Genomic DNA, 44,889 nt, shown 5'->3' with positions numbered 1-44,889 from the left:
GATTTACAACTAGAAGGCAGCATTTGCAAAGTAACAGTAGGCGATGATTTAGGCAAATGTTTTGGCATCAAAATGATTTATTTTGATTTGGATAAATCCAATATTCGCAAAGAGGCGGCTTTGGACTTGGCCAAAATCTTAGATGTATTACAACAAAACCCAACGATGAAAATCGACATCCGTTCCCATACCGATTGCAGACAAACGGCCAAATACAACCTGGCTTTATCTGAAAGAAGAGCACAATCGACTATCGCTTGGTTAGTTTCCAAAGGCATCGATACATCAAGACTCACCGGAAAAGGCTACGGCGAATCGCAACTCATCAACGATTGCGGCTGCGAACCAACCAACCAATCCAATTGCACCGAAGAACAACACCAAATGAACCGAAGAAGTGAGTTTATTGTAACTGCGCTTTAATAGGTTTCTCTAAACCAAAAAAATGCCCTCTGAATTTATTCATGAGGGCATTTTTTTTTTTTTGGAATGAGCAAAACTAAATTTTTGCAAAAATATTGACATAATATTTTTTACCCGTTGCAGGATCTTCTCTCACAGAAATTCCAAAATGAGTAAAATTACCAACGATATTTTCTTTATGAATAGAACTTTTTAGCCATGCATCAAAAGCTGCGGCTGGAGTAGCATAGTTATAAGCAATATTTTCCGAAACGTTTCTTGCCCCTAAAACTCTAATTATTTCATTTGATCTTGACACAAAATCATTGTGATTCACAACATTGTTTGTGATCATGTAATTTACATGCTCTTGAGATTTTACTGAAATAAAGTTTATTTTTTCTAAAGTATTTAAGCCTAAAGATTTTCTATAATTGTTGATTAAACTTAAGGTTTCTAATTCAATTGAATTATAGGTATAAGCAACAGCGGACTCGGTATTTATTTTGGCTTCAGGCGTTGCGTTATCAACTGAATCAGCAGAACATGAACAGAATAAAAAAGAGCTAACTAAAACTAACGATAGTAATTTACAAATTGTTTTCATGACATTGGCAGTTTAAGTTTAAAGTAGATTTGGGGAAACTTCTTTAAATGTATTTTGAATCTTTTCCTTAATTAATTACAATTAAATTTAAGAAAAAAATCGTTTAAACACCAAATTTTATCGATGAACAACACTATTAATTACAAATTGTAGTCTTTTGCTTATGTTAAGGGGATAATCTACACGTTTTCCATGAATAATCACCTTGAAGTAAATATTGAATTCTATCATGTAAACGATTAGGTCTACCTTGCCAAAATTCAACTTCAAAAGGAACGACTAAATAACCTCCCCAGAAATTAGGTCTTGGAATTTCTTTTCCTTCATATTTAAGCTCTACTTCTTTTAAATTATTTTCTAAAAATTTTCGAGAAGGAATGATTTCACTTTGATTGGAAACTATTGCTCCTAATTTACTCCCCTCGGGTCTTGAATCAAAATAACCATCCGATACGATATCACTAGTCTTTTGAGCCCTACCTTTTATTATTACTTGACGTTCCATAGAAGGCCAAAAAAAAGACAAACATATATTTGGATTTGCCTCAATTGCTTTTCCTTTTTGTGAATTATAATTGGTATAAAAAACAAATCCTTCTTCATTGAATTTTTTTAACAGCACTACCCTAGATTTCGGAAATCCATCCAAACCTACTGTAGCCACAGTCATAGCATTCACCTCGTCTACTCCACCAAAATCTTCCACTTCATGAAACCAACGATGAAATAAGTTAATAGGATCTTCAGGAATATTGGATTCTAACAATTCACTTTTATCATAGGACTTTCTGTAATTACCTAAATCTTTCATTTGATTTTAATTTTAAATGACTCGAACAAATTTAAAAACAATTTTTATTTTGTTTTGAGATACAGATCAATACTAAATTTCGAAGGTAGTTCCGTCAGCTGCCAATTGCACATTAGAAAAAACAGTTAAGGCTTCCTCTTTAAACGAAGCAATACTTTCGTATCGTGTAGAATAATGTCCTAATAGCAACGATTTAACATTTGCTTTTGACGCAATAGTCGCTGCTTGAATAGCAGTAGAATGCATCGTTTTAGCAGCCAATTGTGACTCGCTTTCTAAAAAAGTACTTTCGTGATATAACAAATCTACTTCTTGTACTAAAGGAATTATTGACTCTGTATAAGCTGTGTCAGAACAAAAAGCATACGATTTTGTAGGCTCTCCTGGAAAAGTAAGCTGCTCATTGTCTACAACTTGTCCATTATCTAACGTAATAGTTCCTCCCTTTTTTATCTTTTTATAATAACAAACATCAATGGCTAGCTCTTCAATAGCTTCAATATTTAATTTTCTATCACCTTCTTTTTCTTTGAATAAAAATCCATTGGTATACACTCTATGTTTTAATGGAATAGTGTGAACTGTAACTTTTTCATCTTCAAAAATCAACTCGCTTTCTTTTGAGTGCAATTCATGAAAATGAATAGTATAATTTGTCCAAGAGTGCGAAAGTTTCAATTGAAGTTCGATAATTTCTTTTAATCCTTTCGGGCCATAAATATGTAAGTCTGCCACTCTAGACAAAAGTGAGAAAGAAGAAATTAAACCAATAAGCCCATAAAAATGATCGCCGTGTAAATGAGAAATAAAAATATGACTGATTTTGGTAAACTTAACTTTATTTTTACGCAATTGTACTTGGGTTCCTTCGCCACAATCAATTAAAAAATACCTGTTTTTAACTTCTAATAATTGGGCCGTTGGATTAGTAAAAGTTCGAGGTGTTGCAGCATAGCAGCCAAGTACGGTTAATTTCAAAGTAATGAGTGTTGGTAGTAAATTATCTAGATAACTTTTATTAAAAACCTAAATCTCTTTCAATTTCTTCCATTTCAATGATATCATTTGCTTCTAACAAAGAGGGAACTACAGTTATGGATTGTGGAACGGCATTAAAATCTATCGCATCGGCAACAATAACCAATGATTTTTTGGCTTTTTTATGAGTCTTAGCCAAAGGCAAAAAAAGTTTTATGGAAGCAATATCAACTGTTTTATCACTAGATACATCCAAAATCAAATTAAAATCTTTGAAACTGGCATATTGATTTGTTACTTTTTCAATAAAAGTAGTCACAACACCTTCTGTATCTTTAATAGTTATTGTATGTCCTTTGGTATCTACTTTCATTTTATTGAATTTTTGAAGCTAATAAATAAATTACAGCCATTCTAATGGCTACTCCGTTTTCTACCTGATTCAAAATAACAGATTGTTGAGAATCTGCTACATCAGAAGTAATTTCCACACCACGGTTGATAGGTCCTGGGTGCATAATTACAATCTCTTTACTTAACGAATCTAACAAGTTTTTATCGACTCCATATTGTTGCGCATATTCTCGCGTAGATGGAAAAAAGTTAACATCCATTCGTTCATTTTGAACTCTCAGCATATTCGCTACATCACACCATTCTAACGCTTTACGCAAATCAGATTCAACTGTTACTCCAAGTGATTCAATATATCTAGGGATTAATGTTTTTGGCCCACAAACTTTAACTTCTGCTCCTTGCATTTGCAAAGCATATATATTAGACAACGCTACTCTTGAATGCAAAATATCTCCAACAATAACCACTTTCTTCCCTCCTACATCTCCTAATTTTTCTCTGATTGAATAGCTATCTAATAGCGCTTGTGTAGGATGTTCATGAGCACCATCTCCAGCATTTACGATACTTGCTTTTACATTTTTAGATAAAAAATAGGCAGCTCCTGGATTTGCATGACGCATGACAACCATATCAACTTTCATTGATAAAATGTTATTAACGGTATCAATCAACGTCTCCCCTTTTTTTACAGAAGATTGGGCGGCAGAAAAACTAATTACATCTGCGGATAAACGTTTTTGAGCTAATTCAAACGAGAGTTTGGTTCTGGTACTGTTTTCAAAAAAAATATTGGCTATGGTAATGTCTCGTAAAGAAGGTACTTTTTTAATGGGTCTATTGATGACTTCTTTAAAATGATCAGCTGTTTCAAAAATAAGGTCAATATCGTTTTTGGTGATATATTTAATGCCTAATAAATGATTTACGCTTAACTCGCTCATTTTTATACTTATTGATTATTATTGATTAAAAAAACACCATCTTCTTCGCCCTGTTCTGCCCAAGTAACTTTTACGTTTTCGTCATTTATAGCATCTACCTGTCGGCCACGATAATCTGGCTGAATGGGTAAGTCGCGACTAAACCTTCTATCAATTAAGGTCAAAAGTTCAATACCTGATGGTCTCCCAAAAGACTGAATTGCAGTTAAAGCAGCTCTAATACTTCTTCCTGTGTACAAAACATCATCTACAAAAATTACTTTTTTATTTTCAACCAAAAAATCGATTTGTGTAATATTGGCCTCCAAAAGCTTATCGGTTCTTCTAAAATCATCCCTAAAAAAAGTAATATCTAAGAAGCCTATTTTTATTGTTGGAACCTGATAGTCATTTTCTAAAATGCTCTTTAATCTCTTAGCTAAAAACGTTCCTCTGGGTTGAATTCCAATTAGAATGGTATCTGAAAAATCAAGATGTTTTTCGATTAATTGACAAGCCAAACGATTTAGGATGATATTGACTTCTTTGGAAGTGAGCAATACTTTTTGATTCATGGTTTAGTTTTGTTTGGTGTGCAAATATACAAATTTCGATTTAGCAATAAATACGAATACTTATAAAAGTAAACTACTTAAACTATCTTTTAAAACAACAAATTAAAGCCATAAAAAAAACCTTTCGAAAAGAAAGGTTTTTAAAGCATATATTATTTAGCATACATTTTGACTCTTAGCTCTTGAATTTTTTCGTCGTCTAAATATTCATCAAATGTCATGTAACGATCAATAGCACCATTTGGCGTAAGCTCTACCACTCTATTACCAACAGTTTGTGCAAACTCATGGTCATGGGTTGTAAAAATAACTGAACCTTTGTAGTTTTTTAATGAATTATTAAAAGCCGTAATCGACTCAAGATCTAAGTGGTTCGTTGGCTCATCTAGCATTAAAATATTAGCGCGTTCCATCATCATTCTAGACAACATACAACGTACTTTTTCTCCTCCAGACAACACTCTACTTGTTTTTAAAGCCTCTTCACCAGAAAAAATCATTTTACCTAGAAAACCTCTGATAAATACTTCATCACGCTCTTCCTCTGTTTTTGCATATTGACGCAACCAATCCACAAGCGTTAAATCATTTTCAAAAAAAGAATGATTCTCACTTGGCAAATACGCTTGATTCGTTGTAACTCCCCAATCAAATTTACCAGAATCAGCTGTTTGATTACCGTTTAAAATTTCATAAAAAGCAGTTGTTGCACGAGAATCTTTTGAAAAAAGTACAATTTTATCTCCTTTAGCCATATTCAAATCTACGCCTTTGAATAAAAGTTCACCATCTACAGAAGCACTCAAATCTTGTACATTCAAAATCTGATCGCCCGCTTCACGATCTTGATCAAAAATAATGGCTGGATAACGACGGCTAGAAGGTTTGATTTCAGAAATATTCAATTTAGAAATCATTTTTTTACGAGAAGTAGCTTGTTTTGATTTAGCTACGTTGGCACTAAAACGACGGATAAACTCTTCTAATTCTTGTTTCTTTTCCTCGGCTTTTTTGTTTTGTTGTGCACGTTGCTTGGCCGCTAATTGACTAGATTCGTACCAAAACGTATAGTTACCAGAATAATGGCTAATTTTATTAAAATCAATATCAGAAATATGCGTACAAACTGCATCTAAAAAGTGTCTGTCGTGAGAAACTACAATCACCGTATTTTCATAATTGGCTAAGAAATTTTCTAACCAAGCAATGGTTTCAAAATCCAGGTCGTTGGTAGGCTCATCCATAATCAACAAGTCAGGATTTCCGAATAAAGCTTGTGCCAAAAGTACACGCACCTTCATTTTTCCTTCCAAATCGGCCATCAAAGTATAATGACTGTCTTCGGTAATACCTAAATTTGATAACATGGCAGCTGCATCAGAATCCGCATTCCAGCCGTTCATTTCTTCAAACTGCACCTGCAATTCTCCAATTCTGTCAGCGTTTTTATCATTATAATCCAAATAAAGCTCGTCCATTTCTTTTTTGACAGCATACAAAACTTTATTACCCATCATCACCGTTTCAAGTACCGTATGTTCATCGAACATATTGTGATTTTGGTTCAGCACTGACATTCTTTTTCCTGGCTCTAAATGAATATGTCCTGATGTAGGATCCATTTCGCCAGAAATTATTTTTAAAAAGGTAGATTTTCCAGCACCATTGGCTCCGATTACTCCGTAAACATTACCGTGAGTAAATGTAGTGTTTACTTCATCGAATAAAATTCTTTTACCAAATTGAACTGATAAATTATTAACTGTTAACATGAATTGCTTTTTTAAAAATTTTTTGCAAAAATACAAAAAAAATACCGATTTATTTTATGGAAATAAATCGGTATTTTAGGAAATAAACCGAGTACTTTTAATTCGTTTGTTTCACTTTATAGATTGCATCTACCAACCCGTTCTGGTTTTTATCCAAAATCAATTCCCAAAACATGATACCACCAAGCTTCTTCTTAATAACATATCGCGTTTTTGCACTGACAGACTTTTCATCATCACCTGTTGCAAACAATTGTTCATTTTCGTTATACCAATAAGGAGCTTGTGCTTTTTCATCCCAGAAATACTTCCAGCCTTTGTTCTTTGTTAATTTGGTTTCAAAATCTTTAAAATTAATCCCATTTGTTGCTACTCCGGATTGATACAAGCCGTTATTAACCTTAGGAACATTTTTCCAAATACGAGTATAAAAAGCAGCACCAATAACAAGCTTATTTGATGGCACGCCCAACTTTAAAAGATAACCAACAGCCTTATCAGTTGATTCCTCCTCATTTTTCACACTATACAAGGGAGTGTGATGGCCTGTCACCGTAGCATAACCATTTACCAAGTCATAGCTCATAATATTTACTCGGTCTACTAATGGAATAATCGCTTTCCAATCTACAGCTTCTTTCAAATATTTCATAAAACCACCTGCTGCAAAACTCAGTTCATTTTTTGGTCCTAAAGCATTGCGTAAGGCAACTACAAGAGCTGTAAAATTAGACTTATCTTCAGGCTGAAATTTATGACCAGGAAAGCCTTCAATCGATGGGTACTCCCAATCTAAATCCAATCCATCACATTTAAAATAATCATTGACTTCTTTTACGGACTTAGCAAAAACAGCAATTTTTTCAGGTGAATTAAAACCATCTGAACAAGGCTCACAACCTCCCCAGCCTCCAAGAGACAACATCACTTTTAATTTTGGGTTTATTGATTTTAGAGACACCAAATGCTTAATTGCTGCTGAATCTTTAGCGGTATCAACATTTAATTTCCCTTCTTTTAAATGGCAAAAACTGTAGATGACATGAGTTAATTTCTTTACATCATAAGCATCAATTAGTTTATCATCCCCAGTATAATAGGCAATCACTGAAAAGTCATCATCGTTTTGTGCAGCAACCACAAAAGAGAACAAAAGAAAGACAATCAAAAATTTACAATTTTTCATCGATACTTTATTTAGATTAAAACACTACTATTCACAAAAAAAAACCTGGTAGTACTACCAGGTTTTAAACATTAATTTCTAATAAAAACAATAACCAAATTGAAAAGAAATTAACACCAGTTCAAAAATTAATAGAAAAAAAATAAACCAAACTTAATAAAACCAAACCCTATTAAAAATTGAACAAAAAAATTATAATTCTACTATATTTTTTAAACCTGTATACACTGCTAACTCAACATCAGCATGAGATTTGGAGTTACACTTATCTAATAACTCTTTTGCCAAAACCGCATTATAGGTTGAATTCATTTGCAACTTCAAAAGCAACTGTCCTGACAAATCATGCAAGGCTTTAGACAACGGCAAAAGGGGTTGTACTAATGGAGCATTCTGACTTAAATCCTCTAATTCTTTATAGTTTTGTATCCATTTATTAAAATACAGACTAATGGCTGCTTCTGATGCAACATCTTTTTTTCTCAAATATTCTTCAATTAATTGATTAAAAGGTAACGCATCTTCAGCATCAGGAGTACAAGCATCAGCAAATAAAGTGAAAGGTGAATACATTTGATATTCTGTTCCTCCTGCATTACGCGAATAAATCTTCAGAGGTTCACAAACCGCTGAAAATGTTTGCAATGCTGCGGTATTTTGATTGTTACTAATATTTCTAAACAGCACCTCTTTATTTCGAATATGTGTTATTCCAAGTTCTTCTAAGCGAAACGAAACTACTTTCAATCTTTTTTTCATACTGACTAAATCCGTCACATTTGCATCAGACCAGAGTCTTTCTGCGATAGCCGCAGTTCTTGGCCAAATCCTAGAATCGATGGTTTCTGGCGTAACCAATTCACTCCACATAGTAGCTTCACCCCCCAGAATTCTAGCTTTTTCTTCCGATGAAAGGGAGCTATTTTTAGGCATAGGATCATTCAAATAATGACTCTCAACTCCTTGCACTAAATCCACATAATAACCATTAGACAAAACTGTTTTATAACCTTTTGTTGCCGCGGCTATCAAAGAACTACCAGCTGCTACACCTTCATTAGGTCCTTTCCAAGAATGAATAATAGCCTCTTTGGACATATTTTTGGTCATAATTTCTTCCCATCCCATCAATTCTTTTTGATGCTTTTTTAACATTGGGATTAACTGCATGGTAAAATAAGTTTGCAACTCATGATTGTTGACCAACTTATTTCTCTTCATGAATTCTTGAATTTTGGGATTCGCATCCCAATCTTTGCCTTCGTTTTCATCGCCACCAATATGGAAATACTTTCCAGGAAATAATGGGCAAACTTCGTCGAAAATTTCACTCAACAATTGATACGTTTTCGGATTAGAAGGATCCAAAGTTGGAGTAAAAATACCAGCGTTTCTCTCTACCGAATAAGTTACTAAACCTGATGCTTTCTGTGTAGTTTCAGAAGAGCCTTTATTTATGGTCACAACCTTACTTCCTATTTCTGGAAAGGCAGTCAAAATTGCCGAAGCATGACCAGGAACATCAATTTCAGGAACTACTAAAATCCCTCGATCGGCAGCGTATTTAACGATACCTTTAATTTCTTCTTGTGTATAAAAGAGACCATCAGAAGCTTTATCTGTAAGCACTTTATGCTTTTTCATTTCTATTCTCCAGCCTTGATCGTCTACTAAATGCCAATGAAAAACATTCATTTTCAAAGCTGCCATGGCGTCTAAATTTCTTTTAATCACCTCAACAGGTTGAAAATGTCTTGCCACATCAATCATCAATCCGCGCCAAGTAAAACGAGGCATATCTGTAATAGATACATTAGGAAAATAAAAGGAAGTAGCATTGTTTTGAAGCAATTGCAAAAGCGTTTCCAATCCATGCAAAGCTCCTAAATCCGAAGAAGCATTGATTGAAATACCATTAGATTGTATGGTTAATTGATAACTTTCGTCTTCAAACAACCCAATTTTGCCAGCTTTTGTGCAATTAATTTGCAACTGTGCTTCTGGAAATTCATTAGTTGAAGTCACAAAACCTTGTTTGAAAAACAACCCTGTTCTACCATCTAATCTTCTTAAAAAATTTGAAACCGCTCCAAAGATTCTTGCATTAGGTTGCCCAGTAACATTGACTTTAAAAGTAGAACTTAAAGTAAAACTTCCAGTTTTAAGTTCTACTTTTTGTGGCCAAGGCATTAAATTCAAAGACTCTTTTGTGACTTGAGCAGCCGAAGAAAATGTTATAAAAAACAGTATAAATAGGTATTTCATTTGTGGTTTTGGTTTATAAAATATCTCAAATCAGTTGGTTAATACTGATTTTTAGAGATTATCCATTCGGTCGATTCTACAACCGAATGGATTTTAAATTCTTAGTAATCAAATCTTTTAAAAGCTTCGATAGCTTCATATTCTGCTAAGCCTAAATCATCGTATAACTTGGCAGTATTTTTATTGCGATCTTCTGCACGTACCCAAAATTCTCTCGAATCGTTCCCTTGGAACATTACGCGATCTTTTTGAGATTGGTGGAATAAAATAGCTTGTCTTTTCAATAAAACTTCATCTGGACTTAACGGTACCGACATATCAATCTCATGTAAATCCCATTCGTGCCAAGCTCCTCTATATAGCCACAACCAACAATCTTTCATATAAGGTTTCCCTTTTAATTGTTTTAAGGCTGCAAAAATAGCATTCAGACATACTTCATGAGTTCCGTGTGGATCGGCTAAATCTCCAGCTGCAAATACTTGATGCGGTTTAATTTTAGCGATGATCTCCGCTACTATTTCAATATCTTCTGTTCCAAGCGGGTTTTTCTTTACCTGGCCTGTTTCATAAAAAGGCAAATCTAAAAAGTGGACATTTTCGTCTTTCAAACCAATGTAACGCACTGCGGCATATGATTCTCGTCTTCTAATTAATCCTTTTAATTTTCTTACTTCTAAAGAATCGATTTGATTGTCGTTCTTATTTTTTAAGAAATCAATAACCGCTTGAAAGTTAATTTTGCTGCTGTCTTCACCCACAAAATCATTACATACTTCTGCAAATTTTAAAGCTTCATCATCGGTCACAGCAATATTTCCTGAAGTTTGATACACTACATGAACCTCATGTCCTTGCTTGATTAATTTAGCAAAAGTACCTCCCATTGAAATCACATCATCGTCAGGGTGTGGGCTAAAAAGAATTACTCTCTTTTTTGCAGGATTAGCTCTTTCTGGACGGTGTGCATCATCTGCATTAGGTTTTCCTCCTGGCCAACCTGTGATGGTATGTTGCAACACATTGAACATATTAATATTCAAATCATAAGCTGATCCTTCTTGTGCTAACAAGTCAGACATACCGTTATTATTGTAATCTCTATCCGTAAGTTTTAATATGGACTGATTTGTTTTTTGGCATAACCAAACAATCGCTTTACTTTTTAATTCTTGATTCCAAATACACTCCCCTACTAACCAAGGTGTTTCAAAACGGGTTAAAGATGAAGCTGCTGATTGATCCAAAACAAACGTTGCATTAGGATGATTTTGTAAAAAAGTAGCGGGTACTTCAGAACTAATTTCACCTTGAATCGTTCTTTTGATGATATCGGCTTTATTTTGTCCCCAAGCCATCAAAACAATTCGTTTAGAACGCATAATGGTAGAAACTCCCATTGTAATAGCGCGCTTTGGTACATTATTAATTCCATTAAAATCAGAAGAAGCATCTACTCTAGTGATATGATCTAATGTTATAATTCTAGTACCTGAATTGATGTGTGAACCCGGCTCATTAAACCCTACGTGTCCCGTACGACCAATTCCTAATAATTGAAAATCAAGACCACCTGCTTTTTTAATATTCATTTCATAATCAATGCAGTATTGGTTCAATTCTTCAATTGCAACTGTTCCATCTGGAATGTTGATATTATCAGGATGAATATCAATATGATTGAAAAGATGCTGATGCATAAAATAGTGATAGCTTTGCTTGCTTTCTTTGTTCATTGGATAATACTCATCCAAATTGAACGTAATTACATTTTTAAAGCTTAACCCTTCTTCTTTGTGCATACGAACCAATTCTTCATATACTTTTATTGGAGAAGAACCCGTAGCAAGACCTAAAACACAATTTTTATTTGCTTCTTGTTTAGATCGAATTAAAGTAGCAATTTCCTCAGCTACAATTTTTGAAGCTTCAACAGAATTTTTAAAAATTTCGTTATGAATTTTTTCAAATCGAGTTTCTTCAAATTTACCTGCACTCTTGTAGCTAATGTCCGGTTTTATGTCTAAAGTGTTTTTCATTGTATTAAATTTTAAATTCTAGCTGATTTATTTTTAATTTATAATTTATTTGTTTTTACTATAGCTTTTTGAGAATAATGATATTTTTTATAAATGATTTTTATTATTTTAAGAAAATAAAAATCAAGTTATTTTTAAAATTTATATCAAATGTAGGAGTTATAATTGGTGCAAAAAAATAAAAAAAACAAACAGTCAGAGTTTATATACCAACGACATTAATTAATCAATAACGCGTTAGTCGATAATTAGATTTAGCTATTAGCCCCTAGCGTTAGTTCTTAGCATAAAACCAAGAACCAATCACTAAGGACTATTAACTATGTACTAGAACCTAAAAGTTAGGTCCAGTAGTATCCCACCATAATCTTGTACCACCTGTGTCTGGACCACCTAGTTTTGACAAACCAGTAGCTACACCTCCAGGATTTCCATCTTTTTCAGATTGTACAAAATTTATACGTCTTGGTCCAAATTCTGTCGAAATTTTACCTCCACTTAAATTTTTGACTACTTTAAAAAGTTTTGGATAACCCGTTCTACGGTATTCGGACCAAGCTTCTTGTCCTTCTGGAAAACCGGCAATCCATTTTTGAGTGATGATTTTTTGCAACTTCAATTCATTACTAGCAGCTGCATCCCACGCTACAGTGACATTATTTGCAGCTACACTATTATTTGTTGCGCTTTTAACGTCTACAAAATCTTTCGCTTTTTTCACATTATCAGCAATATAAGCATCTGCTCCACCAAGACCATACTGCTCAAATGAGGCCTTAATACCAGCTTCATACAACCCTTGAGCAGTACCTCCCATTGCCCAACCTCTTAAAGCACCTTCGGAACGTAAAAAGTAAACTTCTGCAGTACTCATCAATACCTTTTGGTTCCCAGCAACAACAGCACCTAGTTCAGACATACCTGTACGATCTGATTTAGCTACAATATCAATACCATTTCTTACACCGCGGTACTGCCCAGGAAAATCAATAGACTCAGAAAAATATTTAGTCAATCGTGGATCATTGTATCCACCCATAATCGATTCCATATCTGCAGACATACGTATATCTCCCCAAGAAGAAGAAATGGTTTTCAAAGGATCAATAAATGTTGATGAATATTGAATTTTAGCGACATCATCTTTTGTAGTAAGAACACCAAACTTTTGAGCTATAGCTTTCTCAGCTTCAGATTTGGCCAATGTAGGATTTACTTTAACAATACGCATTGCTAAACGTAAACGCAATGAATTTGCAAATCTAACCCATTTAGTATAATTTCCTTCATAAGCGGTCAGATCAGTACCAGCAAAAATTGTTTTTTCGTTTGTATCGATACGCTTAGTAAGCTCTGTTACTGCAAAGTCTAACTCCTTAAACATCGCTTTATACACATCCTCTTGAGAATCATAAGCAATAAGTGGATCTGTAGTTCCAAATTTTGAATATACGATAGGACCAAATGTATCGGTCATACGTTGCATTGATTGCACTTTAAGAATAAGAGATAGCGCATATACCTGATCTAAAGACCCTTTAGTAAGTTGTTCTACTCTATAAAGATTTGCCATTACATCAGTATAACCTAAGCTCCATACGAAACCATTCCAGCCATCTACTAAATCATAAGTAGCATTATTACTTCCTCCTCTAAAACCTGTAGGAGTAGCCATATAACCCGACCACAAATCGGCATTTAAGTTTTGTTGTAATTGATACTTCCAATGCAAAGTATTGAAAACACCATTAAAAGCTGCCTGAAAAGGAGTCTTTATGTGATTAAAATCCTGAGTCAATAGCTCATTTGTCAATCCGTATGGATTTTGATTTATTGAATTAAAGTCATCCGTACATCCTATTGCTAAAAATAGAGAAGCACATATAGCTGTTGATTTTATTTTATTTAACATCATTGTAAACGTGAATTAGAAAGTTACATTTAAATTTAGACCAATACTTCTAGTAGAAGGCATACCAAATACATCTACTCCCTGTAAACCATTTCCTGTACTCAATGAAATGTTTGGATCAAAAGGCGCATTTTTGTAGAAAAACAATAAGTTTCTACCAACAACTGACAAGCTAGCAGCTTTTAAAAATTTATTCTCACTTAGTTTAAAAGTATAACCTAGCGATAATTCTCTTAAACTAACATTAGTAGCATCATAAACATATTCACCTGTAGCACCTGCTCTACCTCCTGTTTGCGTGTAATAACTATCCGCAGGATACTTACCAACATAAGCACTTCCATTTGGATAAACAGCATTAATTGCAACCCCACCAGCATTACGAGCATCACCTGTAGCTTTTGAAACTCCAAATTCATCATTGATTGCTTGAGTCAAACTCATTACATCTCCTCCAAAACGACCATCAATAGTAAAATTCAAGAAATAATTACCCAATTTGAATGAATTTTGAAAACCAATCATAAAATCTGGGTTAGCATTCCCCACTTTTTCTAAACCTGTTTTCTGAATAGTTCCATCAGCATTTAACATTACTCTTCCTTGATCATCACGCTTCATTTTAACACCTTCAATTACACCAAATGCTTGATTATTATATAATGCATATCTGTAGTTATTAACACCTGCTGGAGTCAATACTACTACCCCTCCTAAATTATCAGGTAGATCAGTCACCTTATTTCTATTCATTGAATAATTAACATTTGCATCCCACTCAAAACCGTCAGATTTAATAATTTTTGCAAACAATACCGCTTCAATCCCTGAGTTTTTAATTACACCAGAATTGAAAATATAATTTTGATACCCTTCTGGGTTTGTTGCTGGTGCTGGTATAGAAAGTAATTGATTTTTAGTAGTATTATTATAATACGTTAATTCTAAACCAATTCTATTTTCTAAAAATCTCCATTCTGTACCGATTTCAAAAGAATTTTGACGCTCTGCTTTTAATTTGGTTCCAGCCTGAGGCCCAAAAGTTGGTTTTGTATTATCTGGATCTGCAGCAGTATACAAATTAACAGGAGAAGAAACAAAATTTGGAATATCATTACCAACTGCCGCTACCGAAGCTCTAATTTTAGCAAAAGAAACGTATGATGGAAAATCAATAATTTCAGACAATAAAGTCGTAACACCTAGAGAAGGATAAACAGGTGCTTGCTCAGCATTTACTAATGATGAAGACCAGTCTTTTCTAGCAGTTACATCAGCATATAGATAATCACGGAAGCCAATTGTGGCAGAAGCAAAAAGGGATTGGGTTTGTCTTCTTTCACCATAGTTTTGAAAAATACCTCGAGTATCATTAAAATTATGTAAAGTGAACCAATTTGCAATTTTTAAACCTGATGGATTTGAATCCATAACTTGTTCATCATTTAAATGACGATCCGTTATACTAGCTCCAATATTTGCATTGAATGATAAATCATCATTTATTTTGGTATTGATAGTAGCAATCAAGTCGCCATATTTTTGAGCACTTGTATTATTAATCAATATATATCGTCCATTTGGATGCGATAAAGTTCCCTCAGTTGTAGCATAAATAAATTTTTCAAATTTGCTATCAATTTTATCATAGTTAAAACGAGAACCAATACTTAACCATTTATTAGCTTTGTAATTTACACCTAAAGCCCCATTAAAGTAATGATTTGTATCTTCTGATTTGTTTCTGTTTAATCCCCAATATGGATTCTGCCAAATATCTCTACTACCAACCCAATTTTGACCCATCAAATTTCTAACTGGATCATAAACTTCAAAATTTTCTTTGTAATTATTAAAATCTGCTCCTCTTGGCAATAGATATACACCCGTTAGCGGATTGAAATATAAACCACTTGTTGGACGGTTTGCAATTTCTTGTGCTACATAATTAACATTGGCATTAATAACTAATTTGTCATCCAATAATCTGAAGGTTTGTTTTAAACCAAAATTATGCTTTTTCAAACTGTTTGTCGGAATAATTCCATTTGATGTTGTATTAGCATAGGATAAATAAGAAGATGAGTTTTTAGAGGCTGTTCCAAAATTTATAGCCGAAATCTGAGTAGATCCTGTTCTGAAAAAATCCTTAACATGGTCTTTAACTTTTTGTTGAGCTCCCCATGACTCGTTAGCACCTGGTTTTGCAATATAATCAGTTTGGAATTTTGGCAAATAAGCCGCAGATTCAAAAGTAGTATTAGATGAAGCTCTTACAAAAGAAGTTCCTTCTTTGATTTTTTTAGAAGTTAACATAATAACTCCTCTTGCTCCTTGAGAACCATAAAGTGCCGCAGCAGAAGCACCTTTCAAAATAGTCATTCCTTCATAATCTTCTGGATTAATTAAAGATGCCACATCTCCACCATCTCTATTCCCTCCTTGCGTGCTACCAAAAGAATCATTTGGCTGACTTGAAGAAGTATTCAACATAGGTATACCATCAATAACATAAAGCGGTTGGTTATTTAACACCGAAGAATTACCTCTAATAGTAACTTTAGTAGATCCACCAGTTCCTCCAGCACTTTTTACTACATTAACACCTGCAATTTTACCTGCAATTGTATTAACTAAGTTAGCATCTTTGGAACGAGTTAACTCTTCTCCTTTTAATTCTTGAGCAGCGTAAGTCAAAGATTTTCTAGTTTTCTTAATACCTAATGAAGTAACTACAACTTCGGTTAATGCTGTTGTAGCATCACTTTTTAAGATTACTCTAATAGAATCTGCATCACCAACTACTACTGATTTAGTTTCGTATCCTAAATAAGAAACTACTAAAGTCTTACCTACATTTACTTGGATAGCAAAACTACCATCAAAATCGGTAGTTGTTCCTTTTGATTCTCCTTGTACTTGTACATTTGCAGAAGGAATTGGTGCGCCACTGCCATCAATTACCGTTCCTTTGAGCGTTTTTACTTGCGCAAACGAGAGTTGCGAAGCAAAAATAATCATAACGATTAATAAAATTTGTTTCATTTTTTTAAATGTATTTGTTAGTTATGATGTAAACTTATCCTTAAGGTTTTGTTAAAAAAAATAAATTATACCAACTGTAGTATTCTTTAAACGAACGACATCTTTTGTTCAATAATATGTCATACGAAAACGTTTTCTTATTTTACAATAGTTTATAATATTAAATATTAAATTCTTTTTTCATTAAAAAAACGCGTTTTTATTGACAAAATGATTAAAGTTGCACTATCAAATTAAAGATACATTTGTTAACTTGTTCCCAAAAGAGCTACCAAACTATGACTAAAGTAAAAGACATTAAATTCGACATAAAAATTCAAAATCACATATGGTTTTGGGGCTTATACTTTTTATTGAATTTTTTTAGATGGGGGGCTTATTTCAATGATTATGAATATTCGTTTAAGTCAAATTTAATCGAATTCATGTTGCACATCCCTTTAGTCTATTTCAATTTATTCGTATTAGTGCCCAGACTGGTTTTAAAATCAAAATATCTTCAATATTCTTTAGCGCTGTTAGCCAGTTTAGGATGTGTTTACATTTTGAAAACAGGATTAACATATTATATCATTTCAAAAAACATTTGGCCCGAAGCCAACAGAGACTATCAGCCTTTTGAAATTAATCATATTCTTGCGGTTTGCATTGGAGAGCTATATGTTTTGGCGATGGCATCTTCAATATACCTTATGCTGACTTGGCTAAAAGAAAGAGAAAGAAATCGAATTCTAACAGAGAATCAATATAAAATAAAGCTCGAATATTTAAAAACACAAATCCAACCCCATTTTTTCTTCAACACCTTAAATAATCTTTATGCGCTTTCATTAGAAGATTCAGAAAAAGTCCCTGATGTAATCATAAAACTTTCCCTTTTAATGGAATATGTTCTTTATGATATTGAAGGAACCAAGCTTACCCCACTATTAAAAGAATTCGATTATATACAGAATTACATTGAAATAGAAAAATTAAGGTTTGAAAATGCTACTGTTTTTATTAATCTAGAATCAAACATCGACAATATAAATGTTCCTCCATTATTATTAATCTCATTGATTGAAAACGCCTTCAAACATGGCGGGATAAACAACCATGAATTAACCATAAAAATTAATTGTAAAATCATCAATAATACAACCCTCGATTTTGAAATAATAAATAATTTTGTACTTTCACAAAATGAAAGCTCCAAAAGAGGAATTGGGTTAACCAATACCAAAGAACGATTACAATTACTATATAAAAACAATTATCAATTAAGCCATCAAATCAAGTTTAATTTTTATATAATTCGTTTACAAATACCTATAAGCAATGAAGATTAAGTGTGTATTGATTGATGATGAACCATTAGCCGTTAAAGTATTACTTACCTATTTTCAAAACTTTCCAGAATTTGAAGTTATAGCAACTTTTAGTAATTCAATTGAAGCCTTAGATTTTTTAAATAACAACCCAACAGACGCTTTATTTTTAGATATTAATATGCCATTAATGTCTGGTTTTGAATTGATACAATTGTATAACAATAAATACAACACCAAAATTATCATCACCACTGCATTCAGAGAATTTGCTGCCGAAAGTTATGATTTGGATGTTTTAGATTATCTTGTCAAACCTATTCCGCTACCTCGATTTATAAAATGCATATCAAAAATAACTGGTGAATTTCAAAACCGATTGGTGGTAAAACAAGAAAATCATCGCGTAGAACCCCATATTTTTATCAAAGTTGATAAGAAAATGGTAAAAATTAATATTGATGAAATTTTATTCATCGAGGGAATGAAAGAATACATCAAAGTAGTTACTCCAGAGAAAACTTACATAACCCACAAATCACTTTCATCTTTGACCGAGGAACTTCCAGAAGATCGTTTTATTCGTATTCATAAATCTTACACCATTGCATTAGATAAAGTAAAAACCATCGAAGGAAATAGAATTCAAATCACTACCTACACCTTACCTATCGGAAGAAATTATAGCAAAGAAGTGAAAAGCAAAATTTTAGATTAACCCCTTTACCTTTACAAATTTTAAAAAAGTATTTTGTTGAAAAAATATGGTCGTTGGTTTAAATCTAACTAAATTTCATCAAAATAATTTTTTTATATGTTTGTTAAGAAATACATTTACCGAATTGCAGCAACATATATTTTACTAACCTATTAATTTAATTAAACATGAATTCTGAAAATTTAAAAACCAATTGGGGGCAATTTATTCCCCTTGTAACCGTCTTCTTCTTTTGGGGATTTGTCGCTGCAAGTAATGACATTTTAATCCCAGTTTTTAAAACCGCTTTTAATCTTTCTCAAGGTGAAAGTCAATTAGTTGCAATTGCATTTTATGTTGCTTATACAGTAGGCTCATTGATTTATATGGGTGTTTCTCTAGCAATCAAAGAAGATTTAGTAAACAAAATCGGTTATAAAAATGGACTATCACTAGGATTATTAATATCTGCATTAGGTACTCTTTTGTTTTATCCAGCTGCCAATACAGGTTCTTTTCCTTTAATGCTTGCTGGGCTTTTTATTGTTGGTTTAGGTTTTTCATTACAACAAACCGTTGCAAACCCACTTGCAATTGCTTTAGGCCCCATTACTACTGGCTCTCAACGTCTAACTTTGGCTGGTGGAATAAACAATTTAGGAACTACTATTGGCCCTCTTATTGTTAGTTTTGCCATTTTTGGATCAAGTACTAACACCAACACAAGCGCTAGTATTGAAAGTGTAAAGATTCCTTATTTAGTATTAGGTGTTGCATTTTTCCTCGTTGCAATACTTCTAAAATTTTCTTCATTACCAGACAAACCAGCTTTGGTGGAAGAAGCAGAAGCTCACGATGGAATTCCCGCAAAAAATTCAGCCCTAGAATACCCGCAATTAGTAATGGGTATGATTGCTATTTTCTTGTATGTAGGAGTTGAAGTATCTACAGCAAGTAACTTACCCGCTTACATGGAAAGCAAATTAGGATTCTTGACAAAAGATGTAGCACCATACATTTCTTTATATTGGGCAAGTTTGATGATTGGTCGTTGGACAGGCGCTGTTGAAGCTTTTACAGACAATATGAGCTGGCAAAAAATATTGAGATTTATAGCTCCTTACCTAGCTTTTGGTGTGTTTTTAGGCGTAAATGCTATCGCAAATCATGATTTGACACCATTTTATGTTTACGGATTAGTTATTTTGGTTCTAATTGCTGCGGATATAGCCAGTAAAGGAAATCCCGCACGAATGCTATTAATTTTTTCAACGCTTGGAATTATTGCCACTGCAATAGGAATGACCACTAGTGGAAGAGTAAGTGTTTATGCATTAACGAGTGTTGGTTTGTTTTGTAGTACACTATGGCCTTGTATCTTTACTTTAGCAGTAAGCGGACTAGGAAAAAATACTAGTCAAGGAAGTAGTTTCTTGATCATGATGATTATGGGGGGTGGAATTGTAAGTTGGACACAAGGATATGTTTCTGATAGTATCGGAATTCAAAATAGCTATATTGTTGGTGTTTTGTGTTTTGCTTATTTGGCTTTTTATGCCTGGAGAGTAAGCGGAATTTTAAGATCTCAAGGTATTGATTTTGATAAAAAAGTTTCCGGAGGTCACTAGTCAACTAAATACTTTAACAAAAAAGTCCCATTTCACTGAAATGGGACTTTTTTTGTATTGTGAAACAAATATTCTATTATTTATTTCCTTTTTCAAAATCAGCTACAAATTGAGCCAATCCAATATCCGTTAATGGATGTTTTAATAAACCATAAATTGCAGAAAGTGGCCCCGTCATTACATCAGCTCCAATTTTAGCACAATTTACGATATGCATCGTGTGACGCACAGAAGCAGCTAAAATTTGAGTTTCATAACCGTAGTTATCATACACCAATCTAATTTCTTCAATTAAATTCAACCCATCTGTAGAAACATCATCCAAACGGCCAACAAATGGCGAAACATAAGTAGCTCCCGCTTTGGCAGCCAAAATAGCTTGACCTACAGAAAAAACAAGTGTTACATTCGTTTTAATTCCTTTGTCAGAAAAATATTTAGCAGCCATTACCCCTTCTTTGGTCATTGGCAATTTAACTACGATTTGCTCGTGTAAATCAGCTAACTCTTCTCCTTCTTTAATCATGCCATCATAATCCAAAGCATTTACCTCAGCACTAACATCACCCTCAACCAAATTACAGATATCCACGTAATGTTTCAAAATATTATTTTTCCCTGTAATACCTTCTTTAGCCATCAAAGACGGATTTGTAGTTACTCCATCCAAAACGCCCAACGATTGTGCCTCTTTAATCTGCGCTAAATTAGCAGTGTCAATAAAAAATTTCATACTATTATTTATATTTAATTGTGTTCCTTACTTAGGGCGTGACCGGATTTGTAAAAGGCGCAACATCCAGACCGGTTATAGGCGCCTTTTACAAATACGGTCGGGCTATACGCACTACTTCGGTAGTTTGCTCCTATCCCTCACGCAATTTTTTACAAAACTACGACATATAATTATTTAACAGAATTGTTTTTATTTAATTCTTTCAATTCATCTCTAATCTCCTCAAGAACATTCAGAATATCTTCTTTATAAAGCTCTGAATTATTTATTTTATCACTTAAAGAAACTAAAATCTTTCGGACAAAATACCAAAACACGAGTAACACAAGTACCCACATCACAACAGGGAACATTTCTGAAATCACTTCCATACACTATAATTTATAATGATTCATAAGCATTTTTTCATAGACTTTATCCGGCAGTATTCGTTTAAGAACAATAGAGAATTTTTGCATAAAAGCCCCAACTTTGTAATGAATTTTTGGCGATGGCGACGTAATAATTTGATAGACTGCTTCAGCCATTTCGTTAGGATTACTCCCACTATCAACATGTTCATTCATAGCTTGCAACGTTCTACCATAAACCGCCTCATAAGCAGAGCCTTCAATAACTGGCGCATGATATCTTCCTGCTGCAATATTTGTAGCGAAATCTCCTGGAGCCACATTAGTAATTGAAATTCCAAAATCTTTAACTTCCATACGCAATGCTTCGGTGATTAACTCTAAAGCTCCTTTCGAGGCAGAATACACACTTCGGTAAGGCAAACCCATATATCCTGCGATAGAAGTCACATTAATAATTAAGCCCGATTTTTGTAATCGCATTTGTGGCAAAACAGCTTTCATGACTTCGATTGGTCCAAAAAAATTAGTTTCGAAGTTGTTTTTTATCTCCTCAGTTGGAATTTCTTCTAATGGTCCAGTAATCCCAACCCCAGCGTTATTGATAACTACATCAATTTTCCCCGAGGAAGCTATAATGTGATTTACAGCCTCTATGATTGAAGCACTATTTCTAACATCCAAAGCAATTAAAGGAAAAACAGAATCGCTGTTTTTTTCTGGATTGCGACTGGTTCCGTACACAGTATATCCTTTTTGATGTAAAAACTCCCCAATAGATTTACCTATTCCTGATGACCCACCAGTAATCAAAACAACTTTATTCATTTATTTAAAATTTATGGATGTGGTAAAAATAAAAAAATCTTCCCTAAGGAAGACTACATTTACTCAAAGAAAGAAAAAAAGGCAAGCGACCTACATCGCACCGCTCAACCGCTTACCCTTGCTATGTTCCCATCCTGGGGGAGTCAGCAGGAGCTGGTCGTGTAGGACTTGCCGGTGCAAATATACAATCTTTTTATATTTTTGCAAGTGCTTTGACTCTTAAAAATATCGTTGTATATTGGCTTATTCAAAAAATGTAGACATGAAAAAACTCAACCTCCTTTATATCATTTTATTAGGAATTATTTTAACCAACTGTGGCGACACAAAAAAAGGTGAAAATTCTATTTTTACCATCGATAATTCTACTTTCAAACCTTTTTACACTTCAAAAGATGTCTTAAAAGTGGGCATTTTGAATCCAACTTCTAAAACTATTGACAGTATTGTTTATTATATCAATGATATCAAAGTTTCTACTAGTAAAGGAAATACAGGTCTTGATTTCCCTTTTAAAGATCAAAAATTAGGTTACCAAAACATCAAGGCATTGGTTTATTTTAGAGGAGACAGTTCTGAAGCTACCGCCAGAGTAGAATTGGCTTCTGATATCGAACCAAAATTGCTAAAATATACAGTTGTAAACACCTATCCTCATGATGCGAAATCATTTACCGAAGGATTAGAGTTCTATAAAGATACACTCTATGAAAGCACAGGACAGGAAGGCAATTCCTATATTAGAAAATATGATTATAAAACAGGAAAAATTTACAAGCAAATCAATTTGGAAACCACATATTTTGGCGAAGGAATAACTATTATCAATGATAAATTATTTCAACTTACATATAAAAATAAAAAAGGTTTTATCTATAATGCTAGCACATTAAAGCTAGAAAAAACTTTTGATTATGAAAAAGACATTGAAGGATGGGGAATGACAAATGACGGAAAATATATTTACCAAACTGACGGAACTGAAAAAATATGGAAAGTAGATCCCGCTACACAGAAAATGATTGATTATGTTAATGTATACTCAGGTTCATCAAAAATCAAAGCGATTAATGAGTTAGAATTGATTAATGGTAAAATTTATACAAATATTTGGTTCAAGGATGCTATTGCAGTTGTTAACCCAAAAAGCGGAGCTGTAGAAGAAATCCTAAACCTTTCGGATTTACGCAAAACTATGAATGACATCACAAAAGATGATGTCTTGAATGGAATAGCATACAATGCAAAAACCAAAACAATATTTGTAACGGGTAAAAATTGGAGCAAAATGTTCGAAATTAAAGTTTCTGAATAAGCATATGGTTACATTAATTACTAATATAAAAGAACTTTTACAAGTACGAAACTCAGATATTACAAAGGTTTCTGGTGCGGCAATGGCTATTTTACCCACCATAAAAAATGCGTACTTGATCATCAAAGACGATTTGATATTTGATTTTGGCCCAATGGATGCCCTACCAAAAATAAAGCCAGACAAAACCATTGATGCTAGTGGTAAAATAGTACTCCCTTCATGGTGTGATAGTCATACTCATATTGTGTATGCAGGGAATCGTGAACAAGAATTTGTAGATAGAATCAATGGTTTGACTTACGAAGAAATTGCCAATCGTGGTGGCGGTATCTTAAATTCCGCACTAAAATTAAACGAAATCTCCGAAGAAGAATTGTACCTTCAATCAGAAGAAAGACTCAAAGAAGTAATACAATTAGGAACAGGAGCAGTAGAAATAAAATCAGGATATGGATTAACTCTTGAAGGGGAATTAAAAATGCTGCGTGTTATCAAAAGATTAGCTAACAACTATCCTATTGCAATTAAAGCCACCTTTTTAGGTGCACATGCCTTCCCTTCCTTTTTTAAAGACAATAAAGAAGCCTATATTGACTTAATTATTAACGAGATGCTGCCTGAAATTGCCAAAGAAAATTTAGCAGACTTTATCGATGTCTTTTGCGAAAGCGGTTATTTTACGGTTGCTCAAACCGAACAAATTATTACCGCAGGAATTCGTTATGGTTTACGACCAAAAATTCATGTCAACCAGTTCAATTCGATAGGTGGAATTCAAGTGGGGGTTCAAAATAATGCCCTATCAGTCGATCATCTAGAAATAATGACTCCCGAAGATATTAACGCTTTAAAGCATACCGAAACAATGCCCGTGGCTTTGCCATCCTGCTCCTATTTTTTGAGCATACCATACACACCAGCTCGTGCAATGATAAAAGCAGGACTACCACTAGCCTTAGCTTCCGATTTCAACCCTGGATCTACTCCTTCAGGAAACATGAATTTTGTTGTAGCAACAGCTTGTATTAAAATGAAAATGACTCCAGAAGAAGCCATAAATGCCGCTACACTCAATGGCGCTTATGCTATGGGGATTGCCACAACTCACGGTAGTATCACTATAGGAAAAAAAGCTAATCTCATTATCACCAAATGTATTCCTTCGTATTATCAATTACCTTATTCATTTGGCAGCAATCTGATTGAAACGGTATTATTAGCTGGTAAAATATACTCATAAAAAAAAAGGAGGAAATCAAAATTCCTCCTTTCTTTTATAGATTAAAATAATCTTATCTTAAAGTAAAACTTGTTTTAGAAACCAATACATCTTTATCAAAGATATTGATAAAATAAGCCCCTTTTTCGAAATTTTTACCTTTCAAATCCTCAGAAACTTCAACAGTTTTGTTGGCGTAAGTTACAGTTGTTGCAAAACTATAGGTTAAAATAGTTTCCCCAAATGTTTCAGTTAGCTTTTCTCCTAAAACATTATTTTTACTATCAATTACTTGAACATAATACGTTTTGTCTCCAGATTTTGCGATTTGATTTTCCGCAATAGTAAAACTAATTTTTAAGATATCAGCTCTACTTGCTTTATCAGTTTCAATTTGTTTTCCAGAATTTCTTAGTTTATAAGCAGCTGTTTTAGTATTCAAAATAGTTAATTTCGCTCCTTTTTCAACTGTTTTAGCTAGCTCTTCGTTTTGACCAACTAATACTTCATTAAACTTTTTAGATTCCCCCAAAACTACAACTGTACTGTCTCTTTGCGCTGTAACTATTTCATTCGCTTTTTTCAATCCTTCATTTTCAGTCATCAACGACTTCATTTTGTTTTGCAAAGCTGATAATTGAGTCTTGAATTTCGAAACATCTCCTTTAGATTGATTCAACTCATCCATAAGAGCCACAATTTTGTCTCTTTCTTGAATTAACTCTTCAGACATTGTAGTATTTTCAGCAATTGCTGCGTCATAAGTTGTTTTTAACGTTTGTAGATCTTTCATCACAGATTCTTTCTCTGTCAAAGTAGTAGTTAATTCTGTTTTTACCACTTCTGCATCGGATGACATTTTAAAAATATAAACCAAACTACCTACTAATAATACTGCTAAAACGGCAATAATTGCCTTTAGACTTGAATTGTTTTGTTGTTTTTCCATGCTTTTTTAATTTTTATTCAAATTTAGGGATATAATACAAAGGTATAACGTGTGTTAACATTTTTATAGTATTTTTGAAATAAAAAATGGAAAAATTAATCCAATTCACCTCAAGTGATCTGGCCAAAATTACCAATCACAGAAGTGGTGAGATCAAGTTTGGAGAAAAAATGATTACTATACCAAAGGATACTGATCTTGTACCCTTTATAAAATCTACAGAAGCAAAATATGTTCTACTTGGAATACCAGAGGACATAGGCGTTAGAGCCAATTATGGAAGGCCAGGAGCTGCTTCGGCATGGGAAAGTGCTATAAAAAGCATTGCTAATATTCAACATAATCGCTTTTGCAAAGGAAGTCAAATTCTTGTTTTGGGTCAAATTGACGTAAAGCAAGAGATGAGTGAAGTCACAAATTTAGACTTTAATGATGTAGATGATCGTTCAAAACTAAGTCAATTGGTTAAGAGAATTGACAAAGAAGTTTCCTATATCATTTGCACAATAATCCAAGCAGGCAAAATACCAATCATTATTGGTGGGGGTCATAATAATTCTTATGGAAACATAAAAGGAACTGCTTTAGCTAAAGGAAAAGCGATCAATGCTGTGAATTTTGATGCGCACTCTGATTTTAGAATATTAGAAGGAAGACATAGTGGTAATGGATTTTCTTATGCCTTTGAAGAAGGATTCTTAAAAAAGTATTTTATTTTTGGTCTTCATGAAAACTACACTTCCAAAAGTGTTTTGGATATTATAAAAAAACTAGAAGACCGCGTCCGCTATAATACTTACGACAGTATTAATGTTCGAAAAGAAAAAGATTTCAAACAAGAAATGAGTATCGCACTAGAATTCATTAAAAATGACCCTTTTGGGATTGAAATTGATTTAGACGCTATACCAAATATTGCAAGTAGCGCCATGACATTAAGTGGTTTTTCTATTGAAGAATTAAGAGCCTTTATTTCTTTTTTTTCCAAACAAAAAAATGCTTCATACATTCATATTTGCGAAGGTGCACCCGATTTAGATCAACAACAAAACAATCATTTGATTGGTAAATTAATTGGTTATTTAGTCACTGATTTTATAAAGGGGTATAATCAAAACTTATTATGAAGCGCTTTTAAAACTACAGATTAGCATTTAAGTCTTCATTTCATAAATAAATAGGCTACAAAAATAATAACACTATCTTTGTTGCCTAATTCTTTGTACTACTCAAAGAATTTAAATCCTAAAAATTATGTTATTCGAAGATTTATCCCTTTCAAAAAGTATACAAAAAGCTGTGTTTGAAGAAGGTTATACCGAGCCTACTCCAATTCAAGAGCAAGCGATTCCATTAGTTCTATCTGGTAGAGACCTTGTAGGTTGCGCACAAACTGGTACAGGAAAAACAGCCGCATTTGCTATTCCTATCATTCATCAATTGCATCGAATTGTTGGCTCCTCCAAAAAAGCAAAGTTAATAAGAGCACTAGTGGTAACCCCAACTAGAGAACTTGCGGTTCAAATTGGGCAAAATTTTGACACTTATGCAAAGTATACTAATTTGACGCAATTAACGATTTTTGGAGGTGTTTCCCAAAACCCACAAGTAGATACTTTACGACAAGGTGTAGATGTATTAATAGCAACCCCCGGTAGATTATTAGACCTTCATAAACAAGGTTTTATCAACTTAGACCATTTACACACTTTAGTGTTAGATGAAGCCGACCAAATGTTGGATATGGGATTTGTGAATGATGTAAAAAAAATTGTAAAACTTACACCAAAAAACAGGCAAACACTTTTATTCTCCGCAACAATGCCAATAGCTATTAGAGAATTGGCTGAAATGTTCCTGAACGATCCTGCTACCGTAACAGTTTCTCCGGTTTCTTCGACTGCAGAAAAAGTAGAACAACGATTGTATTTTGTTGAAAAAGCTGAAAAAAGAAACTTGTTGTATCATTTAATAAAGAACGAAAGCTTGACTGATGTTTTAGTTTTTTCAAGAACAAAACATGGTGCAGATAACGTCGTAAAAGCGTTGCGTAAAAGAGATATTGCCGCTGAAGCCATTCATGGTGACAAATCTCAAAATGCAAGACAACGCGTTTTGGATGCCTTTAAAAACAAAGAAGTTGGAGTTTTGGTCGCTACAGATATTGCCGCTCGAGGTATTGATATTGACCAATTACCGTTTGTTATTAACTTTGACTTACCAAACATTCCAGAAACTTATGTCCATAGAATAGGTAGAACTGGTCGCGCTGGAAATGGTGGTATCGCCATTTCTTTTTGCGGAAAAGATGAACATCCGTATTGGAAAGACATTCAAAAATTAATAAAAGTTGATGTTAAAACAATCACTGATCATCCTTATCCATGGCAATCAGGCAATCCTACTGCGCCAAATGAAAAGCCAAAAAATTCCAACAGAAGTGGTGGAGCTCATAAATCAAGAAAATCTGCAAATGCGAAGCAAAATAAAAAACGTTGGTATTAACCAACGTTTTTTGCATTCTGTATCAGCGTACTCATTACTTTAAACAATCGTAATTGATCAAAAGGTTTTATTATAATATCATTTAAACCTGCCGATAGCGCTTCTTCCGCTATTTCTTCTTTATCAAATGCTGTCAAGGCAATAATTGGAGTTTGAATGTTTTTATTGCGTATTAATCGTGTAGTTTCAAAACCATTTAAAAACGGCATGTTAATATCCATCAAAATAATATCAAACGATTCTTTTTCTAACATCTTTAAAGCCTTCTGACCATCATCGACTACACAACATTTGTAGTGATTTTTTTCCATTATTTTTTGGGTCACTAATTGATTAATTCTATTGTCTTCAACTACTAAAACATTAAAAATTTGGCTACTTGACAAATCAACTCTAATATTATTAATAATCTCATTGGTCTTTTCTAAATCGCTTTCAAAAGGAATACAAAAACTAAACGTTGTGCCTTCTCCAAGAGCACTCACTAATGTAATATCACTTCCAAACAAATGCAATAATCTTTTTACAATAGACAACCCCAAACCAGTCCCTTGATAATCTGTATCATTACGCCCTACTTGAACAAATTTATCAAAAATCTTATCTTGATCAATTGCTGCAATTCCTACGCCAGTATCTTTGATTTTAAAACCAATATAATTAAGTTTTTCCTCAGTCTTTTCTAATGTAGCGGTTATAGTAATTGTCCCTTTTTTAGTGAATTTTAATGCATTACTTATTAAGTTCATAAGGATTTGTGAGAAACGCAACTTATCACCAATTAAGTATTCTGGAATTTTTGGATCAATCAACAATTCTACTTTATTTTTATTAGTTTGAGATAAAAAAGAAAGTGAACGAATAATCATTTCAATTTCATCCGAAATATTAAAAGTCATACTTTCCAAAACAATTCTATTTTCCTCAATCTTATTAATTTGCAAAATATCATTTACCAGAGAAAGCAAATAACGAGCTGAAAACTTAAGCGAATTCAAATGAGGACTTGTTGACAAATCTTTGTATTCATCAATAAGCATATTCGTTATACCGATAACGCCGTACAATGGCGTTCTTAATTCATGACTAATCGTTGAAACAAATTGTGATTTCATCTGTGAAGCTTCTTCCGCTTTCTCTTTGGCTAGTAACAAATCATTATTGGCAATGGTCAATTCTCTGTTTAATTTTCTTTTAAAACTATTATTTCGAATCAAAGTAAAAATCAATATTAGCAAAATAAAAAGAACAATAACAAATAAGATAACTATAATTTTTGATTTTCTAAGGTTTTGATTTTGTGACTCCTTAATTAACTCAATTTTAGACAATTCCCTTTTATACTCGTCTAATTCAACATTCAAACCAGTAATTGACGCTTTTATGAGTTTATCTTCGTTATAAATTTTCTCTTTGAGGTCATCAAACTTTCTCAGATGAATATAAGCTTCTTTATAATTCCCCATTTTAAAAAGCATCTTAGAAAATTCATTATGAGAATAGGAAACATCATTTAACTCATTGTATTTGTACCCCAAAGCAATGGCTTTTACATAGTAATCTCTGGCTTTTGTATAATTACCTATATGAGCAAAATACATCCCATTAACCATTTGATGCACAACACTTAAAGTTTTTGAACCATATTTAGTGAAATTTGCATTTGAAAAAAGTAGGTATTCTAATCCATCCTCAAAATTTGAATCATCAAAATAAGCCCAAGCCAAATTCAAAGTTGTAAGTAATGTATAAGTAGAATTAGGAATTCTTTTGCTATAAAAAATAGCTCTTTTATAATATTGGATTCCAATTTTATATTCTCTTTTTTCAAAACAATATAAATTTCCTAAATTATTATTGGCTTTAAATTTTAGAGTATCGTTAAGCGTTTTATTAGCGTAAAACAATGCTTTTTTATAATATTCTATAGATTTATCAAATTCAGAAATCTCATTATAATTTGAGCCAATAGTACTGTAGGAAGCAGCTATCAAAACGGTATCCTTAAGAGTCAAAGCCTTTTTTAAGATATCTCTTGATAGCAGTAAAGATTTTTCAAAATCTTTTTTATGGAAAAAATTAGTAGCTTGAACAGATTGTTCTATAAGTTCTTTTCTTTCAAAATTGTCGTTTTGAGCAGCTATAAAAGAAACATTACCAAACAATAAAACAAATACTAAAACAATTTGATTTGGAAGCATAATTGTTTATAATTTTTTCAAATATACATTTATAAACAAATAAATTATTATTTTTTATCTTAAATATAATACATAAATTTAAAATAATTAACAATTTAATATGTATCCATTTAAAAAACACTAAAATAATTAATTGCAAAAAAAAGCCTGTTTATCAAAATAAACAGGCTTTGTTGCATTCACCAAACGGTTATTTATCTTCTTCCCACTTCCCTACTACTGATGTTGCCAATGCATTTCCTAAAACATTAGTCGCACTTCTAAACATATCACAAAAATGGTCAATAGGTAAAATCAAAGCAATTCCCTCTACCGGAATATCAAACATACCGCACGAAGCGGCAACAACTACCAAACTTGCTCTAGGAACACCAGCTATTCCTTTACTGGTCAACATAAGAACTAGCAACATGGTAAATTGGGTTGGTAAATCTAAATGAATTCCATAAGCTTGAGCAATAAAAATTCCAGCAAATGTCATATACATCATACTACCATCAAGATTAAATGAATATCCTAATGGAAGCATAAATGAAACGATTTTATCTTTAACGCCAAATTTTTCTAGTTCTTCCGTTAATTTTGGAAAAACAGCTTCAGAACTAGTGGTTCCAAAAGCAATAATTAACGGACTAACTATGTGTTGTAACAGTACTTTCATTTGCTTTCCTAAGAAAAAATAGCCTACAAGTATTAATATCACCCAAAGAGAAGCTATTCCAACTAAAAATGAACCGAAAAATTTGAAATAGGTTATCGCTAATTCATTAAAATCTCTAACTGCAAACACTCCAGCAATAGCACCAAAAACACCAATTGGCGCAAAATTCATTACAAAATTTACCATTTTCAAAACAATATGAGAAATTTTATCCATTGCTTTGACAATTGGCTTTGCGGTTTCACCAAGAGATGCAGCTGCTAATCCAAAGAAAATTGAAAACACAACAATTTGAAGAATCTCATTAGTAGCCATTGCCTCAAAAATACTTTTAGGAACAATGTGTTCTATAAAATTATTAAATGAAAGACTTTTTGCATTACCAGTAACATCTGAAGCCGCAGTTACATCTACATTAGACAAATTAAGTCCTACGCCTGGTTGTAAAACATTTACATAAAACATCCCAATCAAAAGAGAAATAAATGATGCTGTAAAAAACCATCCCAATGCTTTACCACCAATTCTACCAACCGCTTTTACATCGCCTAACTTAGCAATACCCACTACAAGTGTTGCAAAGACTAATGGTGAAATAATCATTTGAACTAAACGAATAAAAATAGTAGCTAAAATTTTTATTTTATTACTAAACTCTTGCGCTGCTTCTGCAGTAACGGAATTATGAATTACGACACCAAGTATAGCACCAAGAACCATTGCTATTAATATTTGTCCAGTAAGACTCTTGAAAAAAGGTTTTTTGATAGTTTGGATTGATTCCATTGCTTGCTTAGATATTAAATTGATAAGTATTTAGCTCGTTAAAATACTAAAATACAAAATTATAAGTAGGTTTTATTTATTAAATAGAAATCTGCCAGAACGATTGCAGCCATTGCTTCTACAATAGGAACCGCTCTAGGAACAACGCAAGGATCATGCCTTCCCTTGCCGGTCATCTCAACAAAATTCCCCTCATTGTCAATGGTTTCTTGTTTTTGCATAATGGTAGCTACTGGTTTAAAAGCCACTCGAAAATAAATATCCATACCATTACTAATCCCTCCCTGAATTCCACCAGAAAGATTTGTTTTTGTAGTACCATCAGCATTATACAAATCGTTATGCTCGCTTCCCTTCATTTTAGCACCACAAAAACCACTTCCAAATTCAAATCCCTTAACGGCATTGATAGATAGCATAGCTTTTCCTAACTCTGCATGCAATTTATCGAAAACGGGTTCCCCTAAACCTACAGGAACATTTTGAATCACACAAGTTACCGTTCCTCCAACAGTATCGCCTTGCTTACGAATTTCTCGGATGTACTCCTCCATTTGCGAAGCCATTGCGTCGTCTGGACATCGCACTGGATTACTCTCGATTTTTGAAAAATCGATCTCTTGATAAGGCTTTTCTAGAAAAAGAGGTCCAACTGAGGATACGTAGGCATTTATTTTTATTTCTGACAACATTTGTTTAGCCACAGCTCCAGCTACAACTCTGCTTGCTGTTTCTCTTGCAGAGCTTCTTCCTCCACCTCTATAATCACGTGTACCATATTTCTTATCATAAACATAGTCTGCGTGGCTTGGACGATAATTATCTTTTATATGAGAATAATCATCTGACTTTTGATTTGTATTAGGAATAATAAAACCAATTGGAGTACCTGTGGTTTTTCCTTCGAAAATACCAGATAAAAATTGAACCGCATCTGGTTCTTTTCTTTGAGTCACAATTGCTGATTGTCCTGGCTTTCTTCTAGCCATTTCATACTCTATGGCTTCTAAATCAATAGTGATTCCTGGAGGACAACCATCGATAATACCACCTAAAGCTTCACCATGAGATTCTCCAAAAGTTGTTATTCTGTATAGTGTTCCGTAACTATTTCCTGCCATTATAAAAAAATTTTAAGCAAATGTAAGTTTTAAGAATTAAACAAAAAAATTTCGCAAAGGTTAAATTTTGATGCAATTATTACAAAACAAGGTTTTTTAGTTAATTTTTTTCTTTTGCAGCATTAATAAAAAAAAATTATTGAATTTATAGGAAATAAAAAGTTAAATTTATTATAAATCAAACACATTAAATGCAACAAATAGCGATAACTACTTTAAAAAAATCAAGCATATGATTTTCATATCTCTTTAATTCAGATTCTTCATTAAAATAGCACCAATAAACAAATGATAATAAACCTATTATGTATTTTTTTATCATATTCCATAAACCGTGATTCTACATTAAAACATAATATACAAATTCATGCTTCTTCTTAATAATTCAATTTCACTACGAAGTCCAATAGGGAAATTTAGGTCAAACATCCCTATTATTTGTTAAAAGAACAAAATAGTTTATCTCTCAATTTAATTGTTTTATTTTTGCAAAATAATTCACATTAATACTAATTCTTTAAATTAAAGATTATGAGAAAATTACTTCTAGGAATATTATTTTGCTGTTCAGTTCATTTTGCTAGCGCACAAGAAATCGGGGTTCGATTTGGTGATGTTACGGGTAATGATGTTGCAGTTGATGCTGTTTTTTCAGCAGGAAAATTTAGCCGTATTCATGCTGATGTTTCTTTTGGAAATGGTGGTGTTGGAGCAGAAGCACTTTATGACTTCATATATAGACCTCTTGGGGGAGAATCTTTCAATTGGTATTTAGGAGTTGGTCCATCTGTTTTTATTGGTAATGATTTTTTACTTGGTGCTAGTGGAGAAATTGGTCTAGAATACAAGTTTAAAAGTGCTCCAATTGCGATAGGTTTAGATTGGAGACCTACCCTTTGGATTGTTGAAAATACCGATTTTCATGCGGGAGGTTTTGGATTAAACGTAAGATACGTGTTTTAATTTACATATTGTAAAACAATAAAAAAGGGGAAGCAAAATGCTTCCCCTTTTTATTGATATTTTTGAATCGCTCTTTGATATAAATCTTCATAAATAGGCAGAATCTTTTTGATGTCAAATTTTTCTGCTATAGTCAAGGCATTTTTCTTAAATATATCTAAAACTTCATCATCTTTTAAAATTTTAAGTGCATTTTGAGCCATTTCATCCACATTACCAACATCGCTTAAAAAACCTGAAAATCCATCAAAATTAACTTCGGGAAGCCCTCCCGAGTTACTAGAAATAACTGGTACAGAACTCGCCATGGCCTCAAGGGCTACTAAACCAAAACTTTCGGTTTGAGAAGGCAACAAAAACAAATCGGTTAAACACAAAATCTTATCAATCTCGTTGCTATTCCCAAAAAATATCACTTTATCTTGAATACCTAATTCAAAGCATAACTCCTCAGCCTTCTGTTTCTCTGGACCATCCCCTACCATCATTAACTTTGCAGGAATTTCATTTTGAATTTTAAAGAAAATCTTAATTACATCCGGAATTCTTTTTACCCCCCTAAAGTTACTAATGTGGGTAACAATTCTTTCCGTTGGACTTGCCATAACCGAACGATGGCATGGAGTTGAAGGATCTTTCTTTTCTCTATCCAAATCAATAAAATTCGGTATTACTTGAATTTCATTTTTTATAGAAAATAATTTAAGCGTATCTGCTTTTAAACTTTCAGAAACTGACGTTACAAAATCTGATTTATTGATACTAAATGTTACAGCCGGTTTGTAAAAAGGATGATTACCAACCAATGTAATATCGGTTCCATGAAGTGTAGTTACCATTGGAATATCTATCCCTTCATCTTTTAGCATTTGCTTAGCCATATAACCTGCATAAGCATGCGGAATAGCATAATGAACATGCAGCACTTCAATTTTATACAATTTTACCATATCAACCAACTTACTAGACAAGGCTAATTCATAAGGCTGATAGTGAAATAGAGGGTATTCCGGAACATTCACTTGATGATAATGAACATTTGGGTTTAAGAGCGCTAAACGGACTGGCTGACTGTAAGTGATGAAATGAATTTCATGTCCTCTTCTAGCTAATTCAAGTCCAAGTTCTGTAGCTACTACACCACTTCCACCAAATGTGGGATAACAAACAATGGCTATTTTCATGTATTTATTTTAGGATAACGAAAGTACTTAAAAATGAGGAATCAAAAAGTTAAGGAAAGTAAAAAAACTTATAGCCCTTCTTTGCGTCTTTTCTTATTCATCCATTTATTGATTTTATAAGTAAGATAAGCGGATCCGCTTCCAATGAGTGCGCCTGCAACAACGTCACTTGGATAATGTACTCCAAGATGCATTCTAGAATAGCCAACAGCGGATGCCCAAACAAATGAAGGTGCAATTACATACCATTTGGGATAAGCCATACTTAAAGATGTAGCTGTTGCAAAAGCAATAGAAGTGTGCGCTGAAGGCATCGAATACCCCCCTGCCGATGTTAATTTTTCAATCTCAGGATAGGTTACAAAAGGGCGCTCTGTTTTAATTGTTTCTTTTAGAACAATTGTAATAAAAACTGAAGCCGCAACAGATTCACCAATAAAAATGGCATTTTTTTGCAAATCAACATCTTTATTGATTAATCCAACCGCATACATTGTCAATGGCGCTCCAATACTAACCACCGCATAACTATTGGTAATATGCTTAAATGAAGTATCTAAATTCTCATTACGATGCAAATTAATGGAACGTAACGTATTGATATCAAAGTTTTGCGCAAACAAAGATGATGAAAATAGCACTAAAAAAAGCAGAAAATATTGTCTTATCATTAAGTAATAGAAAAGGTTTGAAACAAAAAAAACTAGATTAAATATCAATAATAACCTAGTTTTTTTATTAATCTATTTAGAAGAATCTACTATGCCAGCTATCGGCAGCGGGAACTTCCCATGATTCATTAAACTCTTGAATATTATTGACTAAATTATTAAAAACAATAGTATTCTCGGTTACAGCTTTGTCTTTTACCATTCTCTTAAAATCAAGCAATGGTTTATGCGCTACGTGTTCTCCTAATTTGAATGTGACATTCATTTTATCCAATAAATCCACTGCATATTTCTTTTCTAAACTTTGAATAAATTCAACTGAACTATCAATTGAACAACCTGTTGCAGCTTGAACTTCTTGGTTTACTGCAATAATTATAAAACGATTGTATTTTAAAAGATAAGATGACTCCAAACCTGTACCATGAGCTGCCCAATCTTTCAAAAAAATTTGCAACGCTTCTTCAATTTCGGTCATTTCAGCATCAGAAAACTTTCTATTAGATTGATAAATCCATATTCTTGATTCTTCAGGTAAACTTTCAAAGGGTACGTACATAGTTTTGAATTAAATTCTATTATAAATCTTGTGCATTTGCAATAAGTTCAGCAATGTCTAACACTTTTACATCAGCTTCCTTTTCTTTATTTTTTATGCCATCAGTAAGCATCGTATTACAGAAAGGACAGCCAGCAGCAATAATACTTGGTTGTACTTCTAAAGCATCTTCTGTTCTTTCGATGTTTACTTCTTTGTTACCAGGCTCAGCATCTTTAAACATTTGAGCTCCACCAGCACCACAACATAATCCATTGGCTTTTGAACGCTTCATATCAACCAACTCAGCGTCTAATTTTTGGATTAAATCTCTTGGTGCTTCATAAATTTGATTAGCTCTTCCTAAATAACAAGGATCATGGAAAGTGATTTTTTTACCTTTGAATTGTCCACCTTCAATTGTCAAACGACCATCATCTAGCAAGGATTTTAAAAATTCAGTATGATGTACTACCTCATAGTGACCACCCAATTCAGGATATTCATTTTTCAATGTATTAAAACAATGAGGACAAGCAGTTACAATTTTTTTAGCCTCGTAAGCATTTAAAACCTCAATATTCATAATCGCTTGCATCTGAAACAAGAATTCGTTACCCGCTCTTTTAGCTGGATCTCCAGTACAACTTTCCTCTGTACCCAAAACAGCAAAAGAAACGTTAGATCGATTTAGAATTCTAACAAATGCTTTGGTGATTTTTTTGGCTCTGTCGTCAAAACTTCCTGCACAACCTACCCAAAACAAAACTTCGGGTTGTTTGCCTTGAGCTAACATTTCGGCCATTGTAGGCACTACTAAATTTTCTGACATTGTATCTTGGTTATTAGTTAATGGGTTAAGTACCTAACCGATTAAAAATTTAAACTTTTTATTATATTTCGTTTTTCCAGTTCAAACGGTCTTGTTGATTGTATTGCCAAGGAGCACCGTTGTTTTCAATATTGGTCATCATGGCATTCAAAGGCATTGGTGCAGCACTTTGCTCCATCACCAAATAACGACGCATATCTAAAATAATTGATAATGGACTAATATTTACTGGACATTCTTCAACACAAGCATTACAAGAAGTACAAGCCCAAAGTTCCTCAGCTGTAATGTAATTATTCAAAAGTGAAACTGAATCTGGCACAAAAACACCTTTGTTTTTGTCTATATTTCTTCCAACTTCCTCTAAACGATCTCTTGTATCCATCATAATCTTACGAGGAGACAATTTCTTACCGGTTTGATTTGCTGGACATGAAGAGGTACAACGCCCGCATTCTGTACAAGTATAAGCATTCATTAACTGTACCCAATTCAAATCCATTACATCGCTTGCACCAAACTTACTTGGAGCAGCATTAGGATCTGCGGGAGCTGCAAAAGGATCTGCATTTGGATCCATCATTAACTTCACTTCATTAGTAACTGAGGCTAAATTATCAAACTGACCTTGAGGTTTCAAGTTAGCAAAATAAGTATTTGGGAAAGCCAAAAGAATATGTAGGTGTTTTGAAAAATATAAATAATTCATAAAAATCAAAATACCTATAATATGCAACCACCAAAAAGCTTCTGATAAAAGCATCACCAATTCGTTAGACATTCCATTGAAAATTGGTTCTATAAATTGACTAATAGGAAACGAACCTGCTTTGATGAAATGAGAAAAGCCTCCCGGTACTTGTTGCAAATGCAAATCGGATGCATTCATTAACAAAAATAAAGACATCAAAACTACTTCGAAATATAAAATATAATTCGCGTCATTCTTAGGATATCCATTCAAATCTGAACTTATAAAACGCTTTAAACGAATAATGTTTCTTCTGGTCCAAAAGGTAAAAACAGCCAGTAATACTAAAACCGCTAAAATCTCAAAAGAACCAATCAGGAAATCGTAAGTTCCGCCCAAAAAAGCAAAAACACGATGTGTCCCAAAAAGCCCATCAATTATAATTTCTAATAATTCTATATTGATGATTATGAATCCCAAATAAACAACAATGTGTAAAATTCCAGCAATTGGTCTTTTTACCATTTTTGATTGTCCTAAGGCAATCATTGCCATATTTTTCCATCGTTCTTTGGGATTATCACTTCGGTCAACGGCAGTACCTAATTTAATGTTTCGAATGATTTTTTTGACATTTATAAAGAAATATCCAAAACCAATTGCCAAGACGATGGCGAACAATACATTGTCTAAAAAATTCATATAATTAGTTATTAGCTTTTACTATTGAATCAGTTATAGGTGCTACGTAAGGCTTGTTTTTCTTTCCAAACACAGAAACATTAACATATCTCGTTGGATTTAAGCGAACATCTTGTAGTAGCAATTCCAACTCTTTTGATGTTTTAGATAAATTAGCATATAGCGCTTCATCATTAAGTAATTTCCCCATCGTTCCTTTTCCAGATTGCAAATTACTCATAATCTTGTCTACATTTGCCAAAGTTTTATTTAACTCTTTTACTGTTTTACCTAAATCAGCTTTTTGCAAAGAATCTGATATTTTAGAGAAATCTCCAGAAATTTTATTAAAATTAGATACCATACCATTAATTTTAGTTTTATTCGTATCTAAGATTCCATTCACACTAACTGAAGCTTTATGAAATTGTTCCATTGTTTTGCTTAATTCAGCCAAACTGTTTTTCAAATCGGCTTGCCCTTTTTGATCTAAAACAGTGTTTATTCCAGTAATCATTCGATCTGCGCTTACAAGCAACTTTTCGATTTTTTGTTGCACAGGAGCAAGTTTTTCGCCCATGCTTGCTGCCATACCTAACTCAACATCTCCTTGTAAAGTTGCTCCGTCTTCAATTATGGATTTATCATTAAGATTGGGATGAATGGCAATTTGTTTCCCACCAATCAATCCAGGTTCATAAATAACAGCTGTACTAGATTTTGAAATAGGAAAATCTGTTTTTAGTTGTAACTCTACTCGAAGTTTACCCGTAGTATTATTTATGGTAATAGCGGTTGCTTTTCCTATTATTAATCCATTCAAAGTCACAACAGAAGAAGGTGTTATACCCTCTACATTATCATACTCCACATAATAGGTTTTGTAATTTGTAAAAAGATCGCGTCCTTTTAAAAAACTATAGCCCCAAATAAATAATAAAATAGCAGTAATTACTATAATAGCCGTTTTGATTTCTCTTGTTAGTTTCAAAATATAAGATTTTGCGCAAAAATAATATAAAAATTTAACTTGAATGAATTATTTAATCGCTTCTTGAATACTAATTTTCTTTCCATTTTTATAAGCTATCAAAAAAGCAGAATCATAGCCTTTAGCCTTAGCAGCTTTTAAATTGTCTTTAGCCACATTATAATCAGCAGTTTCACCATAAAAATATTTAAACAAATTATTATCGCGCTCCATCGAAATAAAATTTAACCCTTTGAAATTCTTTGGTAGCAACTCTAATTGAATATAACTAGCTGATATTTGAACTTTAAAGATTGTACCAGTCGTTGGTGTTGTTGAAACTTTAGCAGTTTCTTGAAAATCGGAGGTATCTTTCGGTTTTATGATCTCTTTTTTATCTGTGGTATCTACTTTTGGTGTTGGAAAGTTTTCAAAACCTTCACTTTCAAAAAATTCATTTTTATATTTAATTATCGCTTTAGCAATTGCTTGAGCCAAATCATTTTGACCTTCTTCAGACACCAAAACAGCTCCTTCTGCAGCATTAGAAATAAACCCCATCTCTATCAAAACTCTCGGCATATATGCTTTATGTAATACCATATATGGTGCCTGTTTCACACCTCCGCCACGTATTTTCTTTCCTAGATTTTGAAACTCATTTTCAACTTTAGATGCTAATGAAATACTATTGTCCAAATATTCCTCTTGCATCAAAGTCATACCAATCATGGTTTCTGGAGAGTTAGGATCAAATCCTTCATATTTTTGTTTATAATCTTTTTCTAAAGTAATAACAGAGTTCTCTTTCTTTGCCGCTTCTAAATTTGAAGCGATTTTGGTCATACCCATTACATAGGTTTCCGTGCCATCGGCTGCTAAATTTTTATTAGCATTACAATGAATAGAGACAAAAATTGACGCTCTAGCTCTGTTAGCAATGTTGGCTCTTTCAATCAAATCAATAAAAACATCAGTTTTTCGTGTATAAACTACTTCTGCTTTCTTAGATTCTTCAAGAATTTTTCCCACTTTTAAAACTACTGCCAAAGCAACATCTTTTTCAACTCGTCCGCTATACTTTGCTCCCGTATCATGACCTCCATGCCCTGCATCTAAAGCTACCCTAAAGACTTCGGATTGACTATAAGAAAAAAAAGAGGAAAAGAAGAAAGTAATAATAAACATTACTTTTAGACAAATCTTTGTATTCATAAATTAAAAGTTAATTTTATTAGGGCGCGTCAGCTATAATTATGTTAATTGATTATTTTTGCAAAAAAATATATGTAAGTTTGGTGCTTCAAAAAGCAAGCCATCATTTTTACAAAAATAGCATTAAAACCTTTGCATACAAACTTATTTAATATCGTTTTAATATCATTTTTTCTTACACTAGGAACTACTAGTGCTTATTCGCAAGATATAAAGAAAAAAAACACTGCAATTCCTTCCAAAAAGGAAACTACAAAAGCAAAAGAAGACAAAACAAAAAACATAATTACCCCTACAATTACTAAAGATTCAGTTAAAACGGATACGGTAAAAGTAAAGAAAGCTTTTCTTGAAGGTAAAGTTAGATACAAATCACAAAACTATACTAAAATAGACCAAAAAAAGAAACTAATTACGCTTTATGATAAGGCTGAACTGTATTATCAAGACATTGAGCTAAAATCCGGAATCATTGTTATGGATTATGAAAAAAATGAAGTGTATGCAGGACGTATCAAAGATTCTACTGGTAAATACACTCAATTTCCTAATTTTAAACAAGGCTCTAATGTTGTAGAACCTGATTCTATTCGATTTAATTTTAAAACAAAAAAAGCCTTAATTTGGAACTCAAGATCCGATCAAGGAGAATTTAAAATCAAAGCTGCTGTAACTAAAAAAGAAAATGATTCCGTTTATTTCTTGAAAGGAGCACGATTTACCACTTCAAAAGATGTGGATAATCCAGAATATTATTTTAAAACGAATAAAGTAAAATTTATTCCAGGTAAAAAAGTAATTACAGGATTAACAAACATGGTTATTGCGGATGTCCCCACACCCATTGCACTCCCTTTTGCTTATTTTCCAATGAGCAAAGAAACCAGTGTTTCAGGAATTATTTTACCTAATTACAACGATTCAAATACTCGCGGTTTTTCATTGCAGAATTTTGGATATTATTTTGCCTTAACCGATCATTACGATTTAACTGTGCTTGGTGACTACTACACCAATGGGAGCTATGGCATGCGTATGGAATCTAGTTATGCCAAACGATATAACTATAGAGGTAATTTCAACTTCAGATTCGAAAATTTAATTAACAGCGAAAGAGGTTATCCTGATTATTCAAAACAAACGATTTATAACATTCAATGGTCACACTCCAAAGATTCAAAATCCAACCCTAATTCTAGTTTTTCAGCCTCAGTAAACTTAGGTAGTAGTAAATACTTCCAACAATCTATCAATTCTGCAAATTTTGGTTCAAATCTTAATAACACCTTAAGTTCATCAATTTCCTATTCCAAAACATTCAACTCCATCCCACAAGTTCGAATGTCGCTATCGGCTACACATTCACAAAACACGCAAACAAGCCAAATCGATATGACCTTGCCTACTCTTCAATTAAGTGTAGACAGAGTCTTCCCGTTTGCAAAAGGAGACGGCATTAAGAAAGGTTTTATCAAAAACATCAATTTACAATACAATTTAAACGGAAGAAATAGTTTTGTAACCACAGACTCTTTATTTTTTAAACCTGAAATGTTCAAAAATGCGCAAGTAGGAATGCAACACAGTATTCCTATTAGTACCAACTTCAAATTATTCAAATACTTTAGTGCTTCTGCATCGGCCAATTACAATGAAGTATGGTACTTAAAAACGATTAGAAAATATTATGACACTAATCAGAGTAAAGTCGTTCAAGAGACCATAAATGGATTTGACGCCTTTAGAACTTATTCTTTATCTAGTAGTATCGGAACTACGATTTATGGTACATTTAATTTTGGGAATGACAAAAAAATAAAATCCATCCGACACGTCATGCGTCCCTCCATTTCGTATGGCTACACTCCTAGTTTCCAAAAGTACTATGACACCTACGCAGAAGACGCCAGTGGCAAGATGAAATCTTATACTCGTTTTGAAGGCGGAATTTACGGAGTACCTAGTATTGCAAATTCTAACAATATTGGATTTGACTTAAGCAATACTTTTGAAGCGAAAGTAACTGATAGCGATACTACGAAAGTAGAACCCAAAAAAATCATGCTGTTAAACAACTTGAATTTTTCTACCAGCTACGATCTTAATGCTGATGGAAAAACAACTTTGGCTTGGTCACCGGTTCGTGTAAGTGGCGGAACACAATTGTTTAAAAATAAAATGAATCTAAATTTTGGCGCAACCTTAGATCCTTATGCCATTGACAATTCTGGAAATCGAATTAATGTATACAATATAAACAATGGAGGAAGTTTATTCAGAATGACTAGCGCCAATATGACTATTAATTATTCTATTGCGAGTAGTGATTTTGATGACAAGAAAAAAAATGATGACCAAGTAAAAAGAAACGGAGGAAGAGAAGATGATTTGTTTGGAAAAAGTAGGGATCTTCTAAATCAAAAAAGTCAATTTGACGACGAAGATACTACCAAAGGCGAAGATGTTATTACAACATTTTTCAGATCTAAATTGCCGTGGGATATGACTTTTGCTTACTCCTTGACCTACGGAAACAACAACCGTGAAAAGAAAATCATCAACAACTCTATTATGATTTCTGCGAACGCAGATTTAACTCCTAAATGGAAAGCTGGTATCTCAACCGGTTACGATTTTGTACAAAAAGGAGTGACTTTTACACAAATACGTTTTGAAAGAGATTTATTAAGTTGGAGAATGGATTTTAACTGGACACCTTTTGGTGATTACTCGAATTGGAATTTCTTCATCGGAATAAAATCAGGTGTACTAAGCGATATTAAGTGGAATAAACAACGAGTAAACGACAGAACAATAAAATAATCATGTTTTTTTCTGAAATCGCCATTAACAACAAGTTTGCTACAAACAAACACCGACAAATAAAAGGCGATATCATATATGACAATTAATAAACAACTTTTACCTTTATGAAAAAAATTATTTTTACAGACAAAGCTCCTTCGCCAATTGGCCCTTACAGTCAAGCCGTTTTAAAAGGAGACACCCTGTATACCTCTGGACAGATCGCCATTAATCCAGCAACTGGTGAACTAGTAACTGACTCTATTCAGGCAGAAACTGAGCAAGTGATGCAAAATATGAAAGCAGTTTTGGAAGCCGCTAATATGACTTTTGAAAATGTTGTAAAAACAAGTATCTTCATCATGAACATGAATGACTTTTCGACTATAAATGAAATTTACGGCTCGTATTTTAATGAAAAAACCGCTCCAGCTCGTGAAACGGTTCAAGTGGCATGTTTGCCAAAAAATGTTAATGTAGAAATAGCTATGATTGCAGTGCTATAACAATTAGTTTTAGTCACAAATGATCAAAGTAAAAAGACTTAACTATTATAATTTTCGTAAACTCAGATTAGCCATTTAATCTCGCCTCGTGTAGGGGAATGGAAAACAGATTTAAAAATAAAAATTTTTATTCGCTTTCCCTTCACCTACTCTTCTGGCAAATTCTTCATCATTTTCAACTCCCATAAACATTTTCTTATTGCTGAAAATGTTTTTTTCTTCGGTTTACTTTTCTGGAACTCCTTTTGCAAACATTAGTTTTGTAAAACTAAATTTTCAATTGAATTAACTATTAGCAACGTGATACGCTATTAAACCGTCAATTGGTCTGCGCAATACATTTCCTAATTTCATTTCATATTTATCAAAGGTTACTTGTAATTCTTCTTTCAAATAGAAAGCAATAGAACCAATAAAATGAATTGGCACTTCCTGATAATTATCGAATTGTTTAATGTAATTTTTAACAAAAGACTTCATTCCCTTATAAATAATTTTTTTACAGAATTCTTCTTCTTTGTGTTTAATTAAAAATTTAGCAAAAGTCGCTAAATAAGCATTAGGGTTAGGTTCTTTATATAATTTACTTTTAATAAAATCTGGATCTACATTATATTCTTTTTCAAATTCAACAGCAATATGTTTTGGCATT

At 33.0% G+C, this 44,889-nt stretch carries 38 protein-coding genes and 1 other RNA gene (1 of these 39 only partly in view); 11 read left to right on the top strand and 28 right to left on the bottom strand.

From position 1 onward, the window contains the following. Positions 1–423: OmpA family protein (locus FLB_RS05075; RefSeq protein ID WP_157490535.1), on the top strand; the 423-nt coding region annotated here is incomplete at its 5' end. Positions 424–499: 76 nt separating this feature from the next. On the opposite strand, the gene FLB_RS05070 is transcribed toward FLB_RS05075, so the two are convergent. The 12 genes from FLB_RS05070 to FLB_RS05015 all read right to left on the bottom strand — a co-directional run bounded on the left by FLB_RS05070 (position 500) and on the right by FLB_RS05015 (position 16,872). Beyond that, positions 500–1,009, bottom strand: coding sequence for a CAP domain-containing protein (locus FLB_RS05070; RefSeq protein ID WP_064714851.1), 510 nt, complete (start codon positions 1,007–1,009; stop codon positions 500–502). Between the two features lie 166 nt (positions 1,010–1,175). Further along, positions 1,176–1,820: a pyridoxamine 5'-phosphate oxidase gene (gene pdxH / locus FLB_RS05065; RefSeq protein WP_064714850.1), complete on the bottom strand. Its 645-nt coding sequence runs from the start codon at positions 1,818–1,820 to the stop codon at positions 1,176–1,178. 72 nt (positions 1,821–1,892) lie between these two features. Further along, the gene (locus FLB_RS05060; RefSeq protein ID WP_064714849.1) at positions 1,893–2,798 is read right to left on the bottom strand and encodes a ribonuclease Z; all 906 of its coding nucleotides are present in this window, start codon (positions 2,796–2,798) and stop codon (positions 1,893–1,895) included. A 40-nt stretch (positions 2,799–2,838) separates the two neighbouring features. Then, positions 2,839–3,171, bottom strand: coding sequence for a hypothetical protein (locus tag FLB_RS05055; protein ID WP_064714848.1), 333 nt, complete (start codon positions 3,169–3,171; stop codon positions 2,839–2,841). Position 3,172: 1 nt separating this feature from the next. After that, positions 3,173–4,099: an aspartate carbamoyltransferase catalytic subunit gene (locus FLB_RS05050; protein WP_024982693.1), complete on the bottom strand. Its 927-nt coding sequence runs from the start codon at positions 4,097–4,099 to the stop codon at positions 3,173–3,175. Positions 4,100–4,107: 8 nt separating this feature from the next. After that, positions 4,108–4,653 (bottom strand): bifunctional pyr operon transcriptional regulator/uracil phosphoribosyltransferase PyrR, encoded by a 546-nt coding sequence (gene pyrR / locus FLB_RS05045; RefSeq protein WP_064714847.1) that lies wholly within the window; start codon positions 4,651–4,653, stop codon positions 4,108–4,110. A gap of 152 nt (positions 4,654–4,805) precedes the next feature. Then, positions 4,806–6,425, bottom strand: a complete 1,620-nt coding sequence (locus FLB_RS05040; RefSeq protein WP_064714846.1) for an ABC-F family ATP-binding cassette domain-containing protein — start codon at positions 6,423–6,425, stop codon at positions 4,806–4,808. A gap of 97 nt (positions 6,426–6,522) precedes the next feature. Beyond that, positions 6,523–7,611, bottom strand: a complete 1,089-nt coding sequence (locus FLB_RS05035) for a glycoside hydrolase family 18 protein (RefSeq protein ID WP_064714845.1) — start codon at positions 7,609–7,611, stop codon at positions 6,523–6,525. A 192-nt stretch (positions 7,612–7,803) separates the two neighbouring features. Then, the gene (locus FLB_RS05030) at positions 7,804–9,876 is read right to left on the bottom strand and encodes a beta-N-acetylhexosaminidase (RefSeq protein WP_064714844.1); all 2,073 of its coding nucleotides are present in this window, start codon (positions 9,874–9,876) and stop codon (positions 7,804–7,806) included. A gap of 101 nt (positions 9,877–9,977) precedes the next feature. Next, positions 9,978–11,915 (bottom strand): glucosamine-6-phosphate deaminase, encoded by a 1,938-nt coding sequence (gene nagB / locus FLB_RS05025; protein ID WP_064714843.1) that lies wholly within the window; start codon positions 11,913–11,915, stop codon positions 9,978–9,980. A gap of 334 nt (positions 11,916–12,249) precedes the next feature. Next, positions 12,250–13,830 (bottom strand): RagB/SusD family nutrient uptake outer membrane protein, encoded by a 1,581-nt coding sequence (locus FLB_RS05020; protein ID WP_064714842.1) that lies wholly within the window; start codon positions 13,828–13,830, stop codon positions 12,250–12,252. 12 nt (positions 13,831–13,842) lie between these two features. Beyond that, positions 13,843–16,872, bottom strand: coding sequence for a SusC/RagA family TonB-linked outer membrane protein (locus tag FLB_RS05015; protein ID WP_064714841.1), 3,030 nt, complete (start codon positions 16,870–16,872; stop codon positions 13,843–13,845). Between the two features lie 278 nt (positions 16,873–17,150). Between FLB_RS05015 and FLB_RS05010 the strand changes: the two genes are divergently transcribed. From FLB_RS05010 to FLB_RS05000, 3 genes are all read left to right on the top strand, one after another. Then, on the top strand, positions 17,151–18,203 hold the full coding sequence (locus FLB_RS05010; protein WP_064714840.1) for a sensor histidine kinase: 1,053 nt from the start codon (positions 17,151–17,153) through the stop codon (positions 18,201–18,203). After that, a complete protein-coding gene (locus tag FLB_RS05005) occupies positions 18,193–18,900 on the top strand; it encodes a LytR/AlgR family response regulator transcription factor (RefSeq protein ID WP_064714839.1) in 708 nt (235 codons plus the stop codon). The genes FLB_RS05010 and FLB_RS05005 overlap by 11 nt, the downstream gene beginning before the upstream one ends. A gap of 167 nt (positions 18,901–19,067) precedes the next feature. Then, positions 19,068–20,507 (top strand): MFS transporter, encoded by a 1,440-nt coding sequence (locus FLB_RS05000; protein WP_064714838.1) that lies wholly within the window; start codon positions 19,068–19,070, stop codon positions 20,505–20,507. A gap of 76 nt (positions 20,508–20,583) precedes the next feature. On the opposite strand, the gene fsa is transcribed toward FLB_RS05000, so the two are convergent. The 4 genes from fsa to ffs form a co-directional block, all read right to left on the bottom strand. Next, positions 20,584–21,240: a fructose-6-phosphate aldolase gene (gene fsa, locus FLB_RS04995; protein WP_064714837.1), complete on the bottom strand. Its 657-nt coding sequence runs from the start codon at positions 21,238–21,240 to the stop codon at positions 20,584–20,586. A gap of 173 nt (positions 21,241–21,413) precedes the next feature. After that, positions 21,414–21,614, bottom strand: coding sequence for a hypothetical protein (locus tag FLB_RS04990; RefSeq protein WP_064714836.1), 201 nt, complete (start codon positions 21,612–21,614; stop codon positions 21,414–21,416). Between the two features lie 3 nt (positions 21,615–21,617). Then, positions 21,618–22,421 carry an SDR family oxidoreductase gene (locus tag FLB_RS04985; RefSeq protein WP_064714835.1) on the bottom strand — a complete coding sequence of 268 codons (804 nt, stop codon included), beginning with the start codon at positions 22,419–22,421 and terminating at the stop codon, positions 21,618–21,620. A gap of 76 nt (positions 22,422–22,497) precedes the next feature. Further along, positions 22,498–22,595: signal recognition particle sRNA small type (ffs, locus tag FLB_RS04980), an RNA gene on the bottom strand. A gap of 88 nt (positions 22,596–22,683) precedes the next feature. On the opposite strand from ffs, the gene FLB_RS04975 reads away from it, so the two are divergent. Together FLB_RS04975 and hutI are read left to right on the top strand one after the other, a co-directional pair. Next, on the top strand, positions 22,684–23,736 hold the full coding sequence (locus FLB_RS04975) for a glutaminyl-peptide cyclotransferase (protein ID WP_064714890.1): 1,053 nt from the start codon (positions 22,684–22,686) through the stop codon (positions 23,734–23,736). Positions 23,737–23,740: 4 nt separating this feature from the next. Then, a complete protein-coding gene (gene hutI, locus FLB_RS04970) occupies positions 23,741–24,979 on the top strand; it encodes an imidazolonepropionase (RefSeq protein ID WP_064714834.1) in 1,239 nt (412 codons plus the stop codon). A gap of 52 nt (positions 24,980–25,031) precedes the next feature. Here hutI and FLB_RS04965 read toward each other — a convergent pair whose 3' ends face one another. Next, positions 25,032–25,907, bottom strand: a complete 876-nt coding sequence (locus FLB_RS04965; RefSeq protein ID WP_064714833.1) for a hypothetical protein — start codon at positions 25,905–25,907, stop codon at positions 25,032–25,034. Positions 25,908–25,993: 86 nt separating this feature from the next. Here FLB_RS04965 and FLB_RS04960 point away from each other — a divergent pair, with 86 nt between their 5' ends. Continuing rightward, entirely contained in the window at positions 25,994–27,034 is a 1,041-nt protein-coding gene (locus tag FLB_RS04960; protein WP_064714832.1) for a formimidoylglutamase, read from the top strand. Positions 27,035–27,161: 127 nt separating this feature from the next. Continuing rightward, the gene (locus tag FLB_RS04955; protein ID WP_064714831.1) at positions 27,162–28,412 is read left to right on the top strand and encodes a DEAD/DEAH box helicase; all 1,251 of its coding nucleotides are present in this window, start codon (positions 27,162–27,164) and stop codon (positions 28,410–28,412) included. On the opposite strand, the gene FLB_RS04950 is transcribed toward FLB_RS04955, so the two are convergent. The 3 genes from FLB_RS04950 to aroC all read right to left on the bottom strand — a co-directional run bounded on the left by FLB_RS04950 (position 28,409) and on the right by aroC (position 33,181). Next, complete coding sequence (locus FLB_RS04950; protein WP_064714830.1) at positions 28,409–30,613, bottom strand: response regulator; 2,205 nt, start codon at positions 30,611–30,613, stop codon at positions 28,409–28,411. The genes FLB_RS04955 and FLB_RS04950 overlap by 4 nt on opposite strands. A 190-nt stretch (positions 30,614–30,803) precedes the next feature. Further along, on the bottom strand, positions 30,804–32,060 hold the full coding sequence (locus tag FLB_RS04945) for a dicarboxylate/amino acid:cation symporter (RefSeq protein WP_064714829.1): 1,257 nt from the start codon (positions 32,058–32,060) through the stop codon (positions 30,804–30,806). A 59-nt stretch (positions 32,061–32,119) separates the two neighbouring features. Beyond that, positions 32,120–33,181: a chorismate synthase gene (gene aroC / locus FLB_RS04940; RefSeq protein ID WP_064714828.1), complete on the bottom strand. Its 1,062-nt coding sequence runs from the start codon at positions 33,179–33,181 to the stop codon at positions 32,120–32,122. Positions 33,182–33,712: 531 nt separating this feature from the next. On the opposite strand from aroC, the gene FLB_RS04935 reads away from it, so the two are divergent. Further along, entirely contained in the window at positions 33,713–34,144 is a 432-nt protein-coding gene (locus tag FLB_RS04935) for a hypothetical protein (protein ID WP_064714827.1), read from the top strand. 50 nt (positions 34,145–34,194) lie between these two features. Here the strand turns inward: FLB_RS04935 and bshA are convergent, their stop codons facing one another. The 7 genes from bshA to FLB_RS04900 form a co-directional block, all read right to left on the bottom strand. After that, positions 34,195–35,328 carry an N-acetyl-alpha-D-glucosaminyl L-malate synthase BshA gene (gene bshA, locus FLB_RS04930; RefSeq protein WP_064714826.1) on the bottom strand — a complete coding sequence of 378 codons (1,134 nt, stop codon included), beginning with the start codon at positions 35,326–35,328 and terminating at the stop codon, positions 34,195–34,197. A 68-nt stretch (positions 35,329–35,396) separates the two neighbouring features. Further along, the gene (locus FLB_RS04925; RefSeq protein ID WP_064714825.1) at positions 35,397–35,999 is read right to left on the bottom strand and encodes a phosphatase PAP2 family protein; all 603 of its coding nucleotides are present in this window, start codon (positions 35,997–35,999) and stop codon (positions 35,397–35,399) included. 76 nt (positions 36,000–36,075) lie between these two features. Continuing rightward, the gene (locus tag FLB_RS04920) at positions 36,076–36,558 is read right to left on the bottom strand and encodes a hypothetical protein (RefSeq protein WP_064714824.1); all 483 of its coding nucleotides are present in this window, start codon (positions 36,556–36,558) and stop codon (positions 36,076–36,078) included. A 19-nt stretch (positions 36,559–36,577) separates the two neighbouring features. Then, positions 36,578–37,369 carry a (Fe-S)-binding protein gene (locus FLB_RS04915; RefSeq protein ID WP_064714823.1) on the bottom strand — a complete coding sequence of 264 codons (792 nt, stop codon included), beginning with the start codon at positions 37,367–37,369 and terminating at the stop codon, positions 36,578–36,580. Between the two features lie 61 nt (positions 37,370–37,430). Further along, entirely contained in the window at positions 37,431–38,762 is a 1,332-nt protein-coding gene (locus FLB_RS04910) for a (Fe-S)-binding protein (protein ID WP_064714822.1), read from the bottom strand. A gap of 4 nt (positions 38,763–38,766) precedes the next feature. Then, positions 38,767–39,732: an MlaD family protein gene (locus FLB_RS04905; protein WP_064714821.1), complete on the bottom strand. Its 966-nt coding sequence runs from the start codon at positions 39,730–39,732 to the stop codon at positions 38,767–38,769. Between the two features lie 48 nt (positions 39,733–39,780). Further along, complete coding sequence (locus tag FLB_RS04900; RefSeq protein WP_231891042.1) at positions 39,781–40,899, bottom strand: N-acetylmuramoyl-L-alanine amidase; 1,119 nt, start codon at positions 40,897–40,899, stop codon at positions 39,781–39,783. Positions 40,900–41,058: 159 nt separating this feature from the next. Here FLB_RS04900 and FLB_RS04895 point away from each other — a divergent pair, with 159 nt between their 5' ends. Continuing rightward, complete coding sequence (locus FLB_RS04895; protein WP_064714819.1) at positions 41,059–43,749, top strand: putative LPS assembly protein LptD; 2,691 nt, start codon at positions 41,059–41,061, stop codon at positions 43,747–43,749. Between the two features lie 107 nt (positions 43,750–43,856). Next, positions 43,857–44,237: a RidA family protein gene (locus FLB_RS04890; RefSeq protein WP_064714818.1), complete on the top strand. Its 381-nt coding sequence runs from the start codon at positions 43,857–43,859 to the stop codon at positions 44,235–44,237. 285 nt (positions 44,238–44,522) lie between these two features. On the opposite strand, the gene FLB_RS04885 is transcribed toward FLB_RS04890, so the two are convergent. After that, positions 44,523–44,889, bottom strand: the final stretch of a protein-coding gene (locus tag FLB_RS04885; protein ID WP_064714817.1) for a hypothetical protein. It continues 485 nt past the right edge of the window; 367 of the gene's 852 nt are visible here — the last part of the coding sequence; the start codon falls outside the window, past its right edge; it ends in the stop codon at positions 44,523–44,525.

The organism is Flavobacterium succinicans (assembly GCF_001662485.1).
Classification (GTDB): domain Bacteria; phylum Bacteroidota; class Bacteroidia; order Flavobacteriales; family Flavobacteriaceae; genus Flavobacterium; species Flavobacterium succinicans_A.
Note: the sequence above shows the minus strand (reverse complement) of the source record. Positions and strands in the feature narration are given on the sequence as shown.

Coding starts and splice junctions, on each gene's coding strand:
- FLB_RS05070 (WP_064714851.1), bottom strand. CDS start 1,009: ATGAAAACAATTTGTAAATTACTATCGTTAGTTTTAGTTAGCTCTTTT.
- pdxH (WP_064714850.1), bottom strand. CDS start 1,820: ATGAAAGATTTAGGTAATTACAGAAAGTCCTATGATAAAAGTGAATTG.
- FLB_RS05055 (WP_064714848.1), bottom strand. CDS start 3,171: ATGAAAGTAGATACCAAAGGACATACAATAACTATTAAAGATACAGAA.
- FLB_RS05050 (WP_024982693.1), bottom strand. CDS start 4,099: ATGAGCGAGTTAAGCGTAAATCATTTATTAGGCATTAAATATATCACC.
- pyrR (WP_064714847.1), bottom strand. CDS start 4,653: ATGAATCAAAAAGTATTGCTCACTTCCAAAGAAGTCAATATCATCCTA.
- FLB_RS05040 (WP_064714846.1), bottom strand. CDS start 6,425: ATGTTAACAGTTAATAATTTATCAGTTCAATTTGGTAAAAGAATTTTA.
- FLB_RS05035 (WP_064714845.1), bottom strand. CDS start 7,611: ATGAAAAATTGTAAATTTTTGATTGTCTTTCTTTTGTTCTCTTTTGTG.
- FLB_RS05030 (WP_064714844.1), bottom strand. CDS start 9,876: ATGAAATACCTATTTATACTGTTTTTTATAACATTTTCTTCGGCTGCT.
- nagB (WP_064714843.1), bottom strand. CDS start 11,915: ATGAAAAACACTTTAGACATAAAACCGGACATTAGCTACAAGAGTGCA.
- FLB_RS05020 (WP_064714842.1), bottom strand. CDS start 13,830: ATGATGTTAAATAAAATAAAATCAACAGCTATATGTGCTTCTCTATTT.
- FLB_RS05015 (WP_064714841.1), bottom strand. CDS start 16,872: ATGAAACAAATTTTATTAATCGTTATGATTATTTTTGCTTCGCAACTC.
- FLB_RS05010 (WP_064714840.1), top strand. CDS start 17,151: ATGACTAAAGTAAAAGACATTAAATTCGACATAAAAATTCAAAATCAC.
- FLB_RS05005 (WP_064714839.1), top strand. CDS start 18,193: ATGAAGATTAAGTGTGTATTGATTGATGATGAACCATTAGCCGTTAAA.
- FLB_RS05000 (WP_064714838.1), top strand. CDS start 19,068: ATGAATTCTGAAAATTTAAAAACCAATTGGGGGCAATTTATTCCCCTT.
- fsa (WP_064714837.1), bottom strand. CDS start 21,240: ATGAAATTTTTTATTGACACTGCTAATTTAGCGCAGATTAAAGAGGCA.
- FLB_RS04990 (WP_064714836.1), bottom strand. CDS start 21,614: ATGGAAGTGATTTCAGAAATGTTCCCTGTTGTGATGTGGGTACTTGTG.
- FLB_RS04985 (WP_064714835.1), bottom strand. CDS start 22,421: ATGAATAAAGTTGTTTTGATTACTGGTGGGTCATCAGGAATAGGTAAA.
- FLB_RS04975 (WP_064714890.1), top strand. CDS start 22,684: ATGAAAAAACTCAACCTCCTTTATATCATTTTATTAGGAATTATTTTA.
- hutI (WP_064714834.1), top strand. CDS start 23,741: ATGGTTACATTAATTACTAATATAAAAGAACTTTTACAAGTACGAAAC.
- FLB_RS04965 (WP_064714833.1), bottom strand. CDS start 25,907: ATGGAAAAACAACAAAACAATTCAAGTCTAAAGGCAATTATTGCCGTT.
- FLB_RS04960 (WP_064714832.1), top strand. CDS start 25,994: ATGGAAAAATTAATCCAATTCACCTCAAGTGATCTGGCCAAAATTACC.
- FLB_RS04955 (WP_064714831.1), top strand. CDS start 27,162: ATGTTATTCGAAGATTTATCCCTTTCAAAAAGTATACAAAAAGCTGTG.
- FLB_RS04950 (WP_064714830.1), bottom strand. CDS start 30,613: ATGCTTCCAAATCAAATTGTTTTAGTATTTGTTTTATTGTTTGGTAAT.
- FLB_RS04945 (WP_064714829.1), bottom strand. CDS start 32,060: ATGGAATCAATCCAAACTATCAAAAAACCTTTTTTCAAGAGTCTTACT.
- aroC (WP_064714828.1), bottom strand. CDS start 33,181: ATGGCAGGAAATAGTTACGGAACACTATACAGAATAACAACTTTTGGA.
- FLB_RS04935 (WP_064714827.1), top strand. CDS start 33,713: ATGAGAAAATTACTTCTAGGAATATTATTTTGCTGTTCAGTTCATTTT.
- bshA (WP_064714826.1), bottom strand. CDS start 35,328: ATGAAAATAGCCATTGTTTGTTATCCCACATTTGGTGGAAGTGGTGTA.
- FLB_RS04925 (WP_064714825.1), bottom strand. CDS start 35,999: ATGATAAGACAATATTTTCTGCTTTTTTTAGTGCTATTTTCATCATCT.
- FLB_RS04920 (WP_064714824.1), bottom strand. CDS start 36,558: ATGTACGTACCCTTTGAAAGTTTACCTGAAGAATCAAGAATATGGATT.
- FLB_RS04915 (WP_064714823.1), bottom strand. CDS start 37,369: ATGTCAGAAAATTTAGTAGTGCCTACAATGGCCGAAATGTTAGCTCAA.
- FLB_RS04910 (WP_064714822.1), bottom strand. CDS start 38,762: ATGAATTTTTTAGACAATGTATTGTTCGCCATCGTCTTGGCAATTGGT.
- FLB_RS04900 (WP_231891042.1), bottom strand. CDS start 40,899: ATGTTTATTATTACTTTCTTCTTTTCCTCTTTTTTTTCTTATAGTCAA.
- FLB_RS04890 (WP_064714818.1), top strand. CDS start 43,857: ATGAAAAAAATTATTTTTACAGACAAAGCTCCTTCGCCAATTGGCCCT.